This is a genomic window from Paenibacillus sp. NPDC055715 (genome assembly GCF_053617595.1).
This window is the reverse complement of sequence record NZ_JBSHGA010000018.1, coordinates 1-57,671: the sequence shown is the minus strand read 5'-3', so window position 1 is coordinate 57,671 and position 57,671 is coordinate 1. Positions and strand designations below refer to the sequence as shown.

Genomic DNA, 57,671 nt, shown 5'->3' with positions numbered 1-57,671 from the left:
GAGATTGGCGGCGATGACGTCCGGGCGTTCGGAGTTGTACACTGTCGGAAAAGGGGTAAATGTTTCGTCCTGGATTAACTCCTCGATATACCCGCTTTCAAGAATGCCGTCTACATCAATGCGATTCAGTCGTTCATGCACTTCTTCGACCAATTTATGGTTCGCGATTCCCTTGATATACATGACTGCGACATCGGTTTGGGTCACACGGCCGATTTGTTTTGTTTCCAGCCATAAATTCGGATCTTTAATCTTACGCCGGATCAAGGCCGTATTCGTGCGCAGTGCTTCAGAAAATCCTTCTCGCGGCCCACGGACGACATTTTCAGAGGCAGGCTCGGTGACCCCGCGATCTTTCCATCCTCGTGCGCTGGCCACGATTCCTTGCGTCTCACCGTCAATCAAAATGATTGCATCTCCGGACAACAGAGCGTTATATAAGGTTTCAAAGTCGGTAACATCCCGGATGTCGCCGATGGTCAGGGCGTAATCTTTCAAAATCTGCAGGACATGGGATGAGGTTTGAATCTTGAGGTTCACATCCTCGGACAAGCTACTGTCCAGCATCATCGACTCCATGATGAAGTCAGAGACTACGTTTTTATCAGCCAAACCGTCGGTATAGAGGATCGCAATGGTCTGGTCACCATCTTTACCGATACGAACTTCTCTTATGATGATGTCGGTGCTGTTGCCGAGTGCTTGTCTGATCCGCTGAAGGTTTGCCCCGATATTTGCACTGAGTTGCTCCTCTGAATGTGCAGAATTACTCTTGTTGTGCTGGACGGGTGGCTTTTTAAAATGGTTGTGGCTGCTTCTTTTCCGAAGGCGCATGAACGTTCTCCTTCTCCTTGCGGATGCTTTTTTATCCAGTATGGACGTAACGAGCTTCTTATAAACTCACTATTGAAATTCCGATGATTTGGAGGGGGATATGAAAAAATCTTCACTAATAAAGTTGTCGGAAAAGGATGTCCTCGGTCAATACTCGTATGTAAATCACGGGAAAGGAATTTCAGCCAATATTAAGCAATCCCTGACCGTCAGTTTGGATAGCGGCGGCAAACTGTCCGGCGGAGCGAACAGTACATACAGGAAAGCAGTATGTAAACGGTGAAGAGGTAGCTGTTAATGACCGCGTTACCTTTAATCCGAGAGAGCTGCTGACGAGCGAGGTTTATCTCGGTAAAAGCCGCTTTGCCGCCGATGCTAACCTTAATGACAGTCTGGATGAGGTCCAATTGTATAATAAAGCGCTGACAGCAGATGAAATGAAGGCATTGGCAGGTCTTTGATGCTGATAGAACAGTACGTAACAGAGTAGATGCAGGAAACGAGCTTATTTTAGGAAAAAGTTCGTTTCCTGCATAATGTTTTTTGTATATTTATTTTTCGTTTGCTGGTATAATGAGAAGCAGTTGTGGATATACTGTTTTAAGGTAGGCGTTGATGACTGGCTTTCGCCTCATGTCTACAATTTAGACACATAAATAGAGAATAAGAGCACGCTGCATAATTTAAATTCACCAGTGCTTGCGTTTTCAATACACTTATGGTAATATGAGTATATTGAAGTTGTGACCTGAATTCGCATATTGTAGAGGGTTGTTGTTATAGGTTGAAATAACCTTGTGCAATATGTGAATTTTTATTTGTAAAAAATAAAGGTCATATAAATACATTTTGGAGGTAATTCCATGCAAACAGGTACAGTAAAATGGTTTAACGCAGAAAAAGGTTTCGGTTTCATCGAGGTTGAAGGTGGAAGCGACGTATTCGTACATTTCTCCGCAATCCAAGGCGACGGTTTCAAATCTTTGGACGAAGGCCAACGCGTAGAATTCAACGTAGTTGAAGGAAACCGTGGACCACAAGCTGAGAACGTTGTAAAACTGTAATTTTAAATTACAGTCTACTTCAAATGCCCCGAACATAGCGTTTGGGGCATTTGTTTTTCTGTTTACAAGGCCGTTTTTGAACTGATTACATCTTATCGCTTTATAAATCATGAAGAAAGAGGGATGTTTATGTACAATTCACGGAAAAAGCCAATGGATGAGATTCCTGAGGAAATTACAACTGTCTGGAATTGCGCCAGCGATACGTGCAATGGATGGATGCGGGATAACTTCGCTTTTTCTGTCGAGCCGACATGCCCCATTTGTGGATCTGCCATGGTGAAGGGCGAGAAAAAGCTGGCCGTTTTGAATAATACGAGCTTTAATCATACCAAACAATCCTAATTGGATATACGTTTGTAGTGAAGGATGCCCCAAAGCCGCTAACGGCGCTGAGGTGTCTTTTTTGTTTTTTTGAACATTTGAATATCCGGGCGTAAATCAGAATCACGTAGGGAATATAAAGTGAAGGCCATGCTATGGACAGAGGCTGCAAAGCCCTGATCACGTACCTAGTCGCGAAAGCTCTGGTTGACGGGGGTGGCAAACAATAGTTCGTCAAATGAAGTGACCAGTTGGGGTCGATGTGTCCGCAAGCCGATCATAGGTGTAGCTTTGCCACGGTCGATCCGACCTGCCGAATCCCCGAAGATCCACCTGAATACAGCGATACCCGTAGGAAGGCAGCAGAGCTACCTGATATTCGTACATTTGATGATCCAGCGGCCAGCCATGCACCATCAGAACGGGGATGCCTTCTCCTGTATCTTCCACATACAGCTTGACCCCATGTTCCATCTCAATATAATATCCCACTGTGTTCCCCCTTTAGAAACTACGGAATTTCGTTCTCTCCCACATTTATGTAGCTAGGGCTTAGCCCATTCGAAAAAGGGATAAGACAGTCGCCTTCACATCAAATTCCTGCTGGTTTATTTTTATTACAGAATCTTTTTTGTTATATTGTCTCCCCGTACACGAACCATGAGCCTGTCCCTTGCTGCTGTGAAAGCAGAGGACAGGCTTATGGTTTTCCCGATCCGTACAGGGAAGCCGGAGGAAATTTATTCACATGGAGTTGCAATGTCTAATTAACAAATGGTACTTAATAAATGAAGTTTATTGAGTTACAGCTTATTGGAAGAGGGGAGACTTGAATGCATCTTCTTTAGCATGCCCCTTAAATGCATCTTCTTTAGCGTGCCCCTTAAATGCATCTTCTTTAGCATGCCACTTGAATGCATCTTCTTTAGCATGATCCTTGAATGCATCCGCTTTATCCCATTCTACCGGTGGCTTGGATGGTTTAACGCCGTTCACCATATCTGTTATCCTTTGCTCCAGATTAGAGACACGGTGGTTATATTTGGCGTCTGTAATCTTGCCGTTTTGTTTTTCCTCAGACAGTTTTGCTTTCATATCAGAAACCATCACATCAATAACAGAATTCACGCTCACGCCTTGTTCTTCAGCAATTGCTGCGAGTGTTTTACCTGATTTCAACTGTGCCTTCAACTCGCTAGAGGATAATTTCAATACTTCCAGAAGAGCTTTGTGCTCAGCAAAATTTCCCCCTCTGATGACATGCCCGTTAGCGTCGCCATGGTTGCCTGCAATTGAAGCCCTCTCAGGTGTAAATGAAGCAGCATGGGCTGCGCCAGTGGAGTACAGTGCTCCACCTCCTAAAAATGCCAATGCCATCGTTCCTGCTAAAATCGCTTTCTTAGTGTTCTTCATCTCATTTTCCACCTTTCGGGTTATGGTTTGCTTGGTACGAATACATCATAAGATATCAACGTGAATACTACCTTAACGCAAACTGAACATTTACTGAATGAAATTTGGGCGACATGACTAGAAATTTAAAATAAACTTGCATATAGTGTATTAGGTGATATAATACACTATATGCACATTAGATGCAGCGGATTAGGGGGAAACACCCATGGAAGAACAAAGGGTTGGCTCGCTTCGGTTTTTAATTGATTTTAGCCAGCCATTATATGAACAAATATTAAATCAGGTACGAAGCTCCATTGCCAAAGGGGAGATTGAAATGGGAAGCAAAATGCCGTCTGTTCGTGATCTGGCACAGGAATTGCGTATGAATCCGAATACTGTGATGCGGGCGTATCAGGAGCTGGAGAGGGACGGACTGACCGAGAAGCGGCGCGGCTTGGGAACCTACGTTACGTCGTCCAGTGAGCGGGTAGACAACTTTCGGGAACAACTGGCCCTGACGTATATAGATCAGTTCCTGAGACAGATGAACAGTCTGGGGCTGTCATGGGAGAATGTACAGCGGTATATAGCAAGCAAACAGAATGGGAATGATGAGGAAGGAGGCGAAGGGTCATGACGGAATCTATTGTGGTCGCGAACCATATCACGAAGCAATATGGCAGTAAAAAGGCGCTAGATCAATTGGATGTCGTCATTCCTGCGGGCCGCATTGTAGGGGTGCTTGGGCCCAATGGCTGCGGTAAATCCAGCTTTTTTCGAGCGATCACCGGATTAATTCAACCGGATGGAGGCAGTCTTGAGGTGCTGGGGCAAAAGCCCAGCTGGGAAACCAACCGTGGCATATCCTACCTGCCTGACCGGGCTCGCTGGTACCCCAATCATACGGTGCAGCAGACACTGGAGTGGGGACAGTCCTTTTTGCCCGGCTTTAATATGAAGGATGCGCATAAGCTGGCTGATCATATGGACGTGGAGCTGGATCTAAAAATGGCCTGGCTGAGTCGTGGGCAGGAGGCACGTGTGCTGTTGATTTTGTGTCTGGCGCGTGAGGTTCCGCTTATGATTCTGGATGAACCCTTTTCTGGCATTGATGTTCTCTCCAGAGAGGCAATCGTAGCCGGTATTATTGATTATTTGGAGGATCGGCAGCAATCCATACTCATGAGTACGCATGATATTCAGGAAGTGGAAGGCTTGTTTGATTACACGGTGATGATGGATCGTGGACGGGTGATATGGTCCGGTGATTCGGATGATCTACGTGGAGAGCATGGCTCGCTGAATCAGGTGTTCCGAAATTTGTACAAAAAGGAGTGGAAGGCGTGAATTCATCCGGGCTGTTCAAAGATTTAATACGCCATGAATTTCGAAATAAGGGAAGCTGGAGAAAGCAGAGCCGCAATCGACTGCCCAGATCGTGGAGACTTGTATATTTCTCACTATTTCTAATTGTGGCGTTCGTTATTTCCTTGTATTTCGCGCTTCACAACCAACTCGAATTGACAAGGCTATGGTATGTCACCCTGGGATTGCCGTACATGATCATTTTTATGGGCGTGGGTATTCTGAGGAGAGAATGGGAAAATGACACTTACGGATGGTGGCTGACCCTTCCCTATCCGCGAATGTGGCTGATCAGCGCCAAATGGATTGCTGCCATTTTACATGCCGTAGCCGTGATATTGATCTTGTTTGTGGTGGGTTCTTTGTACGCGCTGTTCATCTCATCGACCATACAGCCTTATACGTTTGCGGATGCAGTGTCTTTTGTCATCGTCGGATTTAACTGGTTTGTAGTGATTATCGCGTTCACGCCGTTCGTTATTGCGCTTGGTCTGCTGACAGTCAGTACAAAATTCAGCACATGGAGACCGATTAGCCCGATTCTCTGGATGGTGTTGATGGGTGGAGGGAGCTTCTTTTATTGGTCAAGCGATCAACGGCTTTATGAGCAGTTTAACCATATTCAGACAGGACAATGGTTTCCTTTTACTTGGCACTTCCCGGTTGCGGTGTTGATCAGTTGGGTTGCTGCATACGCATTAATCCGCTTGAACGCTTATTTGCTGGAGACAAAACTGTCAATTTAGTAAACGATCCAACGATATATATATATAGGAAAGGAATTTCACCATGGCGACGATATTCATCTATGTATTTTTGGCTGTTTTGGTGGGGCTAATGATCTGGTTGAGAACCAAAAGACGAGGGGAGCCGGTAAAAGGAAACGGAGTCCGCCTTTTGCTTCCCTTGTGTATCGCACTCCCACTCATGATGCTGTCTGTGTACCAATGTATGCATATTCCCGGTCAATCGCATGCGCTTCCCGCCTTTTGGGAGCTATTGGCTGCCGGGCTGTTAGGTGCGGTGTTTGGTTATGTCATTCTGCTGCATACGGCATATGAGCGACGGAGCGACGGACACATTTATCCCAAGCCGAACAAATATTTTAAATATATTATTATTTCCATTATCTTGATTCGCATGATGTTGACCCAGTATCTCAGCAGCTTAGGTACGTCCGAGATTAGTGTATTGGCGATTACGATGGCGCTGGTCTATATCTCCATCTGGCGAATTGGGAGCTTCATTAAGTTTCGGAGAACGTTATCGGTATAAAGGGTATAAATCGTGGAAAGAAGCGGGTTCTCTGTTCAAAAGCGTTCATTCGCTCGGTGATAGAGCCCGCTTCTTTGTGGTCTTATCATAAATTCATTTGTTAGCCCATAAACATACATTGTTATTCAACTCTGTATCCTTTATTCTAAGGTAGTAGCTTGCTGTTTGACGGGCTGCAAGTATAAAAGTTTGAAGGAGGGACATTGAGGTTTCAAAAGAATCCATCGGGGTTTAAAGGATAGGGTGGGATGTTGTAAACTATTTTTTTGTGATAAGTTGCAACTATAATTTTTACATAAAATGAAATCGTTTTCCATATTATTTTACAAGATGAGAGGGGCTTACATTCATGAAAAAACATACGGTTACCGCTGCACTTGCCGGCTTGCTCGTGCTATCTTCTGCTGTACCGGCTTTAGCTGCCGAGGTAAAACCCGCTATAGGTATTCAGGTTTGGGTAGATGGCAAGAAAGAGGCTTACAAGATCGCTCCTATCGTGAGAAATAAGCAGGTTTTGATTCCTTTGAGACAACTGGCTTCCAGTTTGGGGATTCCGCTGGATTCCAAACATATTACGTTCAATACGGCGCGTCAAAGCACGACAATTCGTTATGATCAGGCGACGGTTGTACTGGTGTCTGGCAGTCCGGAAGCGCAAATCAATGGGATTAAGGTACCGCTGTCCACTTCGACCCTCTTGACGAAACAAGGGGTAACCTATGTTCCGGTCGATGTCATTAAAGAAGCGTGGGGCAAGCAAGTGATTTGGGACCCGGCCAGCCAAACGGTGCAAATCGGGGTGAGTAATAAGGATAAGGTCGTTGAAATCCTGAAAAGCTTTGAAACCGGAGATACGAAAGCGGCCGAGACTTGGATCAGCAAAGATCAGTACATTCAGCACAATCTGGGCTTTGCCAGCGGTAGAGATGCCTTGCTGCAAGGAATAAGCCAATTAAAGGAAGCTAATACAAAGGTTGAAATCCACCGTGTGCTTCAGGATGGGAATTTTGTAGCGGTTCATTATAAAACGACAATTGCAGGGAAATCAAGCATTGTCTTTGATATTTTCCGCTTTGATAGCAATGGTAAAATTGTTGAGCATTGGGACAACATTCAGGATTCGGCTCCAGCCAATCCAAGCGGACGTACGATGATTGACGGGGCAACTCAAATCACAGATCGCAATAAAACCGAGACGAACAAAGCGTTGATCCGCAAGTTTGTCGATGATATTCTGGTTGGCAAGAACCGCGCTGCACTGGAAAGCTACTATAATGGTGATCATTACATTCAGCATAATTCCTTTTTTGGCGACGGCGTTTCCGTTCTGAAGCAACTATTCCCCGCAGCAGATGGAAACCAGGGAAATTCCTCTGGATATGATAAGGTTCACATGATCATTGGAGAAGGAAACTTTGTGCTGGTTGTGAGTGAAATCAAATTACCTGACGGAACCTCGGCTGCTGTCTATGATATGTGGCGTGTAGAGAACGGCAAAGTGGCAGAGCATTGGGATGTAGGTCAGAACGTTCCGCCTCAAGCAGAGTGGAAAAATACGAACGGCAAGTTTTAAAAACGGCAATCCCTTACGGTCGTTGATAATTTGCTTGATGATTTGTTAGGTTGAAAAATAAGCATGACGAAAAGAACTTCCAACCCGTGTTCCGGGGCAGTGGAAGTTCTTTTTTTTTTGCAGGATAGCGTGTAATTGGGGGCTTCTGCGGCGTTCATCAGGCATTCTGTTAATCTGGAGTGCTGAATGCTGCGCCTGCGGATTCTCTTTGGATGAGCGTAACGTACAGCCGTTCATGCTCCACGTCTTCCCCCGCTATGATTTTGAGAACTTGTTCGGCAGCTACTGCGCCCCATTTACGTTTGGAGTAATCAATGGTCGTCAAACGAGGCTGAATATATTGTGCCAGCTCAATATTATCAAAGCCAACGATATGAATGTCTTGGCCGATGGTAAGTTCCGACTGAGCCATTCGATTGTAAAAGCCTACGGCCATCTCATCATTGAGGCAGAATACCGCGACGGGTCCAGCATCCGGGCTGACATGTTGCTGCAAAATGATCTCGGCCGCCTGTTCGCCGCCCGATTTTTCAAAGTCGCCGCCAATCTCGATCATTTCGGCGGTGCCGCTGCGCTCAATCGTCTGTTTGACCGCCTGCATACGCTGCCATGAATCATAAGAGCCGTCTGGCCCGGTGACAATATACAGCTTGCGATGTCCCATTTCCAGTAGATGCTCTACTGCGAGAGCGGCACCTGCTTTGTTATCCAGTAGCACCTGGTTAATATTGGGATGATTCAACTCACGGTCAAGTACGACCATTTTATGCCCACGCTCAGCGTAGTTCAGCAGTTCCTGACTATCGAACGTCTGATCCAGTATGATGGCTCCATCGATCATGCGCTCCGGCAGCATTCGGTGAGATTGCCTGCCGCTGCATACGATAAGGTCATAGTCTTTTCGGTTCAAAATCTCCTTGATGCCATACAGCAATTCTCCATAAACGTCTCCACGGAAATCGGTTAGGAAGACGCCGACAATTTTGGTTTCCCTTTTTTTGAGATTACGTGCGGCGGCATTCGGCACATAGTTAAGCTCTTTGGCAATGGCTAAAATACGTGCGCAGGTCTCTTCCGTTACCTTATCACTGCCGTTCAAAGCGTATGAAACGGTAGATATGGAAACGCCCGCCTGTTTGGCGATATCTTTAATGCTAACCACATCGTTTCCTCCTTTTTCGCCAGTCTTATACTTGCTATTGTATATTTGATTACTAACCTTATTTTATGTTTGTTTCGAATATCGTAGCTGGACGTGCAAGCAGCAAATGGCAATGACGATCCCGCAAGATCGCCATTGCTTTATTGCCTATACCTGATTTATAAAATAATCTCCAGGCGGTGTACACCGTCATGGTCTGCTAACGCCTGCTCGAAGGTCTTGCGCTTGATGCGCAGGGCACCCGAACGGTAGCGATTGTCGTCGGTTGGCTCGTTCTCCAGCGGTGTTCCGTTCAATACCGCACGGCTTTGCTCACCGCTGTTATGCTCTTGCGGCATGCGGTAGATGAAGGTAACGGGTTTCCCGGCAAAGGAAAATTCAAATTCCAGTCCGTCGAGATCATCCGGCAGTACAGGGTCCAGGATCAGGTCTTCGCCCGACTGACGAATCCCAAGGATATTCGATATGAGCTGATTCATATAGATCCCCGGACCGCTGGAGTAGATTCTCCAGCCGCCTTTGACCGGAACGGCTCCTTCACGCAGTTCATCAAACCGCTCTTGTGCTTCGTAGCGGGTATTAAATTTGCCGTCCGAGCTGCTGAAATACGCGTTGCTCTGACGCCATTCGGCGTTTGGCACGGACGCTCGAATGCCGACCGGGTTGATGAGCTTCAGGCTGTGCCAAGCGTCATCTTTGCGACCGAGCTTGGCCATTGCTTCCGCGAAGCGGATATGGGCATGCACATATTGCAGCCCAACCTCGCGTCCGAAGTTGGCCGCTTGCTCTGCGCGCTTGAAGTGCGAACTCACACCGCCATCGTACTGTGCAGGGCGGTTCATCAGACGCACGCCATCCGGGCACAGGAACTGCTCGCGGATGAGCTGCTCATGAGCCAATGCTTGCTCCGGCGTGAGCAACTGGCTGATCATGCTGCGTGTCATCGGCAGCAAGCGGTAGTGAATCCCCGTCTCCGTATCGGACGGATGGAGCATCAGCTTGGACTGACCGGGCTCTTCCATATACACGAAGCCCGGGATAATACCGCTCTCCAGCATGTAGCGGTTAAAGTCCTTGCGGATGCCTTCGGCCATCTGGTGCAGATCCTGTGCGATCTCGGCGGCTCCGCTTACGATGCCTGCCGGGGCCTGTTCCAGCGCAGCAGCAAAGTTGCTAACTACCTGATAGGTAAGTGCAACGGTCCAACTGCTCGCCATGTATTGCTTCAGCTGAGCGTTGGCTGGTTGGAGTGTGTCATCCCAATCGCCGTCGCCGTAGGCCGACAAATGCGTATCATGAAGGAAATTCGCTCGAATATATTCGATTTCCTTCATCGCATGTTCCATGAGGGTCGCGGTCTGTTTTGTAAAATCAAAAGTATGCCGGTTAGTGTAGGGCACATTTTCTTCCAGAATACTGTAATCGCGGGTAGCGGTCAAATAATCTCCCAGTACCTTGAGCGGCCAGACGATAATATCACCGTGGCTCTCTTCTTGTTGAACACGAGTATAGTTGTCGAACATAAACCATTGCGGCCAGTTTCCGCTATCCTTGTACTGATGGCTGAACACGGTCAGCAGAATGGAACGGACTTCGTCAAACTTCTGCACGGCTGAAAAATATTCCACCGGGCCCTGACATACATCGCGTGTTCCCCAAGCTGCACCACCGTATTGCTCCAGACCATGAGGCACGGAATAGTGGACAAGCATATTGTGGGTATACCACCAGGCCACTGCATTAACACGGAACAACTCGCTGGTTTCATGTCCGCTACGCGTCAGATGGAAGCCGTTCATCAGCCCGGCAAAATATTGCCGATAGCGCTCACGCCCAGCATCAAAAGAGGCATCGCGTTCCACATGTGCATAGCCCTTCCCGGTCGAATGCCCATGCAGCCAGCCTTGCACGGTGCAGGTCCATTCGCTGCTGTCGCCTAGCTCTAGCACGACTAGAGATGCATCGGGGGAGGATGTACCCTGTAGCAGTGTGTGAGCGTCGCTCACTTGCTGTAACGGAGCGCCTTGTACCTGCATTTGGTACACCAGGTTCGGATAGGTTTCGGCGCTCAGGGAGGTTTGGTCTGCGCGGAAGAGCAGGGCCTCACCGTCCCGTTCCATATGGAACGGTAGCTCATATTCATTCACATGCATGGACATTTGCTGAGTCACGAGGAACGGATAGGCTTTGCCGCTTACCGAGCGCACATGAAGCTGTACTTCTGGTGTATCGGCGTTTGTATGGTTTGTAATGATGAGCATATCGTCAGCGGTTTTGTAATACCAGCGCACATAGTTAAAGCCAATCTCGAACAGGGAAGGCATCGTGAGCAGACGGTATTTCCCATGGATTCCGACATAGATACGTTGACCGGATGTTTTTGGAATATTGAGTGCATTACGCGTGTTTGTAATCATTTTATTGAAATTCGTGTTGCCGATCACAAGCTGGGAATTGAACACTCCGTACATATAGGAGGTGGTTGTAATGTTTTCTTCCTTACCTCCCGCGTAATGCCCGCCCATTAAAATATGCCCATGTGGACGCTCTACACGAAGCTCTTTGGATTTGAGTACGACGTGTTCATAGCTGTCCGTGAAAAAGGAAAGCAACGTGTCGCCGTCATGTTCTTCTTCCTGCCGTTTCGGGAAGAGCTGATCCAGCTCGGTTGTGGTCATATCCAGCGTGCGCAGTGGCTCCCCGATGTTCTGGGCTGGAGCCACACACCCAGCCTGGAGATGACTTGTAGCATGCGCCGGGATGGCGGTCTCGGAAGCAGTCTCCATAATAGTCGCTACTTCTTCGCGTGCTTTCGTCACCAGTTCCTGGTACTCCAGCTTTGTAACGGCAGACGGATGATTCGGCTGGAACAGTCCGTAAAAGGTAAAACGTGCTTCCCCGGCGAGCTTTATCCGCTCGGATTGCAATGCTATATAAGCGAATTCGTACTGGTACACTTCATTGGCGAGCGAATCACGGCGCAGTGCTTCCGGCTCGTTCGTTTCTTTGTACGAAAGACCAAAGAACTGAAATCCGTCCGTCGAATAACCGACGGTGCGGGTTAACGAGCCTTGCTGGATGTAAGGGAACGCCTGACTTTGCGGCTGGTTTTGACGGGAGCAAACCGTATAGCCTCTTTGTTCGTCATGGAAGACGGTATGGTCGATATATTGAGACAGATAAGCTTCATTACTGCGTACAGCCGCTATATCCGCAATGCCGATATCCTGACCATACACGATATCAGCTTCCACTTCATCGCCCTGTAGAGTTACATCCCAGAACCATACCCCGAGACGGCTTAGCGTGAATGTTACCTGATAGCCGACACCTGACGTAAAGCCTTCCCAAATGATCAGTTGATCCGTTTGCTGTACCATTCCGGGTGAGCGAACTCCGAGCAGGGGAGTGATGCTGACGCCGGACGGATGGTAGAGTCGTAAGTACAGGTTGTTCAGGGAACCGTCGACAGAATTGCTCAGCAGTTGATTGATCATGATTGAGCCCTGGGCCATTTTGTATACATCACCGCTGCTCAAGAAGGTGAAGGACAGGTCTCCAACCCGTAGCAAAATATTTTGATCCAGCCTTGTATTCATCAAAGGTTACGCCTCACTTTCCTGTTTCTTTCACTAACTGAAAACGTCCTTCGGTAGTATCTCGGCTATTAGGTCCTGTAAAGACGGCGAATTCACCGCTGTCACTATCAAAGCTCAGGTCTGCATGGTGATAGCGCAACTGAGGCTCGGTCAATGCAAATTCCACTTCCCGGCTTTCGCCCGGAGCAAGTAGAACTTTGCGGAAATCTTTAAGCTCTTTCATCGGACGAACCGTATCTCCGCTGATATCACGGACATAGCATTGAACCGTTTCCTCGACAGGACGTGTTCCTGTGTTCGTTACCCGTACCTTCACTGTCAGTGCTTGACCGGGAGTGAGGGTGTCGCTGGAAAGCTGTACGCTATCATAGGCTACTTTCGTATAGCTCAAGCCATAGCCAAAAGGGAATAAAGGTTCGTTCGGTACGTCAAGGTACTGGGACACGTAGCGTTCCTTTGTATTCGGGTCCAACTGCGGACGTCCTGTATTAAAATGATTGTAGTACACAGGTACCTGCCCCACCGAGTGCGGGAAGGACATCGTCAGACGACCTGTTGGTTCGGCATCGCCGTACAGCAGATCGGCAATCGCCGCTCCGCCTTCACCGCCGGGGAACCAGGCTTCCAGAACGGCATCTGCTTCTTCAATGACACCGTGCAGATCCAGTGGACGACCATTGAACAGCACGGCTACTATAGGCTTGTTCAGCATCTTCAGGCGTTTCACCAGCTCCAGTTGGGCTTGTGGCAGGCGAATATCCGAGCGACTGCCCGCTTCACCACTCATATCCGAACGCTCGCCAAGCGCCAGTACGATGATCTCTGCTTGGCTGGCAGCTTGCAGCGCTTCTGCATATTGTTCTTCCGATATTTCATCTATAGAGCATCCAGTCGCTACCGAGAGCAGCGAGGAGGATATTTTCGATTTGAATCCGTCAATGACTTGAATAGCTTCTTCTTGCGAACCGCTCCACGACCAAGAGCCAAGAATATCACCGCTCTCTGCAAAAGGCCCAATCAGCGCGATATGCTGACTGCGATTCAGTGGAAGAACGGAATCGTTTTTGAGCAGTACGCATGATTTGATCGCCAATTCCTTAGCAACCGCCCGGTGAGCTTCGCAGAACACGACTTCGCGTTCCCGCTCAGGGTCTGCGCCGCGCAGCGGATTGTCGAACAAGCCCAGCTTTTGCTTAAGCTTCAGCACACGCATGACCGCTTCATCAACGAGCGCTTCATCCAGCTGCCCGCTGCGAACCAGTTCAGGCAAATGCCCGTTATAGCAGGAGGTCATCATTTCAATGTCTACGCCTGCCAGCAGTGCTTTCTGTGCTGCCTCGCGCTCATCCTCGGCAATGCCGTGGGGAATAAGCTCCTTGATGGCGGCCCAATCCGAGATGAGCACACCGTCAAAGCCCCACTCATCGCGAAGCAAATCGCGCATCAGGCGCTTGTTGCCCGTCGCAGCTACACCCTCTACGGTGTTGAAGGAGGTCATCACCATTTCGCAGCCCTCATCTAGCGCGGCTTTGTAGGAGGGGAGATAATACTCGCGCAACTGCCATGCGGACAGATCGACGGTATTGTAATCCCGTCCGCCTTCGCCTGCTCCATATGCGGCAAAATGCTTCACGCACGCCGCCACCCGGTCCGTATCGTTCGTCAGGTCTTTGCCTTGAAAGCCGCGTACGAAAGCACGGGCAAATACACTATTAAGGTAAGGGTCTTCCCCTGTAGATTCCATTACACGGCCCCAGCGCGGGTCACGTACCAAGTCCACCATCGGGGCAAAGGTGACATGAACACCGGACACAGAAGCTTCTCTGGCAGCAATGGTAGCGCTCTCTTCTGCGAGCTGCACATTCCATGAACAGCCAATAGCCAGCGGTATGGGGAAAATCGTTTTGAAGCCATGTACAATGTCTGCCATAATTAGAAGCGGAATGCCCAGACGGTTTTTGCTTAGATGTGCTTGTTGAACACGAATGGCTTCCTCGGCTCCTGCGATGCCTAGCACCGATCCGACGTTACGGACCGTTTCTTCTGTGATCCCTAGAGATGCCATCGGTCCAGTAATTTGGTCGTCCGTTTCCGCATCTTCAAAAGAAACTCCCACGAGTTGGAGCAGTTGATCGACTTTTTCTTCAAGCGTCATATTTTGCAGATAGGAATTCAGTTGTTGCTCCATCATAATCCTCCGTAAGCTGCTCTGATTGCAGCTTTCTTTTTCAGATCCATGAGATTTTTTTGTTAAGACTGATTCAAAAAAGCGACGAACAGGCTCATACTTTACATAGAAGCTTAATATCCTGTCGTTTTATTAATCGAAACGTTTCTATTGCTTGGATTATATACGCTTTATAATAGAGAGTCAAATCGAAATGGAGGACCATTTTAACGAAAAAACAGTGATTTATAGATGAAATGAAAGAAAATAGGCATAATTCTAAACGAATAAAAAATAATATTTCTATTGAATACGATTTCATTTTGTTTTACAATGACTATCGAAACGTTTCTATTGATGATGGATATGGTCTTTATGCTTTCAACATATTTGCTATAACGGTATACTTTAACTACTGTATGTTTTTACGTTTGATTGAATCCGCTATCATATTGCGTGATCGGTAAACCGGTCATCTCGGGAGGAATTTGTATGATGAAAAGAACGTTAGGGATCATTTTGGCAAGCACCTTATTACTGGGGGGCGCACTGGCGGGCTGTTCGTCTAAGGATGAGTCATCCGGCAAGGACGCAAACGGAAAAACAACCATCACCCTATGGGGGATGGGAGCAGAAGGAAAGCTGCTGCCTGAGATTGTAAAGGATTTTGAAAAAGAAAATCCTGATATTCATGTAGATGTGCAGGCACTGCCTTGGGATAACGCTCACGATAAGCTGCTAACGGCAGTTGCCTCCAAATCCGGTCCGGATGTGGTTCAGTTGGGCACATCATGGGTTCCGGAGCTTGCGTCTGCGGGTGCATTGACGGACATCACCCCTTATATTAGCAAATATCCTGAACTGGAGCCGAAGAATTTCTTCAAGGGTGCTGTGGATACGGCAAAATTTGAGGGAAAACCTGTAGGTGTTCCTTGGTATACTGAAACGAAAATTTTGTTCTACCGTTCAGATCTATTGAAGCAGGTCGGATATAATGAAGCACCTAAAACGTGGGAGGAGCTTTCCGACGCTGCTCAAAAGCTGGCGGCTCGTGGCAAAGGGAAATACGGAATTGCCATTAATGCCAAGGAACAGTCTCTGGGCTTTATGTTTGCTCTTCAGAACGGCTCCAAGCTGGTCGATGAGCAGGGCAATCCGCTGTTCAACCAGCCACCGTTTGTAGAAGCTGTGAAGTATTTGAACACCTTTTTTCAAAATGGCTCCAATGCCCTCGATCTTGGGATAGATTCCGTTCAGGGATTGCAAGGGGATGGTATCGTTCCTATGTTTATCAGCGGTCCTTATATGATTAGAGAAATCAAGAGCAAAGCACCTGAGCTGGATGGAAAATGGAATATAGCTGAGGTTCCTGGCAAAGTAAACAACCTGTCTGTTTTGGGCGGGTCGAACCTTTCGATTATGCAGTTTAGCAAGCACCCAGAGGAATCGGCTAAATTCCTGGCTTTCATGAGTAAACCAGAAACGCAGCTGAAATGGACAGAACTATCCAGTACCTTGCCTGCTGCTACCAAGCCATGGGACGATGCCAAGCTGAAGAGTGATCCGATGCTTCAAACGATTCGCAAACAGCTTGATCACTCCGCCTCATTACCGCAGCTGGCAGCATGGGAAGAGGTATCTCAGCAATTCATCAAGAGCTTCGAACGCATTTACCGCGGTCAAGCCGATGTACAGAAGGAATTGGACAGCTTTAACCAACAGGCTACAAGTATTATGAAGAAATAATGATCCATATCCGTCATTGTCAAAGGGAGTGAAGACATGAAAGGGAGCTGGCAGAAGCTTGCGCCATACTTGTTTATTGGTCCTTCCATCATCCTGCTGACGTTGTTTTCGCTGCTGCCTATTATACTGGCACTCGTGATCAGCTTCACGGATATGAATCTGTCGGGATTGGTTGATTATCATAGCATTCAGTTTATAGGGCTGGAAAATTACAAGAACGTGCTGGTAGACCCGTCTTTTCTAAAATCCATTGGGAACACCCTGTTCTTCGTCATCATTGGGGTTCCGCTGGTGCTGCTCTTTTCACTTAGTATCGCGATCCTCATTAATATGGGGAAATCACGTGCTTTCAAGTTATTTCGCGTCGTGTTCTATCTGCCGTCTGTAACGAACGTGGTCGCAGTCGCAGTTATTTGGAGCTATCTGTACAATCCGACGCTCGGGTTATTCAACTATGTACTCGGTTTGATGAATCTGGGTCCCGTTCCATGGCTGACCGATCCTACGATTGCGAAAATATCGTTAATTTTGCTGGCGGTATGGCGGGGCATAGGCTTGAACATGATCATTTTTATTGCTGCCATTAAAGGGATTCCAGGCTCTTACTATGAAGCGGCTCAGCTTGACGGGGCCAGCACGTGGCAACAAATTCGTTATATTACACTTCCGCAGCTCCGGTACGCTATTTTCTTCGTATCCATCACGACGATGATTGGCTGGCTGCAATTTTTCGAGGAACCGTTCGTGATGACCAAAGGGCAGCCACTCGACGGCACGTTGTCGGCATCCCTATTCATTTACAATAACGGCTTCCAATTTAGTAAATTCGGTTATGCCGCGGCGGGATCATTCATTCTGTTCTTCGCGATCATCGCGGTGACGCTGATTCAGTTCCGTTTGCAGAAGAAAGCGGAGTCCTGATAGAGAGAGGTGATGAACGTGAAAACAGCTGTTCAGCAAGCCCGCGCCGATTCGAGAAACGGTGAAAAAACATTTCAGTGGTTCGTGGCGATTCTCCTGACCGTGGGAGGTCTGTTGATGGTGCTGCCTTTTGCGTGGATGATTTTATCCTCCTTTAAGACTGAGGTAGAGGTCATGCAAATTCCTCCGACCCTCTGGCCGCAGCACTTCACCTTGGACCATTTTAGAACCCTGTTCGATAGCATGGCCTTTGGCACCTATCTTACCAATACGCTGGTCATTGTATTAGCTTCCTTTTTCGGATTATTCCTGAACGCCATGGCAGGCTACGGGTTTGCCAAATTCAAATTTAAGGGCAGAGGTTTTCTGTTCTATCTGGTGCTGGCTACGATGATGATTCCGGGGCAGGTAACGATGATTCCCGTGTATCTGATTTTGAATCAAATGGGCTTGACCAACACCATGATGGGGATTGTACTTCCCGGTTTAGTCGGCGCCTTCGCCATCTTCCTGTTCCGGCAGTTCATGTCCGATATCCCGGAAGAACTGCTGGAGGCGACACGTCTTGATGGAGCAGGGGAGTTTCGCACTTTCCTGCAAATCGTATTGCCGATTTCAACACCGATTTTGGCAGTACAGGCTATTCTGACCTTTATCGGCGGTTGGAACAGCTTCCTGTGGCCGCTCATTATCGCAAACGATGAGAAACTGTATACGTTATCCGTCGGGCTGTCGCTACTCAAGGGCCAGAACGCGAGCCAATTTGCGCTCCAGATGGCAGGCTCGACCTTTATGGTCTTACCGATCATGATCATATTCATTGTTTTCCAAAAGTATATTATCGAGAATTATACGATTTCGGGCATTAAGTAGTGATATAGCGGTTGATCATTGAGCCAGTTATAAGAAAGGCGGAATTCCTGGATTAAACCAGGAATTCCGCCTTTTTGTTGTGTCATATAAAATCTATCGAATGAAGCTCTATTGTGCTGGTATATTGCCGATGAGCCTGTATTTACATATGAGTCAAATAATATTGGTGTGACAGGGTGCGGATCGTTTTTCTAAGCCTGTAAATCCGAGTAGTGGTAGCTGTAATGGAAATATTATATTTGGCTGCGAGGAGCGAAATGGACATGTTCTGCAAAAAATAATCCTGATATAGCTCATATTCATTCTTGGAGAGTTGCATCAGGATGCTGATTATAATCTGATCAATATCTTCGAACCTGCTTTTCTCCCAATCCTCTTCTACCGAAGTCGAAAGACTGCAAGACTCATATTCAAACATAGTCTCATGCTTTTTTTGTGTGTAGTAGCGTCTTAATGATTTATGTACAAAGTGTTTGGCCGTGAGGTATAGCCATCCTTTCACATTGGGATGAAGTTTGAGTTTACACAGCTGCTGTCTTGCTGTCAAAAAAGTATCTTGTGTACACTCCTCTACTATGCATTTAAAATGAAATTTATTTTTCACCAAATGTATACAAAAATGGTATACATCATTCAGATAAAGCTCACATATTTGATTATAGAAACAATTGTACTGTCGAGTGCATCGATCCCCTTCACAGCAGTCTGTAACCATCGTTGTCGGCATATTCAAGCCTCCTTTAGACGGATGAAAAATCGTAAACGTTATAAAACTCCTGATCATCATATGCAATATTTGGATGTATTGGAGATGACAAAAATCACATTTCTATCTCGAAAATGTGGAATTATCGGAGGGAATTTTAGACAAAGATCAGGTGATTATGACGCCAAAATGGCATTAGTAAAGGAGAGGGAACACGAGGGAAAGAGGGAGAGGGATGAAAGAAACAATTGTGTTCAGACGTTTGGTGGGATTGTTCAGGGCGCACCTGAAATCTGTCATCGTCATTCTGACGTGTCTGATTATATCGGCGGGTATGAATATGCTGCTGCCTTTAACAAGCAGACTAATTATGGATGATGGCTTTTTAAAAGGGAATATGCAGGCTGTAATCGCATACACTTCTGCTGCATTTGTGCTGGTATGCTCAGACAAGCTGTTGCATGTATGCAAAGAAACATTCAGAGCAGGTTTAAGTGCCAATATAACGTATTCACTATATGAGAAAGCCTACCTCCACCTGACAAGGCTCCGAATGAGTTATTTTACCCGTACGAACGAAGCAGAGCTGCTCAATCAAATCAGTACGGATGTAGGTAATATGTCGAGGGTTGCAGACAGCGGTCTGTTTTTCGTCATCATGCAGGCGTTCAGTATGATTGGCGGTTTATGTGGTTTACTACTGATTAATTGGAAAATGACTGTCATTGTGCTTTGCTTTTTGCCAGTCAAGTATGTTGCTGTACAGTATTTTGTCAGGCGCAGAAAAAAGCTTATAGGAGAAATGATAGAAAATAGCAGTGATTTTGCTCAATGGTTTGGAGAGGCCATAGGAGGAATGAAGGAGCAGCGGATGTTCGGTCTGCTTGCTCACAGGCATCAGGAATTCTCATCGAGGCAGCATTTGATTGTTGGTACGGAACGGAAAATATCAATGCTGGATGCATGGAATACGGCCTCGGAATCTATTTTGCTTCAATTGCTGATTATGCTGCTGTATATCATGGGAGCCAATCTTATATTTCGGCTAGAGCTTACCGTAGGCGGCATTTTTGCGTTTATTGCGTACAGCGCTTATGTGACGACTCCTATTTTCGCCATCTTAAATATACGTTACATGCTGGCTGAGATTCTCCCGTCTGCCATTCGCTATTATCAATTTCTGGATTGGGCAGAGGAGGAAACGTTGGATGTGTCTGTTTCAGAGCCTGTTTCTTCTATTCCTACACCGGACAACCACATTGCGTTTCATAATGTTTCGTTTTCGTATGAGGAAGATGAGCCTGTTATAAGTGGATTGAACTTTATCATCGCTAGAGGGGAGAAGGTTGCAATCATAGGAGCCAATGGATCGGGCAAGTCCACGGTTCTTGATCTGATTATGAGATTCCGCCAGCCTGATCAAGGGATTATCACTTATGAGGGCATGGATATTCAAAGCTACGAAATGGATGAATATCGTAGCCGGATAGCTTTAGTCAGTCAGCAAGTGTATTTATTCAATAACACGATTCGTAACAATATTCAGTTAGGCTCATGGGTCAGTGACGACGTAGTTACCGCAAGCATTAGAGACATTGGATTAACTGAATTTACGCAGAGCTTGGCAGATGACTTCCTAATAGGCTCGAATGGCTCCAGGTTGTCGGGTGGTCAAAGACAGAAAATCGCCATGGCCCGAGCCTTGGCCAAGGAAGCGCCATTGTTAATTTTTGACGAGGTGACTTCTAATCTGGATGCAGCGGCCAGACTAAATGTCCAGCAACTGTTGAAGACCCGTTTACATGACAAGACAGTAATAATCGTTACACATCGTAGGGAGATATTAGCACATGTTGATAAAGTCATTTTGCTGGAGAAAGGTGAACCTGCTCAAATAGGTTCACATTCCTATTTTATGAACTGCCATGTCGGTTACAGGGAATGGGTATTAGAGCATGAAGAGACCACAATAAAAGGATGAAAAATAAATGAAATGATTTGGTGATTTTGTATCTTATCTGGGATTAGTATAGATGAACACCGTTTCAAACCATTTTGTAATAGAAAGGAGAGTTTGGCATGCGTAAGCTTGTGAAACGAAACGCAAATGTCAGTGATACGATTGAGGCATTTGGCTGCGGGTGTTCCTGCTACTGTCCATGTTACTGTTATTGTCCAGGTAGCTTGACCAGAAGCTCCAACACCCAGAGAGAAAGTAGTGGCTCCTATCGAAGAGACAAAGGAACAGGTATCGGCAATTATTAAGCTTTTCATCAACTTGGAGGAGCCTGTATTTTAGGCTCTTCCACCCACTTTAAATTAGAGTAGGTGTGAATAATGAACATTTGTAAACCGTTTATATATACATTTCAGACCAGACTGCATCATTATCTGTATGATGTGAATACAAACCTGATTTTGCGGATTAAGGAGGAGGCGTATGACTTTTTGAAGCAGCATCGCAGTTTTGATCTGAATCAAATGGAAGATACGCCAGAGTTGCAACAGTATATTGTTCATTTACTGGATAACGGTTTTTTATCTTCACAGCGTCCACAGATCATGCACCATCCGAAGACCAAACATTTGGAGCATATGTTAAAGTACCAGCTCAAGACGCTCACTCTACAAGTAACCCAAAATTGTAATCTCAGGTGCTCCTACTGTGTCTATTCTGGAAATTACGACAATCGTGGGCATTCCAGCTTGCGTATGGATTTTGAAACGGCGCAAAAGTGCATTGATTTTGTAATCGACAGGTCAGTGGACAGTGAACGGCTCGATTTTGGCTTTTACGGGGGAGAGCCACTTATCAATTTCCCGCTCATCCAGCAATGTGTTGAATATATCAAGGAGAAGGTGGCGTATAGGGATATCGGTTTTCATCTGACGACCAACGGTACATTGCTTAATGATGATATTTTGGCATTCTTGAATGAGCATCAATTTGTCCTTACGGTCAGCCTGGACGGAGACAAAGAAAATCATGACAGAAACAGACGGTTCGCCGTTAACGGGCGAGGATCATTCGATACGATTATTGCAAATGTAGATAAAATCAAGGAGAGCTACCCCGATCTGTTTGAGTGGATTAATTTTAATGTCGTCATGGATACCCGCAATGATTTTGGCTGTGTGAATGACTTCTACACCAATTATGAAACGTTTGAAAGTTTGTATAGTGTTAGATCCTCATACATTAACGATGCATATGCAAAGGATGAAGTAATATATAGGAATGCCTTTATTGAACAACGAGGCTATGAAGTATTTAAAATGATGCTGTCGAAATTCGGAAGAATGGATGAAAGCCATGTCTCCAAGCTGATTAAGGACTATTATGTTCAGATATACTTCCGGATGTTTCATTACAGAAAGCCGTCTGCAGGTATGCCACTGGAGGCGCATCATGGGGGGCCGTGCGTGCCGGGCGTTCAACGTCTGTTTGCCGATGTAAATGGAAATCTGTATCCGTGTGAGCGGGTGAGCGAGCAGTCTGAAGTGGTTCAGATTGGAAATGTAGATTTGGGCTTTGATGTGGATAAAATCAGTCAAATATTAAATGTGGGCACCATTACGGAAGATGCCTGTAAAAATTGCTGGAACTTCCGTTTCTGTACGCTATGCGTGGCTGTGGCAGACGATTTGCACACATTATCCAGAGATATGAAGCTAAACCACTGTTCTATAGTGAAAAATGATGTAAGACATACTTTGCTGGACTTTTGCATGCTGAATGAGCTTGGATACGATTTTTCCGGTGAGACGATCCTTGATTTTGAAAATGCATGAGAGGAGTTCACATTATGGATAAACTGGTCATTTTTCCATTTGACGGTGAGACGATAGCCCTCGTGAGAAATTTGAATTTATTGGGTAGTTACAGCGAGGTGGCACTTGTTTCCTTTAAGGGGTCGGGTATGATCGGAAAGGATGCCTGTGTAGCTGATAAGGGAGCGGCTACGGGGCTCACGGTGAAACCGGAGTCTTGTCTGGAGCAAGAGCTGGAGCAATGCGATGCCGTCTTATTGGTGCGTTCGAATTTTAAACTGGACATAAAGGAGCTCTATCTGCCACTGATTATTAAGGCCATGAAGTTCGGAAAAAAAGTAATGTGTAATTTCACTTTACCGGATGAATGCATGAATATCATCGATCAGTATCAGAATCACGAAAGCAGGCTCACGTTAAAAAATACATTCGATATACTTACCAAGGGACTCATGGCCCCGGACCCGACTTCCACCATTCACGATTTCTTTACGCCAGTTATTTTTATCCTGGGCTTAAACGAGCGGACACACAAGCTTGGACTCCAATTTGCTATTCGACGGAAGCTTGAGGCGACAGGATACCGGGTTTCGCAGATGACATCGAATGGGTGCGGGGAACTGGTCGGCGCTCATTCCTTTCCCCAATTTATGTTGGAGAGTGGGATGACGGAGACCCAGAAAATTATTATGTTCAATCGTTTTCTGAAAAAAATGGAGCAAAGCGAGAAGCCTGATCTCATGCTCGTAGGTATTCCTGGGGGGGTGGTACCGTTTAACAATACCTTCACGAATTATTTTGGTGTTACGTCTTTTCTGGCATCAAGGGCTGTCGTACCGGACGGTCTGATCTGCTGTCTTCATTATGATGAGTACAACACTCAGTATCTGGAGCATGTGCAAAAGTATCTTGAAAATCGTTTTTCTTCATCTTTACTGGGATATGGCTTGTGTAACAACGTATTTGACAGCTATTCTTCCTCTACTGTGAATATGCAGTATTCTTCTGTGGATAGCCGATTTGTCGAAGAGAAGAAGCGGGAGTTTTCTGATTATCCTGTACCCATAATGAACCTGTCCAATGATGATGACATCGGAAAGATGGCTGATCATATTTTGAATTATTTTTCAAGTGAGCAGAATCTTATTAAGTTGTAATGGGGGAGAGCACATGAATGGGACGCAGGATGTTGTGGGATTGGAACTGGAAAATATCTTTTGGAAACTTTTTAAAATCAGACTAAATGAGGTAGACATCGGTGCTTCACTGCTAGGTTCGGGAATGAGACTACTTCCGCGTGATTTGGTGTACCTCTTCTTTGAAGTAGAGAGAAGCTTTGCTATTCAGATATCACAGGAACAAATATCGGCGGGCTGTTTCCTTACATATGATCGCTTGTTAGAGACTGTAAGGAAATGTATAGAAAAACATAAAAGCTAAGTATTTTGTGAAAATCATGAATAAATAGTAAACAATGACCGATATAATCATGGAAATAACTTTTTTTGTGATATAAATATATGAATTGGAGGTATCGGAATGAATGTATCCATTGCGTCATCTCATCAAGCGCCGTCTTTTATGGCAAATCAGACTCGTTCGGGATCTGCTCAGAATGATCGAACAGAAAGGAATAGTATAACAAGACCGCAGAGCAAGGTGCTTGAACGACTGAGGGAGCAAAAACAAAATCTGATTGAGAGGCGTGCTGATTACTTAAGTCATGCGGTCAAGCGAGGAACCAGTGCGGAGAATATAAAAGCTGACCTTGAGGAAATGAATAAGCAGATTCAACAGATGGACGAGGCTATTCAGAAGCAGACGCTTGAAGAGCGACGCAAGGCTCTAGGTACAGACGAGAAGAGCAAAAAAGAGATTGAAAAGGGGCTGACAGAGAAAGCAGAGAAATATAATCCCAAGACAGCTGAAGAGCAAAAACAGAGTTTGATCACATACACCATGAAGGGTGTGGTCTCTGCAAACAATGAGCTTAAGGTAGCAAAAGCAACTAAAATGGCTCAAATTACATTGCTAAGAGAGGCGAAGGGGTGGGAGAACACCAACCCAGTAAAATCGGCTGCCTTACGTGAGAAGGCAGAAAGGCTTAATAATAAAATTTTGGATATAGCTGGAGCTGTCAATAAGCATATTACCGAAGCGGTGCAAAAGGAACAACCCATGATCCGTAAAGATAATCAGAATGATGAGAAAGAACAGCGTGTAGAGGCTGTGGGAGTGTGGACTGAGCAAGAGCTCCATGCTTACTCCGATTCTTCTAAAGGAAAGACAGAAGCGGTCGGCACGACTGTTAATACTGTAGCTTAACATTCCTGTCTTCCCTAACTTCTGCTTGATAGAATAGGAAACAGCCAGACAGAAGGAGGAAATGTAAATTTTTTCTGGGCGGTGTAGTGGTTAACGGTAATCCTCAAAATAGTTTCCGTGGTGATACACGGAAACTATTTTATTATCGAGGGAAACAGGGAGTGGGAAGAGTGAATTCTAAGATTCATGTAGCGATCATTGACGACGGAATTACTGCGGAGGTCTTCAATACAAGTATATTGTATGACATTGAAATGGCCTCTATATTGCCGGTGCATTTCCAAACATCTCAAAGTGCTGCCCAAGACAAGCCCCCGGGAAACGAACGACAGAATACGTACCTGATAAACCATGGGACATTATGTGCAGGTATTGTACAAACGTATTTTGCGGATGCGATGATAAGCAGTGTTAAAATATTGAACCACAGGAAAGGAAATGCTGCTCAACTTTGCGCTGCTCTGCGTTGGTGTGTAAAGCACGGGGTACAGGTAGCCAACATCAGTCTGGGAAGTACAGATTTTCGAGATCGAAGCATGTTGCGGGATGTGGTGAATGAGGTTGCGGCCGCAGGGCTTATTATGGTATGTGCCGCACACAACGGCGGCTTTCTCACTTATCCTGCCTCCTTCACCAATGTGATTGGAGTACAATGTGACCGAAGCGGAAACCTTGCAGCAGGTCAATACAGGTATGACCTTGAGGAGGCCTTCGTTGGTGGAACTGAATTCACAGCTTTTGCTAGACATGCGCTTACAGACGCGTTAGGAGGGACGGTGTTGTGTCCTAACAGCAACAGCTATGCGGCCCCACTGATCACGGCACAGGTATGTAAGATATTGCAAAGCTCTGAATGTATTTATGATTCTATAGAGATGCTAAAGAACGCATTGCACAAGCATAGCTGCCATCCGGTGCAAGCCTTTCATTTAATAGCGCAGCGTTACAGAAGCCCGGATTGGATTCGGTGTGCGTTGTTGTTTAAAACGGGTTGTGCTATCGGTACGACAGCACCGTATTATTTTCAAATTCAACATGAAATTCTGATCTCCTCTCAAGAAGCTGTTCCTGTGATCAAAGCTGTGCTTGTGCGGGAGCATGAGCAACAACGGACACCAATAGAGGTTGGGAAATACATAGAGCAAACGAAGAGTATAACCGATACGCTCATTTTATTGGGGAAAATAGATGCAGTTACCCTTCGGCAGGTGAGACAGTTGGCTATTCAGTACGGTAAGCATGTGGTTTATGCAGGAGAAAGGCAGTACAGTATTCCCACGCCAGGCTTTTTTTCCCGTCATTTGCGCTTATGGCATGGAGAGGTCGACCTACAGAGAGAACTGAACATGTTTAAGGAAAGGGAATCTCTCGAGCTTCCGTTTGTCGCCATTTATTATGACGGGGAAATGGACATATTTTATTTTCTGCATTTGCTGAAATGGTCTTTTGCTCGGGATGGATATCATTGTTGGGTTGCAGTGGATCAGTCCAGAGCTGTATTGCATGATATGGAATACATTTTCTTTTCTCGTAATGAAAATAGAATGGAGGAGCTTGCATGCTATTGTAATAGGATCGCCTCCATGGCTCATGCGGATGTTGTTATTCTTTGTCTGGAGGCCCGGCGGGGTTTGGATTGGTTAGGGAAACAGAACTCACCGGATACAGAGCTGGAGCTTTGGTTGCATACAACTGAAGGATCAGAAGATACCCGAATTTCTATAGTGAGTAAAAATAAACTTTTGGAGAAAAGGACGCTCCAAGGTTTAAATGTGGAGGCTATAGACGCTCTGTATAAATATATAGAGTATTTGCTAGGGAATTAATATATTATCATCAGAATGTCTGAACTGAGCAGCCATGCGGGCTTTTTGTATAAAATGAGCCATTTGTCCCTCAGCAGATATATCGATACTAGAGTACGTTGATTTTTAAATAAATATTATTTTAATTACCAAATTTAACAAAACGAAGATGATGCTTATTAACTATACTCTCATACTACATACATTTTTATGAAGTTAATTAGACCCAGTCCCGATCAGCCAAGATGAAAAAGGACCCTGTTAAGCGTTGTTAACGTATTGATATCTGAAATTCAGGGTGTGCAATCCGCCTGGAATCCACGTTATAATTTACATGATGGTTTATTCAAAATCAAATGATTATCGTAACACTTCCAGAAAGGAATGATCTGTATGAGTCAAACGGACGAATATCGTTTTCAGGTGAACTTGGGCGGAATGATTGATATTTTGGCCAATCCTTTATATAGCAGTCCACGCGTGTTTATACGTGAGGTACTGCAAAATGCAACAACGTAATTACGGCTCGCAAGGAGCTAAGGAGCTAGGGGAGACTGCGAGTTTTATTATGAGCCAGCGCAGATGGAGGAGTCTCTATTTTATTACGGGGCGTTGCTACCGTATCCGGTTATGCTGTCTGTAGACGGGGAGACCAAGCGTGTCAATCTTCCATCGACTAGGTGGATGCAGGACCCGGAACAATTGCGCAGGCGCCGGGCTGAGGTGTTGGACTTGGGCTATCGCATGATGGGTGAACGCTTTGGCGATTTTATTCCACTGCGGACGACATCGGGCAGAACAGGTGGGATTGCATTCATTTTGCCGCGTAGCATGAATCTCAGCAGAGTGCGGGCTACTCGACCTTATATTTTAATCTGAACAATCCGGCGGTAGCGCGTATTTTTGAGGCTGCCGATACACAGATGATTACGGCTGCAACGGAAATGATGTATGTGAACGCACTTATGATGGGCCATTATTCGATGAATCGGAGTGTGCTGCATTTTATCAATTGGGATTAGGGAACGGACAAAATACGTAATTACGTAATTACAGGAGGCTAGCCGAATGGAAGATACGATATATGATTTGATAGAACAGGCGCAGGATATGCACGGTGGGGCGGCCAAGCTGGCGATTTTGGAGGAAGCGGCCCGTTTGGCAGATGCTTCCGGGTCGAAGGAACTCGCCTACGAAGTCCGGGGAGAGATTGTGGACTGCGCTATTTTTAATGGATATCCGTTGAAGGCGCTGATCGCTTTTTCGTGGCAACTGGGCCAATTTGATCAAAACCCGCAGGAGTATGACCCGGATGAGCTGTTGTGGAATTACAAATGGATACTGGGTAAAGTGTGCAGCTTTCCCAACATACCGGAAACCCAGGTAGAGGATCTTGTAGAGGATATGCGCAAACGCTATGCCGAATACGGGTATAATGAGCGTCCATATCACTATTATAAGTTCCGTATCGCGATGGATATGGGAAAGCTGGAGGAAGCACGTCAGCATCTCGATGCTTTCCGCTTGATCGAGCAGGATAGCATGAGTGATTGTGAGGCCTGCGAGCAGAGCCAGATCGTGCGGTTTTATTATTTGGCAGGAGAGGACGAGCAGGTGCTTGCGGTGGCGAAACCAATTTTGTCAGGACGAATGACATGCGCGGAAGTTCCACATGTGACGCTCTCTCAGTTATTATTACCGCTTTATCGTCAGGGAGAAGTGGACAAGGCAAAGGAGAATCATCTTAAGGGGTATCGACTGGTTCGGGATAACCGTGATTTTCTGAAAACCATAGCCGAGCATATCGAGTATTTAGCAGTTGCGGACCCGGTTAAGGGAATTGAATTGGTAGAGCGTCATTTGCATATGGCGTTGGACTATGAGAGCGGGCTGGAGCAAATGTATTTTTACGCGGCAATGGTGGGTCTGCTGCAAAAGCTGGACACTTCGGGAAAAAATCGGTTGATCCGGCTGCCTGCTTCTATGGAGTGGGGCAAAGAGGAGTATACGTTGACTGAAATCATGGGGTATTTCAGACCACTGGCAGAGTCGGCGGCAGCAGCGTTTGATCGAAGGAACGGGAATACGTTTTATACCGATTGGATCGGGAAGATTGTTCAAACGGCGTAGAAGAAGAGGCACCAGTAACGAACATTTTATATAGCCCAAACAATGAGCAGGTATAATGCTCCTGTGAAATGACAGGAGGGGTTATGTTGTGACTGTAGACAGATTCTCCAATTAATAACGTATTTACGTATACCCTGTTCTTCCACCGTACGCACGCCGACCACTTGCTTGCCAGTCGCTTCGTAGACATCCATCATTTGGCAGATCGCTGGAGTGGAGAAATCCATAATATCCAGGTAAAAAACGAGTTCCTAATCGGCGGCTGGAATAACAGCAGCTTTTGTAATTTTTCTCATAGAGATTCACTTTCCTTTCGGGATGGGGAACCGAATATCCAGTATCGGCTCCCGATATAGTTGATGATCATTCCGGCTGCGGTGGCGATCAGTTTGCATACGGCAAGCGGCAGCTCGGTTCCACTGTGAAGCATTTGTAATAATAAGGAGGTCAGTCCCAATACGATCAGGTTGATGACGATGAATTTGGGCAATTGACGCTTATGAGTATCGGGTGCTGGTTGTTTATTAAATGTCCATGTGCTGTTCAAAATGTAACTGTTGGCTGTGCCACAGCTGTATGAAATGATCTGCGACAACAGAACTGGAACTCCGGTCCAAGCCAGCAGCATGAAAATGATATAATCTGCGCCCGTATTCACCACTCCTACCATGCCAAAACGGATCATAGGGAGTAGCTGGGCCATGCGGCTTTTCATAGGCTATGCTCCGTGGCCGGATTTAGGTCCGGTATATACCGCGCTGTTGCCGCGTACGGTGCGGCTGGCGGATATCAGGCTGTCACGGGAACCTTGCATGTACAGGGATTCAGGCTGTTCAGGGGCCTTCATGGCATGGGTCGGGCCGTTTTCGTATTGTCTACCCAGATGTTCACGGACAATGTAGAGCGGGCGGGCTTTGGTTTCGTCATAAATCCGTCCAACATATTCACCCATGATACCGAGAATGATCAGGATCACTCCGTCAAAAATCAGGTTGATGCTAATCATAGACGACCAGCCCTTCATGACATAGGAATCGGTGAAAAAGTTGAGAAACAATACGTACATCAGATACAGGAAGCCGGACATGGACAGGAGTGCACCGATATAACCTGCCAGCTTGAGCGGTTTAATGGAAAAGGATGTAACTCCGTCCAGGCTAAGCTTGATCATGCGTTTCAGCGGATACTTGGTTTCACCAGCGAGCCGCTCATCGCGCTCATATTCAACAGCCGTCTGTTTGAAGCCGATCCAGCTGACGAGCCCACGGACAAATCGGTTATTTTCCGGCAGCCGTTTCAATTCATCTATAACCTTGCGGTCCATCAGGCGGAAATCGCCGGTGTCTACCGGGATATTAATATCTGTTGATGCTTTCAATACACGATAGAAGAGGCTGGCAGACCACTTTTTGAAGCGAGTTTCGCCATTGCGTTTCAATCGCTTGGCGTAGACGACCTCATAGCCTTCCTTCCACTTGTTGGCCATCTCTACGATCAGCTCCGGCGGGTCCTGGAGGTCGGCGTCAATAACGACGACCGCCTCTCCCACCGCATAATCCATCCCGGCGGTAATCGCTAGTTGATGACCGAAATTACGGGAGAGATCAATCAATACAATGGTATCGTCTCTGAGACTGAATTCCTTGATCAACTGGACGCTGCGGTCCGAACTGCCGTCATTTACGAATATCAGCTCGTAGGGCTCGCCCATCGAGCCCATGACTTGTTTCAGCCGCCGATAGGTTTCGGTAATGACGGCTTCCTCGTTATACATCGGAATAACTATGGAATAACGGATTGGTTCACCCATTCGTAGTTCCTCCTCAATTATAATGTGATTTCGTATAAAGTACCGCTTCCGCCACGCTCGTCTCTGCCAGGTCTACCTTGACCATGCTGAGCGTTCGAGTTGCTGTTCGTGATGTCGCTTCCGCTGTCGGATGCTTCAGCATGGGTACTGGTTTTGCCAGTGGTTGTTTTCCATTCATCTGTAGAAATCACTTTGCCGTGTTCCTTAATCCATGCTGTGACTTCGGAGTTACCGCTATCCGGTTCACCGACGCCTCCACCAGAGATCATGAAGTACTTCACTTGACCGCTTTCTACCAGCGCTTTGATCTTATCGACGGTATACACCGGATCAGAAGATACAAAGCCGTTCATAATGATCACTTTTTGTCCGGCTTCGATTAGATAAGGAGCAGCCGTTGAATAATTGCTTGCTGCGAAAAGGTAGGTTTCACCTGTGTTATGCTTTTGCAAATAGCTCAACGTTTTTTGGTCTAAGCTCTGCTGGCCTCGGTTGCCAAAATTACCTCTGGGCATTCCGCCACCACCTTTGCCGCCAAATTGTGTCGGTCCGGCTTGCGGGATCATACTGTTCAGCCCGTAGGTGATTGGTGTCAATGCCCAGTACACAGGACCGATGAATATAGCGAGTACACTTGCAATGATGGCATATCTCGTGAGCTTCTCAGATTTCAATCGTGCTACTACCAGTAGCGCCGTGCCGATGATACCGAGGATCAATACGGCGATGGACCAGCCACTGCCGATGGTGTCGTTGTAATTTTGCAGGACGAACCAGCCAAATACCGAGGTCGCCAGTACCGCTGCGGGTAACAGCCAGGAGAGCCAGCCGGAACGCTCACGATACTGCTCCCACAATTCCACGAATCCGGCTCCGAAGAGCGCTGCAATCGGTGGTGCGAGCATAATCAGGTAATACTGATGGAAGAAACCTGCTACGCTGAAAAATGCAGCTACGGGAATCAGCCAGGCCAGCCAAAAGATGACCTCTTTATGTTTTTGCGTGATATTACGGCGTCGAATACTTGCAAGTAGACCGATTGAAGCAATCATTGCGAATGGAAGCAGCCAGCTGGCCTGACCTGACAGGGAGGATTGGAACAACCGTAGAGGTCCCTTTTCGCCAGTGCCGAACATGCCGCCACCCCCAGGGCCACCCTGGCCGCCTTGACCGTTACCGCCGAATCCACCTGGTGGCATTTGACCACCAGCTCTGCCGCCTGTTGTTGTAGTGCTATCCGATGAGGTATCTGTTTGAGCTTGACTCCAATGGGTATCGCTGTTGGTCGAAGCACTTTTTCTCCACTCCGAGCGTTGACCACCAGCGCCGCCGCCTGTTCCTCGGTCTCCCGTCAGACGGGATAGGCCGTTATAGCCAAAGGCCAGATTTAGCACGGAGTTCGTGCCGCTGCTTCCCATATAAGGGCGCTGGTCTGCCGGAGTGGAGTCCACCACGACTGCCCAAGAGAGCGACACGGCCATGAGAACGACTGCCGCTGCTGCCAGTGTTATCGCTTTTCGCTTCCAGTTAAACTTGGAGGCCAGCAGGTAGAAGAGTCCCAAAGCGGGAACAATCATATAGGCTTGAAGCATTTTTTCGTTAAAGGCGATACCTACGACTGTAAAAGCCCAGAGGATCAGTCCCATTTTGTAGTTTCTAATGCCTCTAAACAGCAACCATGTTGCGAGCAGCAGTGTGAAAACTAGCATCGCGTCGATGTTGTTCGTGCGGCTTACGGCTACTGCTACTGGCGTGGTTGCCATAGCGAAGGCAGCCAATCGAGCGGCCATCGTACCGAAGCTCGGCTTGACGAGCAGGTAAATGAGCAGTACCGATCCGACTTGGGCCAGCGCTTGTGGCAGGATAACGCTCCAGCCGTGAAGCCCGAAGATATAGGCGCTGACCGTTTGAATCCAAAACACCACAGGTGGTTTGTCTATCGTTACCGACCCCGCCGAATCGAGTGATGCGAAGAAGAAGTTGTGAAGGCTTTGTAACATGCTTGCTACAGCCGTCGTGTAATAGGTGTTAGCATATTTGTCTTGCCAGATGTTGTATCCGTTCAAAATCGCGGATATCAGCATGGTGATGATGAGGGGGACGTCCGCCCTGCTCCTAAACCATTTCTTAATCATGTACATTCCACTCCCTGTGAAAATTCTTTGTATTATTCCGTTTGTTCCAGCCACTATCTTCAGGACTGCGGAATGATCAGCCACTTCCGATCTTGGGCCCGGTGAACTACCGGCTTGCTATTATCATGCCTGACGTAGCTGAAATGGTTATGAGCGCTCCCTGAATGTTAGCTGAAAGCTGGATAGGGATGCTTTTTTCACGTAAATATTCAGGTATATTAGATACAGGCGAAGATGTACCGAGCTTTATTAAGAAAAAAAGTGGTGTCCTGAAAGGAAAGATAAGCAATGAATCCGATACACGGAGTTAAAATTATGCTGGCGGACGATGAGCCGCACATTTTGCAATTTTTGGAGCTTGGGTTGATTAATGAAGGGTATGAGGTCAAAACAGCTGAAAACGGTAGTGATGCGCTGGATTTAGCAAAAGAGTTTCGCCCACATGTTGCGGTGCTGGATGTTATGATGCCTGAAATGAATGGCTTTGAGGTATGCCAAAGTCTCAAGGAGACAGAGGATAACATCGCGGTCATCATGCTGACAGCCAGGGATGATGTGGATGATCGGGTAAAAGGATTGAAAATCGGCGCGGACGATTATGTCGTGAAGCCCTTCAGTTTTAATGAACTGCTGGCTCGCATTGAAGCGCGTCTGCGCAATCAGTTTCCCGATCTGCTGGGGGAAGTGATTCACGGGCCCTTTCAGGTGGATGATCGTCGCAAGGAAATTCGCTACCAAAATCAGGTGATGGAGCTGTCGCCTACCGAATACGAACTATTGAAGTTTTTGGTGTTGAATCACGGAGTTGTTCTCAGTAAAAGTCGTATCCTGGATCGGGTATGGGGGTACGATTTTGGGGGCGAGGACAATATTGTCGAGGTGTATATTCGCTCCTTGCGTGAAAAGCTCAAAGACAAGGAGCATCGGGTCATTCGTACGCTGCGCGGTGTCGGGTACCGGGTGGATCTGCTATGAAGGCGAGGGGGAAAAGCGGGAGTAGAACTGCGCTCCGTTCTCTACGATCCCAGCTTTTGGCCAGAACGTTACTCATTTTGGCTCTGCTGCTCGTATTGATCGGTTTTCTACAATATTTCCTTATGAAAGATTTTCTGTACCGCAGTCGGGCGGATGCGATGGAAACGCAGTTAGGTCCAATCCCTGCCGATTTATTGATTAAAGATTCGCAGGAGAAGAGCAAGGGTACCGCTCTCCAAGAAGAAACCAACCGGAGGGATAATCGACCGGGGCCGTTTCTGTTTTGGCTGGATATGTCGCTCGCTTCCATAGGTAAAGATGGAACCTTCTTGAGCTTGTCCAGCGAAAATGGACTTACGCCACCCCGTCTCACCACTCAGCAGTATAATTTGATGCAGCAGAACAAGCGCATGCGTCATGGCTATCAATTGCTCACGGATGCCCAAGGAAACGAGCAACTGGTCGTATTCCGTCGACTCGGTCCGCCTGGCCGTTCGAATGGGTTGCTTCAAATGGGCGTTTCCACAACTTCCATGCAAAAGCAGCTGATTAACCAGCTGCGCACCTTTATTTTACTGTCTCTGATTGCGCTTGCGATTGGTCTGGCACTAATGCTTCCTGTGTTGCGGCGAACGTTGGTGCCCCTTTCGAGGATGGTCGAGGCGGTCAAACGCATTGATGCGGGCAATCTGGCCGAGCGCTTTGACGCAGAGCAGGGGCAGTATGAGATAGACCGCTTGGCGGTATCCTTTAACGGGATGCTGGAACGGCTAGAGCATTCTTTTGCTGCCGAGCGTGATTTGCAGATGCAGATGAGACGGTTTATCGCGGATGCTTCCCATGAACTGCGCACCCCGCTCACGTCAATTCACGGGTTTTTGGAGGTGCTGCTTCGTGGAGCGGCATCTAATCCAAAGCAGCTTCAATCTTCGCTAGAGAGTATGTATGGTGAATCCAAGCGGATGAATAAGCTTGTCTCCGATTTACTGTTGCTGGCTAAGCTGGACCGGACGCCGGAACTGAAGCTGGAAGATCTGTCGCTGGATGCGTTGTTGCTGGAAATGAAGCCGCAGCTTCTTATGCTGGCGGGCAAGCGAAGAGTGGTTTTTGATATGACGGCGGGTGTACGAGTGCTTGCTGAGGGGGATAAAATCAAACAGGTCGTGCTCAACCTGTTCCATAATGCTGTTCAGCATACTGATATGGAGAGAGGTGTGATCCATGTAAACTTGTCTGCCGGGAAGAAGCTGGCGTATATTCAGATTCGTGATAATGGGCCGGGGATGAGCAAAGAGCAGTTGGAGCGGATTTTTGAACGCTTTTATCGTGGAGATGAGTCACGTACACGCAGCTCGGGCGGAGCCGGTCTCGGTCTGGCGATTACACAGTCTATTGTGGAAGCACACGGCGGAAAAATCACCGCTGCAAGTACGCCGGGAGAAGGTAGTGTATTCAAGGTTGCGCTGCTGTTAGCGGGGACGGTATAACATAAAAACAGCCCCCCGAAACCGCGACGTTGGTTATAACGCGGCTCGGGAGGCTTTTTAATTAGTTAATTAATCAATGCAGCCTTTTGTAAAAGCATATGCAGCACCTTGGCAGATGCCTCACGCGTTGTAGGCGCATTCGGCTGGAAGTAGGAGGAACCCTTTATGGTTTCCCCGTTGATAATGCCTGCTGCGCTCACTTTGTCAATGCTATCCTTGGCATAGCCTGCAAAGGATGAAGCATCATGATACGGTGTGTGCGCAGGGCCATCGACAGATGCCTTGATCTGAAGCAGGTCTACTGCTTTGCTCAGCACGACAGCAATTTCCTGACGACTGATGTTAGCGTTCGGATCAAACTTGTCGCCGCTGCGACCTGTAATCAACCCGGTCTCGTAGGCGGCTGCCACATCACCGGAATACCAGCTACCTGCTGGAATATCGCCGAATGGTGCGGCAGTACCCGGTGTCAGGCCAAGGGCCCGAGTTACCAAGGCTGCAAATTCCGCACGTGTTACGTTCTTCTTCGGTGAGAAGGCCGTGTCTGTGGTGCCGTTGATCAGTAGCTTGTTCGCAAGCGACTGAATCTCAGATTGAGCATACGACGATGAAATATCTCCAAAGCTAACGGGACGAGTCGCCGCTGCATACGTCGAGAAGCCTGGACGGTTTACCTTGACGACTGTAGATCCATCTGCCTGCTTCGTAAAGACGGATGGAACCGGATAGACATTTCCGTTAACCGTATAGAGAACACCGGCTGTATTCGACTCAATTTGGCCGGGTACGGTAAAGGAGCGGCTAATGAACTGTCCCGGAGCAACCTTGAGCGGTTCGCTCTTGCCGCCAGTGACAACATTAGCTTCAAAACCTACAGGGGTACCAATCACAGTTGAGCCTTTCAGCTTGCTCGTAAATGTGTTGCTTTCCTGGGCCTGGCTGCTGATTACCACTTCAATGCCTGCACCCGCAGGAGCATTTTTCAGTGCGGATATCGGCAAAGCCAGGGAAGATCCTGTGTTGCTCACAATCAGGCTGCTTCCTGCCGGAGCCTTACCCAGCGTTGTCAGTTGGGCGGAAGTCAGCGCTGCTTTGGTCGTTTGACCCGCTTGGCTGCTGGCCGACAGGACAATGGCTGTTGGGCTGGAGCCTGCTGCCGTCACAGCAGCCTGCAAATCTGCATCGGTTACAGTCAGCGACTGTACATTGTTGTTAACCACGACGGTTGTGGCTACCGCTTTTACCGCCTGTCCTTGCTTCACTACGGATTGAAGTGAAGGTGCAGATGTAGCGACAGGAGTGGATGTGGTGGTTGAAGCGGAAGGTGTAGTATTACTTCTGCCGCTACCTCCACCACTGCCTCCACCGCTACTGCTGCCGGAAGCGGCACTATTGTCGACGCGAATAGCTTTGGTGGCGGTAAAGTATTTAGGAACGTTAGTATTGGTTTCGACTTCGACTTCGCCTTTTGCATTTAGTTCCGGCGAATTAACCTCCAGCTTATACACACCGTCCTTCAAATGCTGAATAACGGGCTGACCGCTGGTATCCAGAACAGGATTTCCGTTAGCGTCAAGTTCGACGTAGCTTCCGTCAATGTCCTTGAAGGAGTATGAGCCTTGCTTGAGACGGGCGTTAACTCCTTGCTCCTTGGGAGTCGTAATTCCATTAATAAGACCAATTAATTTATCATCTATGCCGTATACATTGAGCGCAATTTGGTTTGTTTTATCCGTGGTCAGGCGGAAAGCAAGATCTGTTGAGCGTTGAGCGCCTGTACGGTTTGGATAAATAGTCGGGTTGGTTATACTCAGATCCTGCAAGCCGAAGCCTGTGGTCGGATTTTCCTTGCCGACATGAACGACGAACGGCAGATGCAATGTAGGCAGTCCGGCGCTTTTCAGGATGACTTCTCCTTCATATACACCTGTAGCTGCACCCGAATTTGGCTGTACGGACAGGAAGAACGGTTGGGATTTACCCGCTTCTGCCGAGATTGCCCCATTCGTGCCGACACCTTGCAACTGAACAGCGATATTGCTCACGTCAGGTGTGGCAATTGGGTTCTTGGGATGAGAGGTAACACGGTCATGCAAAATATAGCTGGCTTCATACTGTACACTGTCTGCGGACAGGTTTTTGAGCTGAAGCTGAATTTGCTTCGCATCACTGCCTGGTTTCAACACCCCGAAGCTGGCGGAAGGATTGTAGTTCACGACCTTCTGCCGATTAAAGTTCTTGTCGAGAATCGTAATGTTTTCAACGGTTTCCAGCAGGGCTGGTGTCTGAATCGCATTGGCGATGTTTACAAGCCCTGCACCTTGGGAATACACATCGTATTGGATTTGATCCTCATCGTAAAGTGTATCCGAGGTGTTCGCCAGAGCAGCGCGAATATCGAACGGTGTCCAGTTTGGATGCTGCTGCTTCAGCAGTACAGCAAGTCCGGCTACATGGGGAGAAGCCATGCTGGTTCCGTTGCTGCGTTTGTAAGCAAGATCATAAGAGGCATCCGCATAGAACTTGGCGTAAGCAGGATAGGTTGACATAATACTAACTCCTGGCGCGCTCACATCCGGCTTGATGCTAAATTGCTCGTCGCCGTTTGGTCCACGGGAGCTGAATCCAGCCATCGTATTGCCTGCATTATCCGTACGAGTATAATCCTTTCCGAAGGAGACAAAGAATTTTTGTTTTTTATTTTGGTTTTCAATAATCTGTTTTGCCAGTGCGCGGCCTTCTTTGCCCTTCATGTCAAAGATAGGAATATAATCAACACCGTTACCTTGATTATTATTAATATAATCATTGTAAGTTGGGATCGTATCGCTTAGATCAGCTTGAGTGTTGTCGCTGGTTTTTGCCCTACCATTAAAAATAATAATAGCCTTTGCACCACTTTGCTTTGCATATTCCATTTTGTCTACGAAGCCAAAGACGCCGCGTGACACAAATGCAACTTTACCTTGTACATCGTTTGAAGAGAAGTCCCTTGGCTGTCCTAAGTTGGCATATACCAGCTCCAGGGGGGTTGTGCCTAAAATGGAAGCAAAATCTTCATGGAAGGTTTGCCAGCCCATCGTGTTAAAATTGTAATAGGTATCTGCCGTAACTGTATTCAGCTTACCCTCCTCATCATAGGTAGCTTGATTAACCGATACCCTATTCGAGTAGCTGTGACTCGGCGAGGTTGCCGCACCGACAGAAATCGCCAACTGGGATGATGCAGGGGAACCCATCGAATAATAATAATTCCCATTTTTTGCCGCATTACCATTCGCAATGACTGCGACTACACCAGAAAGCACTGCATTATTAATGGCAATGGAGTCCGGGGAGTTCGGGTCCTTCTCGGAGTCTGAGCCGAGGGACAGGTTAATCACGTTCATGCCATCCTTGACGGCGTGTTCAATACCGTCAATGACCTGTGCGGAGGAACCGGAGGAACGTCCAGTCTTGATACTGCGCCCAAGCACTTTATACACATATAAGTCCGATTTATAGGCAATGCCCTTTTGTACCAATTCTGATGTTTTATTAGCGGCCTGGCCGGCAATCGTACCGGACACATGCGTGCCGTGAGTTGTTCCGGCAAAACCTGTGCCATACGGGTCATTCTCTTTTTCAAGAAAGGGCTCCTCGTAAGGATCGTTGTCCTGCTCAAAAGAGTCATATCCACCCTTGTAAGCTGCTTTCAAATCCGGGTGCTCATAATCGATCCCGGTATCAATAACCCCGACCTTAATCCCTTCGCCTGTCAATCCCTTGGCCCAGGCTTCAGGAACGCCAATCTGATCCAGCGGTGCGTTATCATACGTTGCTTCGCTGGCGGTGAGTGTTGGCGGGTCTTGTACAGGGATGGAATAATACGTTTTGTTTTCGTGTATGGATTTTACACCTGGCAATTTAGCCAGTTCCGGAATTTTGTTCGCTGGCAGCGTAACTTCCAAGCCATTAAGTACCGTGTTGTACTGGTAATTCACCTGAAGGGGAATGCTGTGCTCTGCCGCTCTGTCCACCAACGTTGTTTGCTCGTTGGCGATAGCGGATTCCGCTTTTTGCTCGGATCGTGCCGTGAAAGTCTGGTTGCCCGACTGTGCCGCATATTTGTCCACGGCTAGTGGCTCACCATCAAGCTGTACGATGACTCTGACCTGCTGGGAGGAAGTGGTGCTCAGCTCGGGCGAAATGAACGCTGGAGTTGTTTCGGAACTCAAAGCCTTCTGTGCTTCTAAAAATGAACGAGTTTGCAGGTCTACGGTAGCAGCAGAACTGACAGATGGAAGAGACAGGCTTACCGTCAAGGCAAGAGCGAGTGTTACGATAGGAATTTTCCTCAAAATGATCCTCTTTTTCAAATATATCCCTCTTTTCAATCAAAATATGATTTGTTTATATACTAGGATTTGAAGCTACTGCCGAAGTTCTCACGCCTCCCCAAGATTCAAATGATAGAGTTGACCACTGGTGGCTAACTTGCCGGTTTTGAGGAATATCTTACCATATTGGTGGGATATATTACTATATTTTTTTATATGTTTAGAGAAAATTAAGGTTAACTTCATGCATATATTCCATGGAAATGTTATGAATTTACTAGATTTTTTTTGAAATCATTCAAAGGGGAATGGGAGAATACGAGATTTAATGATATAATCTGCATTGGAATTGTTGATATTTCAATGAGGATGTAAAATGCTTAGTGCAAAGGAGTCGATTATGTTGGCAAAAACATTGATTTTCGGGCATAAAAATCCGGATACGGATACGATTTGCTCAGCTATTGCTTATGCAGACTTGAAAACCAAACTGGGTGCGGACGTGGAGCCGGTTCGTCTGGGTGAGGTAAACGGGGAAACGCAGTATGCACTGGATTATTTCAAAGTGAGTGCGCCGCGTCTAGTTAAACAGGTTGCTGAGGAAACAGACAGCGTCATTCTGGTCGATCATAATGAACGCCAGCAAAGCGCGGATGACATTGACAAAGTGCGTGTAACTGAAGTCATCGACCATCACCGGATCGCTAACTTTGAAACAAGCCAGCCGTTGTACTTCCGCGCTGAGCCTGTAGGCTGCACAGCCACGATTTTGAACAAGCTGTACAAGGAAAACGGGGTAGCGGTTCCGAAAGAAATCGCAGGTCTGATGCTGTCCGCGATTATTTCCGATTCCCTGTTGTTCAAATCCCCAACCTGCACCGACCAAGACGTAGCTGCTGCCCGTGAACTGGCTGAAATCGCTGGTGTGGATGCAGATCGCTATGGCTTTGACTTGCTTAAAGCAGGGGCTGATCTGAGCCGTCACACGATTGAACAGCTGGTGAGTCTGGATGCAAAGGAATTCCAGATGAATGGACGCAAAGTGGAAATTGCGCAAGTGAACGCGGTAGACGTGAACGATGTACTGTCCCGTCAGTCTGAGCTGGAAGCAGCACTGTCCCAAACGATTGCAGCTAAAAATCTGGACCTGTTCCTGTTCGTCGTAACAGATATTGTGAACAGTGATTCCATTGGTATTGCGCTGGGAAGCCAAAAACAAGCGGTCGAAAAAGCCTATAATGTACAACTCGACGACAACAAAGCCGTTCTGAAAGGTGTCGTATCCCGCAAATCGCAAATCGTACCTGTACTGACAGACGCTTTTAACAGTCTGTAATTCGGAAGCAGGCTACAATACGAAAAGGAGCCTCCTGAATCCAGCTGCGTTAAAGTAGCGGAAGCAGGGGCTTCTTTTTTTATTTCTTCAATTCTACCAGTACGTCTCTGATGCGTAAATTCGAAGGCCATTTTGTTTTCAAACTAAAATGAGATTTTTGCCGTATCCCCAGTAGTAGTTTCCATATCCTTTTACAGTCTAATTTACATCCTTTAAATAAAACGGCATAATGATCTATTGTACTGTATATACTTTTTCAACCTATACTTATCTTAAGGAGAGTGTAACTGTGGGAGAAACCTGTGTTCCTACTGGAGTTGAACTAAAAAATACCGGTTTTGGATATACGTTGTCATTGGTAGACGGCAAATATAAAATGATCATCATGTATTGGCTGTCTGAAAATAAGGTTATGCGTTTTAATCAGCTCAAGCGAAGTATAGGCGGCATCTCATTCAAAACGCTGAGCACCATGTTGAAAGAGCTTGAAGCAGAAGGTCTCATCCTTCGTAAAGAATTTCCTCAAATCCCTCCCAAAGTGGAGTATTCATTAACTGAACGAGGTCTTTCTCTCATTCCATTGTTAGATATGATGTGCCAGTGGGGAGAGAAAAACATGCCGACTTTGGAGACTGTACAGCAGTAGACAGAGGTATCTGACTTAATATGAGAAGAAGTAGCTCCTAAACAAGGAAATACTTCTTTTATCATTTTTCAAAGCGATCCGATGATTAAAGGTTGTCAACAAACTTCAAGTAATCCTGTACGCTTTTCTCCAATTCATTTGCAATCGGCTCATTTTCCGTACCATAAAATGCAAAGTACGAACGATAATCTGCATTGCAGTACAGGAAGGTCGTTTCAAAAGGTGTTAACAAATGTTCAAGGGTATAACGATATCTTCCCTCTTCACTATAATCTTCTTTTCTAACTCCGGCAGATACAGCTAGAGCCACTTTGCGATTCTTTAATTTATTACCTCCATTTGAGCCATACGCCCAACCATAAGCAAACACATCGTCGAGCCACTTTTTGAGGAGAGGTGGGCAATTAAACCAATAGATCGGAAACTGCAAAACAAGATTACCATGAGCTTCAATGAGTTGCTGTTCTTTTTCTGCATCAATGTTTCCGTCAGGGTAAACCTTATGCAATTCATGTACAGTATACTTTTCTGGACATTGTTTAAGTTCTTCCACCCACCGCTTGTTAATAACGGATGTTTCCAGGCTGGGGTGTGTTACGATTACTAGAGTTTTCAAAGAATTGTCCTCCTTAGTACGATTTAACTCTGATTATAGAATCCATGCTATTCATATGTAAGTATGCACTTTTAGTATAGATACTTACTTGAAGGTAAGTACCTCCATCAAATCACCTAGGCTTCCCATAAGATTTCACCATCATTAGATACCCATCAAATTGGATATGTCAGACGCCTCCACCATTTCTGCCAGCGGATATGAGGGCAAGCTTGACGAGCAGTCTTTTTCTCAGCCTCCGCACCATTTTTCTTCTCCCTCCCTGGGATCAGTTAGACGCGAACCTTTCACATCTTCAAATGCAGACTGCACGCGTGCCAGGTAGGTTTGAAACTCGCAGATTTCCGATTCGCTAAAGCCCGACATCAGGTGTGAGGCCAGTCCTATGAAAAAAGGGTCCATTTGCTTGATTTTCCCTCTTCCTTTATCGTTCAGAGAAACAAAAACGCCACGCTTGTCATTCGGATCATCGTATTTGTTAATGTAGCCATCTTGTTCAAGGGAAATGACCATGGAACTGATTGCTGCCCGGCTTACACCCATCTTTTCAGCCAATGCAGAAGGAGATGACATTTCGTCTCTTTGCGCAGAAAGCACACAAAGCGCTATATATTGCCCATACGAGAGCCCGAATTCACGTGAACGTTTCTCCATGTCTTTACGAATTTCATACGTTATAGAAAATAGCTCTACCAAAACACCAATTGGTTTATGGTCACCTGGAAACAGATTATAGGCTAGTTGACGAATTTCGGAGTCCAAGAAAAAGAACATGAGATCCACCTCGATGTAGTTAATTAGTTAACTGTAATTTAATTAACCACTGGTTGCAATGATTTATATAAACTTTATTTTGCTTTTTTTAAATTTATCTGCACAACTTATCATCCCCAGGGTCCGATACACTGCTCTACGTCTTGATTTACAAAGGCCTGTATAGAGGGCTGGCGAAGGGTACGTCCTTCCTGCCATCGCCACTCACTGTATTGAACCTTGGCGGTATACATAGGTTGTACCCATATCGCATCCCGATGACGATCCGGCTCATTGACAAAAGGCCGCGCTGAAATGGTGTGTGGCCTCAGTCGCTCTGTAAGCTGACGCCAATCGTTCCGCGTAAGCTTCCCCGTACCTGCATGTCCAATGTAGCGCAGCCCTCCTTGCTTGTCATACAAGCCCAGCAACACAGCATTGATGACGTCTCCGTTTAAAGTATAGCCTCCAATGACAGCAATGCTATCGCCGTAATTCTTGACCTTGACCCATCGCCCGTCCTGACCGCCAAATGTGTAAGGGCTGTCTAAACGTTTGCATACGATACCTTCCATTCCTTCGCTGCGCATCACCTGAAACAGAGCCTGTCCATCAGGATGAGCAGGAGCCAGCTGGACCCGTTCATTCGGCAGGATGACCTGATGCAATAATTCGAGCCTTTCTGCCAGTGGTTTGCGGTGAACCCATTCTCCATTTAAATACAAAATATCAAACAGCATGTACGTAGCGGGCACAGCTTCATAAGCCGCTTGAATCCGATCCGTTCGGCGAATCAGGTCGCGGCGCATAATTTCATGAAACGAGGGCTTCCCATCGGCTCCCAGCGCGATCATTTCCCCGTCCAGAATGACCGAATCGGCCTGGCAGTATGAGGAAAATGAAGCGAGTTCCGGGTATAAAAGCGTTCGTTCATGCTGCTTCCGGTTAAACAGGCGTGTGCTACTCTGATTGTGATATGTCAAAATTCTCGTGCCGTCCCATTTTATTTCGTACCGCCACAGGCCCTCCGAAGGGATTTGTTCACTTGGCACTGGCTCAAACGGGACAACGGGTTTCATTTCCGAACGCAAATACAACACCTCGCCTCACCTTTTTGGGATAAGGATAGTTTCGACGACAGGCATCTTTTTATGTGAGGATTTTGCAAAAATCCTGATGTATGAGATGTTTCGTTGGACCTCAAATCGGGGAATGATAAGGAAATCTTAATCTCGGCAGAAAGGGGCTCGGTTTCATGAGACAAACTCGCTGGGAGGACCATGCGGTAGTCATGGTGGATGACGGGCAGGTGGTTGCGGAAGTAGGCTATAAATTCATAGATGACCACTCCTTGGTCATTGACCATACATTTGTATCCGAAAAGTTGCGGGGTCAAAAAATTGGCAAGGAGTTGATCGACCAAGTCGTTCAAATGGCGAGGGATCAGCATAAAAAGGTCGTTCCCGCCTGCTCTTACGCACTGGCCCTGTTCAAGCGTCATCAAGAATATAGTGACGTCTGGCAGCAGTAAATGCGGGGAATGCTCGTACCACAAGTGCATAAATATCACAACATCGGGACAGGTATTTAGGCCTTCCCGGTGTTTTTTGCGTGTATAAAGCACCTAAAATGGCCGTATTCTATCATGGATATGTTAAGAAAATGGTTATCCTGAGATACTAATGCACATTTTTATATCGTCGGCTATGAAATTGTTCATACTGTTGTCACTTCACAGGCCGTCCTTAGGTTCTATATAATATAGTATGGTTATGGCCACACACCAAACGAAAAGCTTGAATTTAAACGAAGGAGACGCTCATTATGAATAAAGCGAGTGAGGACAAGCAGTACGTTCCAACAAGTAATCGTAATTTCACAGCCTTGATTATCACCGTTTCCATCATAGCCAACGTGATTATTCTACTGCTGTTTTTTTCGCCAATTGGATACCAGGGTGGTGTTAGCTTCGATATCACCATTTTCCCGAGGTTGAATGCGATTTTTAACAGTTTCACGTTTATTTTCCTGGTGGCGGCGCTGGTTGCCATTTTCAAGAAGAACGTTAAGGTGCATAAAACCTTTGTTCTGCTGGCCTTTGCCAGTACCGTTTTATTTTTGTTTTCCTATCTGACCTTCCACTATATTTCGCCGGACACTGCAAAATTTGGCGGGGTGGGTATTATTCGGCCGATTTACTTTACGTTGCTGATTTCACACAGCATACTGGCTGCCATTATTGTACCGCTGGCCCTGTTCACGGTTGTATGGGGATGGACGATGCAGGTGGCGAAACACCGTAAAATTGCACGCTGGACCATGCCGATCTGGTTGTATGTCAGCTTGACCGGGGTACTCGTGTACGTATTCATGGCCCCGTATTATTAAATAAACTTGAACCCTCTGAGGTTCAATGAGGAAAGAAGGCGTCCCTGCTAACGGAGACGTCTTTTTTATGCCTAATAAAAGAAGAATTATTCCGTCTAAATTTATTTTATTAAAAAAATGTTCCTTCTCTAACGGTATTTCTGCTATAATTTCCCTTAATCAACTAAGAATAAGGGGGTCACCATGTGACGAAGAAAGTGAAAGGCAGGTTACGGTTGCTTGTTACCATGCTCGCGCTGGTTGTGCTGCTGAGCAGTTGCGGCGGCGAAGGCTCAAAGCCGGACAACGTAAACGGAGGGAAAGTGACACTGCAATTTTGGACCATTGCGCTACAGCCTACATTCACCCCGTATTTTAATCGGGTAATTGCCGATTACGAGGAGAAGAATCCCAATGTCAAAATCGACTGGAGGGATTACCCTTATGATGCAGTGACCAACAAACTGTTGACGAGTATCGCCAGCGGCAGCAGTCCGGATGTGGTGAATCTCAATACGGAGTTTGCCAGCCAAATGGGCTCCAAGGGTGCTGTTGTGGATATGAATGAGCATTTGTCCCCGGAGGAAAAGGCAGCTTATTTCGAGGGGATTTATAATTCTACCGTTATTAACGGCAAGGCTTATGCGCTACCTTGGTATACCGGCACAGAAGTGCTCTACATGAATACAAATTTGGTGAAGGCTGCCGGATTAGACCCTGCCCATCCGCCCAAAACGCGGGAGGAACTGTCTGAATGGGGCCGCCAGATCAATAGGAAAATCGGTAAAGCAGGCTTTGCGCAGCAGCTTGTATCCAAGCTATTTGCCATAGACGGAATTCCGATTTTGAATAAAGAAAAGACAGCAGCGGCGTTCAATACACCGGAAGCGGTCACCATGATTGATAATCTCAAAAAGCAAATGGAAGACGGTATCGTACTCAAGGAGGACGCTGATTTTTCACAGCAAGTAAAATATTATGCCGGTGAGCAGGTTGCTTTCGAGCTGGCAGGCCCGACGTTCATCAACTTTATCAAAACGGCCGCGCCGGACGTATACAAGAACACGATCGCCGTTCCTGTACCTACAGGTAAAGCCGATGTACGGCTGTCCAACTCCATGGATCTGGTCGTTCCAACCAAATCTGCACATGTGAATGAAGCGGTGAAGTTTGCTGTTTTCCTGACGAATGCCGAGAGCCAGACGGCTTTTTCCAAAGCGGCCAATACGCTGCCTTCCACGAAGGATTCCATTAAAGATCCGTACTTCACACAGTCCGACAAATCGCTGGAAGCACAAGCGAAATTGGTATCCGCTCAAAGTTTGGATAAGGCGACAGACTATATGGTCGGTGTGCCTAATGCCAAGGATGTGAACAGTGCTATCGCGCGTGCTTTGCAAAATATTTTATTGACCGGAACGGACACGAAGCAAACGCTTGCTGCTTTGGAGCAGGAAGTGAATGATATTTTAAAGCAATAGGTACAGCAGGGGAGTCATACGAAGGCTCTCCTGTTTATTTATCAAAATCGGGTGGTGATGCAGCATGATCAAATGGTTGAGGTCGGAATCCTTTACGGCCTGGGCCTTTATGACGCCTGGACTGTTATTGCTTGCCGTCTTTGTATTTTGGCCTATTATTTACAGCATTCCACTGGCATTGACGGACTACTCGGTCATATCGGATACCCATTATGTCGGTCTGGATAATTTCAAGGCAGCGTTTAAGGACCGCAACTTTCTCATTTCGATCTGGAACTCATTAGTGTATGTGCTGATTGTTCCCTTTCTTCAAATTCTCTCCATCCTGATGGCTGTGCTGGTGAACAGCCGTATACCGGGAATTAAAATATTTCGTACGACCTATTACATCCCAGTCGTAACTTCTATGGTAGCCGTGGCCTTAATTTGGAGCTGGTTGCTTGGCAATAACAGCGTTGTTAACTACTTGCTCATGCAGGCAGGGTTGATCAATAAGGACATTCATTGGCTGTCAGACAGTTCTTTGGCCCTGTATGTGCTCATGTTCATCACGATGTGGAAGGGACTTGGGTATTATATGATGCTCTATCTGGCCGGTTTGCAGAACATTCCACAAGACCTGTACGAAGCCGCCAGAGTGGACGGAGCAAGCCGTTGGCGGCTGATCGTCCATATTACCCTTCCGTTATTAAGACCCTACATTCTGTTCTGCACCCTCATTTCGCTCATGGCGGCTATTCGCGTGTTCGATGAGGTATATGTACTAACCAAGGGAGGGCCGGGAACAGCCACGCTGACCTCCAGCTTGTATATTTTCAAAAAGGGGATGGAGCAGTTTAACTTTGGTTATGCCTCGGCGCTTGGCTTAATTGTCGGTGCAATGATTGCGGTACTTAGTATCATCGTATTCCGATTCAATAGGAAAGGCGGTGTCAATCCCTATTGATGAATCTAAAAGATGACAAAATGCTACGCTCGTCTCTTCCTAAAAAGGAAAGCAGCCGCATCATGCGCAGTCTTGGTCGAGTGCTCAGGATGACGGTAATCTATGTGCTTCTAGTGCTGCTCGCACTCTTTTTAATGGGACCGTTCCTCTGGCTGCTCAGTGTATCGCTCATGCCGGGCCGCAACATTTTCTCAACGCCGCCCGCCATTTTCCCGACCTTTATTGATTTTGATAATTATGTTCAGGTGTGGCAGTTTATGAACTTTCCGAAGTATATGCTGAACACGGTGATCATTACAGTGCTTGGCGTTATTTTCAATGTGGTGCTCGCCAGTCTGACGGGATATCCTTTGGCTGTATTTCGTTTTAAGGGTAAAAATCTGGTATTCACGCTACTGATTGCCACCATGATTGTTCCTTCATACACGTCGTTCATCGTACATTACCTGACCATTCAGGGGCTTCATCTGGGCAATACGTATTTGGGTGTGGTGCTGCCTGGAGCTGTCTCCGTGTTCAACATTTTTCTGATGAGGCAGACGTTTATCCATATTCCTACCGATGTGCGTGATTCCGGCAAAATGGATGGCGCTTCGGAATTCCGAATCTGGTGGCAACTGGTGCTACCGTTGGTGAAGCCGGCGCTCGCTGTCATTTCTTTGCTGGAGGCCATGTCGTTCTGGAACAGCTTCCTGTGGCCTATCGTTATTCTGAACGACACGGAGCTATACCCGCTGGCGGCTGCGTTGACGTATCTCAATGGTCAATTTGCCTATAACTTCGGCTGGATTGCAGCGGGCACGATGATTTCGGTACTGCCGATCATTATCTTGTTCCTGTTCACACAGCGCTACTATATGGAAGGCTTGGCGGGTGCAGTAAAAGGATAGACCGGAAAGATCGGATACGGACGATCCGTGAATGGAAGGAGAGACGGTTACGATGGAACTGGCGAAAGGAACGCGGCCCAATTCCCGTGTAGAGCTAACAACGCAGGAGATTCAATATTATTTTCGTGATGTGTATAACAGTGGAGAAAAGCTGGTTATACCCGAACCGCGTTTGATTTGCGAGCTGTCCTCCCGCTTCGGGATGAATCAGGAATATGAAGGCGTTCTGGACCCTGACGGGCCGATCAAGCTGATCTTGCCTCCGGGACCGGGTGTGCCGACCGAAACACGGGGAAGCGTGCAACTGGTACTGGAGTACGATGGAGCGCTCGTTGCAGACGGCTACCGTTTGGAGATTTACAAGGAAAGTCGAGTTGAAATCCATGCTGCTAATAAAAGAGGGCTCAAATACGGCATGGATGCCCTGCATTTGCTGCTTCAAGTCGAACAGGAGCGATGTACACTGCCTATAGTGTCCATTCGCGATGAGCCTTCTTTTCCGGTCAGAGGGATTATTGAAGGCTTTTACGGAGAACCGTGGAGCCTGACAGATCGGCTGAATGCCGTCCGTTTTATGGCTGCCCATCGGATGAACACATTCATGTATGCTCCCAAGGATGATCCGTATCATCGTGAATTATGGCGGGAGCCGTACCCGGAAGACACGTTTGCGCAGATTAGCGAATTAAAGGAAACCTGCGATCAGCATGAGGTGGATTTTCATTACTGCATCAGTCCGGGGAATGACCTGAGCTTTGGCAGCGATGAAGATTTCCTCAGTTTGACGGAAAAGCTGGCGGCTGTGATTGCCATTGGCGTGCACCATTTTTCCATATTAATGGATGACATTGATTATGTGCTAAAAGGAGAAAATCGACATTTGCTGGGCCGTTCGGGCCACGCTCATGTCTTTTTGACCAACAAGGTGCATACATGGCTGGCTGAGCGGTTGCCTGAATTTACGCTGACAGTCTGTCCTTCGGAATATTGGTCGTACTGGGATACCGAATACAAAAAGGATTACCGTGAGCGGCTGCACCCGGAGATTAAGGTGTTTTGGACCGGATACTTTGTGTTTGCTCCACATATTGGTCAGAAGCACGCTGCCGATAATCATGCGTTCTTTGGGCATGAGCTGTGGCTGTGGGATAACATACCGGTAAATGATTGCGACCGTGACCGCTTGTTCCTTGATCCGCTGCGTGGACGGTATTCCGGGCTTCCAGACTGCGGACATACCGGTATGGTAGCCAACCCGATGAATCAGTGGGAATGCTCCAAAGTAACGCTCATTACGATGTCCCACTATATGTGGAACAGTGAGCGGTACATGCCGGAACTTTCTTGGGATTGGGCTGTGCGGGAGTTAGCGGGAGCGCGCGCGGAGGAACTGATGTTTTTCTGCCGTCAAAACAGAAACAGCCGACTGGGCGGCAGCACGTATGAGGACGTGGACCTTGCTTTGCAATGGCGCGATATCCCGGCGCTGGATATGTACTTTGAGCGGCTGCTCCAAGCCGTGAGCGTCCTGCGGCAAGTACCCGCCGATGATCCAGCGGCAGGCTTCGTAGCACAGGCCGCGCCGTGGCTGGAACGCGCCGAGCTAGACGCGGATCTGTGGCGTACGCTGCGCCAAGCTGTGGTCAGCAGCGAGCGGCAGAGCGGTTCGCTGCAGGCCGAGGAGAGCAGTACGCCGCCGGAAGTGGCTGACGGGCAAGGGGCTGTGCCCCTGACGGACGAAATCGTGGGGGAACTCCGCCGCTGTATCACTGCCTGTCTGGAGACGAAGGCTCGGCTCGGCAGTGATCCGGCGATCCGTGCAGCCGAGCGGTGGGGCTACGTCAGTCAGGATGAACAAGGCAAGTATCGACTAATCTTGTGAGCATTTGCTGATGTGATCAAGAAACCAGGGCAGCATAGCTTCCCTGGAAATAATGATATGTCTTTGAGTTAACGGAGGAAATGGCAGCCTAGCTGCCCTGAAAATAACCATTTGCCGTTAGGATAACGGGCATTTTCAGGAGAGGTGGATGCGTGTGGTGAAGACAAACACTCGTGTGCTTTTTGTACCGCTGGATGAACGCCCCTGTAATTATGAATTTCCTTATTTGCTGGCGCAGGGTACAGATTTGGAAATCGAGCGTCCCCCTAAGGAATGGATGGGACAAAAGAAAATCCCCGGTGATACGGCCCAGCTGTGGGCCTGGCTCGAAGAACGTGCGGCGGGTGCCGATGGAGCCATTATTGCGATGGATACGCTGCTGTACGGCGGAATCGTGCCGTCCCGGCTGCATGGAATGACAAGTGAGCAGGTCGGTGACAAGGTGAATCGACTTCGCAGGCTCAAGCAGCTTTATCCGCAGATGACCTTATATGCTTTTCAACTCATTATGCGTTGTCCGCAATATTCCTTGGCTGACGAAGAACCGGATTACTACGCCGATTGGGGACGCGAGATATTCAGGAAGGGCTTTATTGAGCATCGTCAGGAGCTAGGGATTGCCAACGTAGAGGAACTTCTTGAATTATCCGATATTAACAAACGTCTGCCTGTAGAGATACTGGAGGATTACCTGGGCCGTCGCCGTGTGAATCTGAAAGCTAATGAAGCCGCACTGGAATTGGTAGCAGAGGGTATCATTGATTTTATGATCATTCCACAAGATGATTCTGCTCCCTACGGCTATACCGCCAAGGATCAGCAGCGGCTAAGAACTCGTATTTCCGATCTAGGGCTGGACTTGAGCGTGTACATGTACCCAGGGGCAGACGAAGTGGGCTGTACGCTGCTGGCACGGTGGGTGAACCAGGCGAAGAATGCTGTGCCGCTTGTCTATCCCAGATTGTCCGCTTTGCAAGGAGCATTCGTGATTCCGCTTTTTGAGGATCGTTACTTTTATGAAACGTTAAAATATCAGATTATGGCGGCAGGTGGACTGATCGCTTCTTCAGCGGCAGAGGCTGATTTGATTTTGTTGGCTAACACGCCCGGAGACACGATGGCAGAAGCATCATCTCAACAGCGTGCAACGGCCGGATATGATGTATACCGAAATGTGGTGGAACTAGTCGAATACGGCGCCCATATGCTGCGACATACTGGCAAAAACATCGCGGTCGCTGATGTAGGCTATGCCAATGGAGCCGATCTTAAGCTGCTTAGACTATTGAAGCAAAAAGGGCTGCTTTTTGAGCTGGCAGGTTATGCAAGCTGGAACACCAGCTCTAATACGCTGGGAACCGTCATTGCCCAGTCCATGCTGTATAGCCAATACGGGCTTACGGCAGAGCATCTGGATTTTCTGGCGTTGCGTTACGCCGAAGATGCATGTTATTGCGCTGTGGTGCGTAACGCCATGAATAACGGGATTGTGGAACAAATGGGCTTCAACAAGTTTATGCTCGATGGACAGAGAGGTTCGGTTGCTGCGGTCATTCGCGGACGGCTGGAGCAGGCACTCGACGAATATGTAAACGGGCCAGAGGGCCGTGTGGAAATTACAGATTGCTATATGCCGTGGAACCGTACCTTTGAAGTCGGATTGACCGTACAGCATCATGCCGAAGAGAGAGGGTGATCCCAATGGGAGTGGAAGCTGTATTATCAAAAGTTCAGCATGGCCTGATCGTATCCTGTCAGGCACTACCGGATGAGCCGCTGCACGGATCGGATGTCATGGTTAAAATGGCACGCGCCGCTCAGCAGGGCGGAGCCGTGGCCATTCGCGCCAATGGCGCAGCAGATGTGCGTGCGATCAAACAGGCGCTTTCCCTGCCAGTCATCGGTCTGATCAAGAGGGATTATGATGATTCCGATATTTACATTACACCGACCCTCCGAGAGATGGAGGAACTGGTGGACGCGGGCGCAGATATCATCGCCCTGGATGCTACATCACGTCCGCGCCCGGGGGGATGCAGGCTGAAGCAGCTCATAGATTACGCCCACAGGAATGGAGTGGCCTCTATGGCGGATATATCCACACTGGAGGAGGCGCTTCATGCGGCTTCCCTCGGCGTAAGCTGCGTATCCACAACATTATCTGGTTATACGCCATACTCTGCTCAGATCGATGGACCCGATCTGGAGTTGGTTCGGAGAGCGTCGGAGTTGGTCCCCGTGCCTTTAATTGCGGAGGGTAAAATCTATGAGCCGACGCAGGTGGAGGAAGCATTCCGGTTGGGTGCGCATGCGGTGGTTGTAGGTTCGGCGATTACCAGACCCCAATTGATTACGCAGCGGTTTGCCGATGCCGCAAGGAAGGCAGTGAAATGCATCTATGGAGATGAACGACCGAATTAATACGTACGTTTCTTCATTACCGATACGGGTGGGGGAGACACCGACCCGGACAACGAACATGATATTACCCGCATGTTGTATCACAAAATGCTGGATATTTTGCACCTCCAGCATGGGGCTGCTGGACCGTTCAGAGCTTGGACGTGCGATAGCGTGTCTCGACCAGGCAGGTTATGTTCATTTTTTGGGTGTAGGTGCAAGGGCTTGCTCGTAAGCACACGAGTTATATTAAACAGATGAAGGAAAAAAACTGCGAGGTCGGTTATTGAGCGGAGTTATTGAGATTTTGAAGCCGAGAACCTTACCTTTCGGCTGTGTCATATCGTTAGTTATTGCTATGGCATATGAGCTGCTATTATAGAAGCTTTACGTAAAGAGCGTGTATGTTGATATCGTTTGGCTACAAGGAGGACGCTGTGGTGGCACATGCTGTGAACAGAGTCATTGGGATCGACATTGGAGGAACATCAGTGAAGGCCGCTATAGTGGAACAAGATGGTTCGATGCTGGATGAAATCCGGCTGGATACAGATGCTTCTCGCGGGCGTGATTGGGTACTGTCACGGGTATCTGAAGCTGTGGAAGGACTGAAACGCTCTCTGGGAAACACCAGCACCAGCGGCGGCATCGGTATCGACGCTCTAGGAATTGCTACGGCTGGCAGAGTAAACGTGGAGAGCGGTGAAGTCGTGTATGCCACGGATAATCTCCCCGGCTGGCAAGGTACACACTTGGTAACATGGGCGAGGGATAATCTCGCCTTCCGTGCTGTTGCTGACAATGATGCGAACGCCGCTTTGCTAGGAGAAGCATGGCAGGGAGCGGGGAGGGGCAAGCGACGCTTGGTCATGCTCACCTTGGGAACAGGCGTCGGTGGCGCATATATGGAAAATGGTTTGTTGTGCCGAGGGACTCACTGGAGCGGCGGCGATTGGGGGCATAGTATTTTATTCCCAAGAGGCCTTCCTTGCAATTGTGGAAAAAAGGGCTGTGCCGAACAGTATGTATCAGGTAGCGCACTGTTACGCCGGGGCAGAGAATACACAGGTAAACCGTATCGCTCGGGAATCGAGATCATGAAGGAGGCTGTTCGCAGTCACCCGGAGGCGCTTCAGGTACTGGACGATTACACCGCAGATTTAGCCGTGCTTCTGGCCAATATCTCGGTCACCCTTGATCCCGAGGCTATTATCGTAGGCGGAGGGGTAGCAGACGCGGGAGAAGTCTGGTGGCCCTTGCTGGAAAAGCATCTACAACAGCTGGGAGTCCAAACGGAAGTAAGCCGGTCATTATTGGGTAATCGCGCTGGAATTATCGGTGCGGCACGGCTTGCTTTTGACCTAACGGATTCCTAGAACAAGCATGAGAGGGGAACGAACCATGACACAAAATCGGATCGATACCGACATTGTTGTGATTGGCGGAGGTCTGGGAGGAACATCGGCAGCTCTTGCGGCAGCGAAGGCTGGCATGAGAGTCATCGTGACGGAAGAGACGGACTGGTTGGGAGGACAGTTAACTTCACAGGCCGTCCCCCCGGATGAGCATCGATGGATCGAACAGTTTGGCTGCACAGCAACATACCGTGAGTTCCGTAATCGTGTACGTGACTATTACCGTCAGAACTATCCTTTAACGGAAGAAGCCCAAAATGACCCGATTCTTAATCCCGGCAACGGTTGGGTAAGCCGTCTGGCTCATGAACCACGAGTAGCTCTGCGGGTGCTTGAAGATATGCTTGCTCCCTATTTGAACACAGGGCGTGTTCGCGTATATTACCACACCGTGCCCATAGCCGCTCAAACGGATGAGGACTGCATTTCTTCCGTAACTGTTCGTACCTCGGATAGCCTTGATGATGGGTGTGGGGTTATGGTGCTGCGCGGAACGTTTTATCTGGACGCCACAGAGTGCGGGGATCTTCTACCGATGGCGCAGGTGGAGCATACGAGTGGAGCAGAGTCGCGGGATGATACAGGTGAGCCTCATGCTTTGGAGTGCGCTGACCCTATGGATATGCAGTCTATCACACATGTAGCAGCCGTGGATTACATTCCGTATGGAAGCTTCATTATAGAGCGGCCGCAACAATATGATTTTTGGAGAAATTATATTCCTTCCTTTTCCCGTTTCCCGATTTTGAGCTGGTTTGCTACGGATGCGGATGATACCAGCAAACTAAAACAGTTCACTTTGTTTCCTAACGATCAGGGCATTGTATCTCTGTGGGATTACCGTCGCATTGTGGACCCTTCTATATGGAGCAAACCATTAAATGATGGAGAGGTAACTCTTTTAAACTGGGAGCAAAATGATTATTACCTCGGTCCGTTGATCGGTGTGTCCGCTCAGGAGCAGAAAAGACATAGAGAAGGCGCCCGTGAATTGACCCGTTCTTTAATCTATTGGCTCCAGACCGAAGCACCCCGATTAGATGGAGGATTCGGTTATCCGGGTATTCGGCCCCGGGGAGATTTCCTTGGTACTTCAGATGGTCTGGCTAAAACCGCCTACATCCGCGAATCGCGCCGAATTCAAGCGAAGTATACGATATCAGAGTTTGATGTAAGTCGTGAGCTTCGGGGAACGGATGGGCCCAAACGGTATGCAGACAGCGTAGGTGTAGGCAGCTACCACTTGGACCTCCATCCGACCACCGTATCTCAACGGACATTTTACATTCCTAATTACCCTTATGAGATTCCGTTAGGCTCCCTTATTCCGGTAAGAGTGCGTAATCTGCTTCCTGCATGTAAAAATATAGGGATGACTCAAATTGCAAATGGTTGCTATCGACTGCACCCTACGGAGTGGAATATCGGTGAATCAGCGGGGAGTCTGGCGGCTTATTGTGTGTCCAACGGAGTATTTCCAATAGAAGTCAGCGAATCGACAGAGCATCTGGGGCGTTTTCAAAGTAGGCTTCTTTGCCAAGGCGTGGAGCTACACTGGCCCGCGGAAGTATTTGAACCCGAAGGAGTCACCAGCTAAAACGCAAGGGCTTTTGCCCTTTGGCTGACTTAGATAAGGTCAAAAAGCAGGCCTGTTGATTAACCGGAAATAGGATAAAAAGAGCCGTCTTTTCGGGTAATGGAAAGTGCCACCCAACCATTCGGAAAAGAGGCGACCCTCATGAATCAGTGCACCTTATTTCGGAACTTGCTACCATCTATCTTTAGCGAATCCAAAGTGAAAGCCATCTCTTAGGAACAGGTTATGTAGATACAGCCCGCAAATTCAAGGTGTTTCAACTCCTGCGGTTATTGGACTCAAGCCGCCGAGGTTCCTTTTGCTATGTTCAAAACGCTGTGTCCCCAACTTCTTCAAAGCTGGGGACGGGCCGAACGGCGAACCTTACCGATTCCTCAGGAACTGCTGTTTATCGACTCGACCACCGTAACGGTAGGAAAAACTCGTTTGCCCTGGTCTTTACCATGGCGAACGAGCGGGCGTAAAGCTTCATGTCGCTTGGGATGTGACCTTCGGGCAGCCTCAGCGCGTCGAAGAAACCACCGCTTTATGTCATGACGGCCCCCTGGGTGAAGTCCTCGCCAATCCGTCCTATTCGCTGGTTCAAGATCGAGACTATGGTAAAATAAGCGTTTGGATCGTTACCTGAAGCAAAAGCAAGGGTTCGTGATTCGCTTAAAAGAGAATGTACACCTCGTTACTCCTCGGGCGTTACGACAGTGGAATCCAGAAAACGCTCACGTGAAACGGGATATCACTTGTCTGTTAGGCACGCCTGCGAATCGTCCTCAAAAACGGCATCGCCTGGTGTTTTTTGAGGATGGGCACGGTCATGACATTCGCGTGTTGACGAATCTCATGCACATCACAGCTGAGGAAATAGTCTTGATGTATAAAGCTCGTTGGCAGATTGAACTGTTTTTTCGCTGGATCAAGCAATATTTGAACATTCCAACACAGTTTGGAACCACTGAAAACGTGGTGTATGGACAGTTGTTCTCAGCGCTTATCGTATACGTACTGTTAAAAACGATGTATGATCGCGTAAGCCTTCGTGTTCTCAAGCGTCAAAAAGATGATTTTAAAAAGTAATAAAAAAGTACTTGCTAAGTTGCTTGGGTATATGATATATTATTTGAGCTGACAACAAAACAGCCGTTTCAAAAGTAAAAAGCTTGGGTAAAATAATCTTTATAAAAGAAGAAAAAAATAAAGCTTGCATTTTTGAAACGAACATGTTATGATCTTATAGCTGCTGAAAAAGACAGCGAAAAGAATTTGATCTTTGAAAACTGAACAACGAGTGAGTAAATTGATTTTGTTCGCAAAATCAAACAAGAGATATTTTATCTCGTCAGTTTCAAAATGAGCGAATCGCTCTTTCTATATACCAGCTTCGGTTGGTCTTTAATGGAGAGTTTGATCCTGGCTCAGGACGAACGCTGGCGGCGTGCCTAATACATGCAAGTCGAGCGGGGTTATGTTAGAAGCTTGCTTCTAACATAACCTAGCGGCGGACGGGTGAGTAACACGTAGGCAACCTGCCCATGAGTCTGGGATAACTACCGGAAACGGTAGCTAATACCGGATACATCCTTT

General features: G+C 47.4%; 51 protein-coding genes, 1 rRNA gene and 2 pseudogenes (1 of these 54 running past the window's edge). 39 read left to right on the top strand and 15 right to left on the bottom strand.

Annotated features, from left to right (window positions below; all coding sequences use genetic code 11):
- A protein-coding gene (locus tag ACWGOO_RS20495) for a spore germination protein (protein WP_452486442.1) crosses the window boundary here: on the bottom strand, window positions 1-834 show its 5' portion. 762 nt of this gene lie to the left of the window's left edge; only the first 834 of its 1,596 coding nucleotides appear in the window; it begins with the start codon at window positions 832-834; its stop codon lies beyond the left edge, outside the window.
- 100 nt (window positions 835-934) lie between these two features.
- Between ACWGOO_RS20495 and ACWGOO_RS20490 the strand changes: the two genes are divergently transcribed.
- From ACWGOO_RS20490 to ACWGOO_RS20475, 4 genes and pseudogenes are all read left to right on the top strand, one after another.
- Complete coding sequence (locus tag ACWGOO_RS20490) at window positions 935-1,117, top strand: lipocalin-like domain-containing protein (RefSeq protein ID WP_452486440.1); 183 nt, start codon at window positions 935-937, stop codon at window positions 1,115-1,117.
- Window positions 1,089-1,295: pseudogene (locus ACWGOO_RS20485) on the top strand (LamG-like jellyroll fold domain-containing protein); the annotation flags it as partial. The gene ACWGOO_RS20490 and the pseudogene ACWGOO_RS20485, both read left to right, overlap by 29 nt.
- A gap of 402 nt (window positions 1,296-1,697) precedes the next feature.
- Window positions 1,698-1,898 (top strand): cold-shock protein CspD, encoded by a 201-nt coding sequence (cspD, locus tag ACWGOO_RS20480; RefSeq protein WP_013308356.1) that lies wholly within the window; start codon window positions 1,698-1,700, stop codon window positions 1,896-1,898.
- Between the two features lie 129 nt (window positions 1,899-2,027).
- Window positions 2,028-2,243, top strand: a complete 216-nt coding sequence (locus ACWGOO_RS20475; RefSeq protein ID WP_013308357.1) for a cold-shock protein — start codon at window positions 2,028-2,030, stop codon at window positions 2,241-2,243.
- An 80-nt stretch (window positions 2,244-2,323) separates the two neighbouring features.
- On the opposite strand, the pseudogene ACWGOO_RS20470 reads toward ACWGOO_RS20475, so the two are convergent.
- Both ACWGOO_RS20470 and ACWGOO_RS20465 read right to left on the bottom strand, forming a co-directional pair.
- Window positions 2,324-2,714: pseudogene (locus ACWGOO_RS20470) on the bottom strand (alpha/beta fold hydrolase); the annotation flags it as partial.
- 318 nt (window positions 2,715-3,032) lie between these two features.
- On the bottom strand, window positions 3,033-3,635 hold the full coding sequence (locus ACWGOO_RS20465; protein ID WP_452486437.1) for a hypothetical protein: 603 nt from the start codon (window positions 3,633-3,635) through the stop codon (window positions 3,033-3,035).
- A gap of 208 nt (window positions 3,636-3,843) precedes the next feature.
- On the opposite strand from ACWGOO_RS20465, the gene ACWGOO_RS20460 reads away from it, so the two are divergent.
- From ACWGOO_RS20460 to ACWGOO_RS20440, 5 genes are all read left to right on the top strand, one after another.
- Window positions 3,844-4,257: a GntR family transcriptional regulator gene (locus tag ACWGOO_RS20460; protein WP_452486435.1), complete on the top strand. Its 414-nt coding sequence runs from the start codon at window positions 3,844-3,846 to the stop codon at window positions 4,255-4,257.
- Window positions 4,254-4,967 (top strand): ABC transporter ATP-binding protein, encoded by a 714-nt coding sequence (locus tag ACWGOO_RS20455; RefSeq protein WP_452486433.1) that lies wholly within the window; start codon window positions 4,254-4,256, stop codon window positions 4,965-4,967. The genes ACWGOO_RS20460 and ACWGOO_RS20455 overlap by 4 nt, the downstream gene beginning before the upstream one ends.
- Window positions 4,964-5,731, top strand: a complete 768-nt coding sequence (locus ACWGOO_RS20450) for an ABC-2 transporter permease (protein ID WP_452486431.1) — start codon at window positions 4,964-4,966, stop codon at window positions 5,729-5,731. The genes ACWGOO_RS20455 and ACWGOO_RS20450 overlap by 4 nt, the downstream gene beginning before the upstream one ends.
- A 43-nt stretch (window positions 5,732-5,774) precedes the next feature.
- On the top strand, window positions 5,775-6,260 hold the full coding sequence (locus ACWGOO_RS20445) for a CcdC protein domain-containing protein (protein ID WP_452486429.1): 486 nt from the start codon (window positions 5,775-5,777) through the stop codon (window positions 6,258-6,260).
- A gap of 349 nt (window positions 6,261-6,609) precedes the next feature.
- Window positions 6,610-7,833, top strand: coding sequence for a stalk domain-containing protein (locus tag ACWGOO_RS20440; RefSeq protein WP_452486427.1), 1,224 nt, complete (start codon window positions 6,610-6,612; stop codon window positions 7,831-7,833).
- A 169-nt stretch (window positions 7,834-8,002) separates the two neighbouring features.
- Here the strand turns inward: ACWGOO_RS20440 and ACWGOO_RS20435 are convergent, their stop codons facing one another.
- From ACWGOO_RS20435 to bglX, 3 genes are all read right to left on the bottom strand, one after another.
- Complete coding sequence (locus tag ACWGOO_RS20435; protein WP_452486425.1) at window positions 8,003-8,995, bottom strand: LacI family DNA-binding transcriptional regulator; 993 nt, start codon at window positions 8,993-8,995, stop codon at window positions 8,003-8,005.
- Between the two features lie 158 nt (window positions 8,996-9,153).
- The gene (locus ACWGOO_RS20430) at window positions 9,154-12,594 is read right to left on the bottom strand and encodes a GH36-type glycosyl hydrolase domain-containing protein (protein WP_452486423.1); all 3,441 of its coding nucleotides are present in this window, start codon (window positions 12,592-12,594) and stop codon (window positions 9,154-9,156) included.
- 13 nt (window positions 12,595-12,607) lie between these two features.
- On the bottom strand, window positions 12,608-14,782 hold the full coding sequence (gene bglX / locus ACWGOO_RS20425) for a beta-glucosidase BglX (protein ID WP_452486457.1): 2,175 nt from the start codon (window positions 14,780-14,782) through the stop codon (window positions 12,608-12,610).
- Window positions 14,783-15,253: 471 nt separating this feature from the next.
- Between bglX and ACWGOO_RS20420 the strand changes: the two genes are divergently transcribed.
- Genes ACWGOO_RS20420 through ACWGOO_RS20410 form a run of 3 tightly spaced genes read left to right on the top strand, consistent with a single transcriptional unit; the run spans window position 15,254 to window position 18,301 of the window.
- Window positions 15,254-16,507: an extracellular solute-binding protein gene (locus tag ACWGOO_RS20420; protein WP_452486421.1), complete on the top strand. Its 1,254-nt coding sequence runs from the start codon at window positions 15,254-15,256 to the stop codon at window positions 16,505-16,507.
- Window positions 16,508-16,543: 36 nt separating this feature from the next.
- Window positions 16,544-17,428: a carbohydrate ABC transporter permease gene (locus ACWGOO_RS20415; RefSeq protein ID WP_452486419.1), complete on the top strand. Its 885-nt coding sequence runs from the start codon at window positions 16,544-16,546 to the stop codon at window positions 17,426-17,428.
- An 18-nt stretch (window positions 17,429-17,446) separates the two neighbouring features.
- A complete protein-coding gene (locus ACWGOO_RS20410; RefSeq protein ID WP_452486455.1) occupies window positions 17,447-18,301 on the top strand; it encodes a carbohydrate ABC transporter permease in 855 nt (284 codons plus the stop codon).
- A 142-nt stretch (window positions 18,302-18,443) separates the two neighbouring features.
- Here the strand turns inward: ACWGOO_RS20410 and ACWGOO_RS20405 are convergent, their stop codons facing one another.
- Entirely contained in the window at window positions 18,444-18,719 is a 276-nt protein-coding gene (locus ACWGOO_RS20405) for a hypothetical protein (protein WP_452486417.1), read from the bottom strand.
- A 523-nt stretch (window positions 18,720-19,242) separates the two neighbouring features.
- Here ACWGOO_RS20405 and ACWGOO_RS20400 point away from each other — a divergent pair.
- The 10 genes from ACWGOO_RS20400 to ACWGOO_RS20355 all read left to right on the top strand — a co-directional run bounded on the left by ACWGOO_RS20400 (window position 19,243) and on the right by ACWGOO_RS20355 (window position 29,038).
- On the top strand, window positions 19,243-20,988 hold the full coding sequence (locus tag ACWGOO_RS20400; RefSeq protein WP_452486415.1) for an ABC transporter ATP-binding protein: 1,746 nt from the start codon (window positions 19,243-19,245) through the stop codon (window positions 20,986-20,988).
- A 98-nt stretch (window positions 20,989-21,086) separates the two neighbouring features.
- Window positions 21,087-21,272: a CLI_3235 family bacteriocin precursor gene (locus ACWGOO_RS20395; protein ID WP_452486413.1), complete on the top strand. Its 186-nt coding sequence runs from the start codon at window positions 21,087-21,089 to the stop codon at window positions 21,270-21,272.
- Between the two features lie 72 nt (window positions 21,273-21,344).
- Entirely contained in the window at window positions 21,345-22,799 is a 1,455-nt protein-coding gene (gene ccpM, locus ACWGOO_RS20390) for a Cys-rich peptide radical SAM maturase CcpM (RefSeq protein WP_452486411.1), read from the top strand.
- 14 nt (window positions 22,800-22,813) lie between these two features.
- The gene (locus ACWGOO_RS20385; protein ID WP_452486409.1) at window positions 22,814-23,935 is read left to right on the top strand and encodes a TIGR04066 family peptide maturation system protein; all 1,122 of its coding nucleotides are present in this window, start codon (window positions 22,814-22,816) and stop codon (window positions 23,933-23,935) included.
- A gap of 13 nt (window positions 23,936-23,948) precedes the next feature.
- The gene (locus tag ACWGOO_RS20380) at window positions 23,949-24,218 is read left to right on the top strand and encodes a peptide maturation system acyl carrier-related protein (protein WP_452486407.1); all 270 of its coding nucleotides are present in this window, start codon (window positions 23,949-23,951) and stop codon (window positions 24,216-24,218) included.
- Window positions 24,219-24,317: 99 nt separating this feature from the next.
- The gene (locus ACWGOO_RS20375) at window positions 24,318-25,103 is read left to right on the top strand and encodes a muscle M-line assembly protein unc-89 Uncoordinated protein 89 (RefSeq protein WP_452486406.1); all 786 of its coding nucleotides are present in this window, start codon (window positions 24,318-24,320) and stop codon (window positions 25,101-25,103) included.
- Window positions 25,104-25,273: 170 nt separating this feature from the next.
- On the top strand, window positions 25,274-26,929 hold the full coding sequence (locus tag ACWGOO_RS20370) for a S8 family serine peptidase (protein WP_452486404.1): 1,656 nt from the start codon (window positions 25,274-25,276) through the stop codon (window positions 26,927-26,929).
- 372 nt (window positions 26,930-27,301) lie between these two features.
- Window positions 27,302-27,427, top strand: a complete 126-nt coding sequence (locus ACWGOO_RS20365) for a hypothetical protein (RefSeq protein WP_452486402.1) — start codon at window positions 27,302-27,304, stop codon at window positions 27,425-27,427.
- Window positions 27,428-27,490: 63 nt separating this feature from the next.
- Window positions 27,491-27,787, top strand: a complete 297-nt coding sequence (locus ACWGOO_RS20360; RefSeq protein WP_452486400.1) for a hypothetical protein — start codon at window positions 27,491-27,493, stop codon at window positions 27,785-27,787.
- 189 nt (window positions 27,788-27,976) lie between these two features.
- Complete coding sequence (locus ACWGOO_RS20355) at window positions 27,977-29,038, top strand: hypothetical protein (RefSeq protein ID WP_452486398.1); 1,062 nt, start codon at window positions 27,977-27,979, stop codon at window positions 29,036-29,038.
- Window positions 29,039-29,064: 26 nt separating this feature from the next.
- Here ACWGOO_RS20355 and ACWGOO_RS20350 read toward each other — a convergent pair whose 3' ends face one another.
- The 4 genes from ACWGOO_RS20350 to ACWGOO_RS20335 form a co-directional block, all read right to left on the bottom strand.
- Window positions 29,065-29,265: a hypothetical protein gene (locus tag ACWGOO_RS20350; protein ID WP_452486396.1), complete on the bottom strand. Its 201-nt coding sequence runs from the start codon at window positions 29,263-29,265 to the stop codon at window positions 29,065-29,067.
- Between the two features lie 65 nt (window positions 29,266-29,330).
- A complete protein-coding gene (locus ACWGOO_RS20345; RefSeq protein WP_452486395.1) occupies window positions 29,331-29,753 on the bottom strand; it encodes a GtrA family protein in 423 nt (140 codons plus the stop codon).
- Between the two features lie 3 nt (window positions 29,754-29,756).
- Window positions 29,757-30,848: a glycosyltransferase family 2 protein gene (locus ACWGOO_RS20340; protein WP_452486393.1), complete on the bottom strand. Its 1,092-nt coding sequence runs from the start codon at window positions 30,846-30,848 to the stop codon at window positions 29,757-29,759.
- A 17-nt stretch (window positions 30,849-30,865) separates the two neighbouring features.
- Window positions 30,866-32,983 carry a glycosyltransferase family 39 protein gene (locus ACWGOO_RS20335; protein WP_452486391.1) on the bottom strand — a complete coding sequence of 706 codons (2,118 nt, stop codon included), beginning with the start codon at window positions 32,981-32,983 and terminating at the stop codon, window positions 30,866-30,868.
- A gap of 288 nt (window positions 32,984-33,271) precedes the next feature.
- Between ACWGOO_RS20335 and ACWGOO_RS20330 the strand changes: the two genes are divergently transcribed.
- A complete protein-coding gene (locus ACWGOO_RS20330) occupies window positions 33,272-33,958 on the top strand; it encodes a response regulator transcription factor (RefSeq protein ID WP_452486389.1) in 687 nt (228 codons plus the stop codon).
- Window positions 33,955-35,445, top strand: coding sequence for a sensor histidine kinase (locus tag ACWGOO_RS20325; RefSeq protein WP_452486387.1), 1,491 nt, complete (start codon window positions 33,955-33,957; stop codon window positions 35,443-35,445). The genes ACWGOO_RS20330 and ACWGOO_RS20325 overlap by 4 nt, the downstream gene beginning before the upstream one ends.
- A gap of 65 nt (window positions 35,446-35,510) precedes the next feature.
- On the opposite strand, the gene ACWGOO_RS20320 is transcribed toward ACWGOO_RS20325, so the two are convergent.
- Window positions 35,511-39,803, bottom strand: coding sequence for a S8 family serine peptidase (locus ACWGOO_RS20320; RefSeq protein ID WP_452486385.1), 4,293 nt, complete (start codon window positions 39,801-39,803; stop codon window positions 35,511-35,513).
- A gap of 361 nt (window positions 39,804-40,164) precedes the next feature.
- On the opposite strand from ACWGOO_RS20320, the gene ACWGOO_RS20315 reads away from it, so the two are divergent.
- Together ACWGOO_RS20315 and ACWGOO_RS20310 are read left to right on the top strand one after the other, a co-directional pair.
- Window positions 40,165-41,100 carry a manganese-dependent inorganic pyrophosphatase gene (locus ACWGOO_RS20315; RefSeq protein ID WP_452486383.1) on the top strand — a complete coding sequence of 312 codons (936 nt, stop codon included), beginning with the start codon at window positions 40,165-40,167 and terminating at the stop codon, window positions 41,098-41,100.
- Between the two features lie 289 nt (window positions 41,101-41,389).
- Window positions 41,390-41,746 (top strand): winged helix-turn-helix transcriptional regulator, encoded by a 357-nt coding sequence (locus ACWGOO_RS20310; protein WP_452486381.1) that lies wholly within the window; start codon window positions 41,390-41,392, stop codon window positions 41,744-41,746.
- An 85-nt stretch (window positions 41,747-41,831) separates the two neighbouring features.
- On the opposite strand, the gene ACWGOO_RS20305 is transcribed toward ACWGOO_RS20310, so the two are convergent.
- The 3 genes from ACWGOO_RS20305 to ACWGOO_RS20295 form a co-directional block, all read right to left on the bottom strand.
- Window positions 41,832-42,362: an NAD(P)H-dependent oxidoreductase gene (locus ACWGOO_RS20305; RefSeq protein ID WP_452486379.1), complete on the bottom strand. Its 531-nt coding sequence runs from the start codon at window positions 42,360-42,362 to the stop codon at window positions 41,832-41,834.
- A gap of 231 nt (window positions 42,363-42,593) precedes the next feature.
- Window positions 42,594-43,136, bottom strand: a complete 543-nt coding sequence (locus ACWGOO_RS20300) for a MarR family winged helix-turn-helix transcriptional regulator (RefSeq protein ID WP_452486377.1) — start codon at window positions 43,134-43,136, stop codon at window positions 42,594-42,596.
- A 110-nt stretch (window positions 43,137-43,246) separates the two neighbouring features.
- Entirely contained in the window at window positions 43,247-44,206 is a 960-nt protein-coding gene (locus ACWGOO_RS20295) for an ATP-dependent DNA ligase (RefSeq protein ID WP_452486375.1), read from the bottom strand.
- Between the two features lie 164 nt (window positions 44,207-44,370).
- On the opposite strand from ACWGOO_RS20295, the gene ACWGOO_RS20290 reads away from it, so the two are divergent.
- The 13 genes from ACWGOO_RS20290 to ACWGOO_RS20230 all read left to right on the top strand — a co-directional run.
- Entirely contained in the window at window positions 44,371-44,646 is a 276-nt protein-coding gene (locus ACWGOO_RS20290) for a GNAT family N-acetyltransferase (RefSeq protein WP_452486373.1), read from the top strand.
- 293 nt (window positions 44,647-44,939) lie between these two features.
- Window positions 44,940-45,503, top strand: coding sequence for a DUF420 domain-containing protein (locus tag ACWGOO_RS20285; protein WP_452486371.1), 564 nt, complete (start codon window positions 44,940-44,942; stop codon window positions 45,501-45,503).
- Between the two features lie 185 nt (window positions 45,504-45,688).
- On the top strand, window positions 45,689-46,963 hold the full coding sequence (locus ACWGOO_RS20280) for an ABC transporter substrate-binding protein (protein WP_452486369.1): 1,275 nt from the start codon (window positions 45,689-45,691) through the stop codon (window positions 46,961-46,963).
- 64 nt (window positions 46,964-47,027) lie between these two features.
- Window positions 47,028-47,909, top strand: coding sequence for a carbohydrate ABC transporter permease (locus ACWGOO_RS20275; RefSeq protein ID WP_452486367.1), 882 nt, complete (start codon window positions 47,028-47,030; stop codon window positions 47,907-47,909).
- Window positions 47,909-48,799, top strand: coding sequence for a carbohydrate ABC transporter permease (locus ACWGOO_RS20270; RefSeq protein WP_452486453.1), 891 nt, complete (start codon window positions 47,909-47,911; stop codon window positions 48,797-48,799). The genes ACWGOO_RS20275 and ACWGOO_RS20270 overlap by 1 nt, the downstream gene beginning before the upstream one ends.
- Before the next feature lie 52 nt (window positions 48,800-48,851).
- Window positions 48,852-50,681, top strand: a complete 1,830-nt coding sequence (locus ACWGOO_RS20265) for a beta-N-acetylglucosaminidase domain-containing protein (RefSeq protein WP_452486365.1) — start codon at window positions 48,852-48,854, stop codon at window positions 50,679-50,681.
- Window positions 50,682-50,835: 154 nt separating this feature from the next.
- The gene (locus tag ACWGOO_RS20260) at window positions 50,836-52,377 is read left to right on the top strand and encodes a DUF4127 family protein (protein WP_452486363.1); all 1,542 of its coding nucleotides are present in this window, start codon (window positions 50,836-50,838) and stop codon (window positions 52,375-52,377) included.
- 5 nt (window positions 52,378-52,382) lie between these two features.
- Complete coding sequence (locus tag ACWGOO_RS20255) at window positions 52,383-53,102, top strand: N-acetylmannosamine-6-phosphate 2-epimerase (RefSeq protein ID WP_452486361.1); 720 nt, start codon at window positions 52,383-52,385, stop codon at window positions 53,100-53,102.
- The gene (locus tag ACWGOO_RS20250) at window positions 53,086-53,316 is read left to right on the top strand and encodes a hypothetical protein (RefSeq protein ID WP_452486360.1); all 231 of its coding nucleotides are present in this window, start codon (window positions 53,086-53,088) and stop codon (window positions 53,314-53,316) included. The genes ACWGOO_RS20255 and ACWGOO_RS20250 overlap by 17 nt, the downstream gene beginning before the upstream one ends.
- A gap of 169 nt (window positions 53,317-53,485) precedes the next feature.
- The gene (locus ACWGOO_RS20245) at window positions 53,486-54,457 is read left to right on the top strand and encodes an ROK family protein (protein ID WP_452486358.1); all 972 of its coding nucleotides are present in this window, start codon (window positions 53,486-53,488) and stop codon (window positions 54,455-54,457) included.
- 25 nt (window positions 54,458-54,482) lie between these two features.
- Window positions 54,483-56,093, top strand: coding sequence for an FAD-dependent oxidoreductase (locus ACWGOO_RS20240; RefSeq protein WP_452486356.1), 1,611 nt, complete (start codon window positions 54,483-54,485; stop codon window positions 56,091-56,093).
- Window positions 56,094-56,705: 612 nt separating this feature from the next.
- Window positions 56,706-57,164, top strand: a complete 459-nt coding sequence (locus tag ACWGOO_RS20235; protein WP_452486354.1) for a transposase — start codon at window positions 56,706-56,708, stop codon at window positions 57,162-57,164.
- 315 nt (window positions 57,165-57,479) lie between these two features.
- Window positions 57,480-57,671: ribosomal RNA gene (locus ACWGOO_RS20230) — 16S ribosomal RNA — on the top strand; the annotation flags it as partial.

Excerpts from the sequence above, each read along its gene's own strand:
- ACWGOO_RS20345 (WP_452486395.1), bottom strand. The coding sequence starts at position 29,753 with ATGAAAAGCCGCATGGCCCAGCTACTCCCTATGATCCGTTTTGGCATG.
- ACWGOO_RS20460 (WP_452486435.1), top strand. The coding sequence starts at position 3,844 with ATGGAAGAACAAAGGGTTGGCTCGCTTCGGTTTTTAATTGATTTTAGC.
- ACWGOO_RS20275 (WP_452486367.1), top strand. The coding sequence starts at position 47,028 with ATGATCAAATGGTTGAGGTCGGAATCCTTTACGGCCTGGGCCTTTATG.
- ACWGOO_RS20375 (WP_452486406.1), top strand. The coding sequence starts at position 24,318 with ATGAATGTATCCATTGCGTCATCTCATCAAGCGCCGTCTTTTATGGCA.
- ACWGOO_RS20255 (WP_452486361.1), top strand. The coding sequence starts at position 52,383 with ATGGGAGTGGAAGCTGTATTATCAAAAGTTCAGCATGGCCTGATCGTA.
- ACWGOO_RS20265 (WP_452486365.1), top strand. The coding sequence starts at position 48,852 with ATGGAACTGGCGAAAGGAACGCGGCCCAATTCCCGTGTAGAGCTAACA.
- ACWGOO_RS20285 (WP_452486371.1), top strand. The coding sequence starts at position 44,940 with ATGAATAAAGCGAGTGAGGACAAGCAGTACGTTCCAACAAGTAATCGT.
- ACWGOO_RS20350 (WP_452486396.1), bottom strand. The coding sequence starts at position 29,265 with ATGGATTTCTCCACTCCAGCGATCTGCCAAATGATGGATGTCTACGAA.
- ACWGOO_RS20355 (WP_452486398.1), top strand. The coding sequence starts at position 27,977 with ATGGAAGATACGATATATGATTTGATAGAACAGGCGCAGGATATGCAC.
- ACWGOO_RS20440 (WP_452486427.1), top strand. The coding sequence starts at position 6,610 with ATGAAAAAACATACGGTTACCGCTGCACTTGCCGGCTTGCTCGTGCTA.
- ACWGOO_RS20380 (WP_452486407.1), top strand. The coding sequence starts at position 23,949 with ATGAATGGGACGCAGGATGTTGTGGGATTGGAACTGGAAAATATCTTT.
- ACWGOO_RS20250 (WP_452486360.1), top strand. The coding sequence starts at position 53,086 with ATGAACGACCGAATTAATACGTACGTTTCTTCATTACCGATACGGGTG.
- ACWGOO_RS20385 (WP_452486409.1), top strand. The coding sequence starts at position 22,814 with ATGGATAAACTGGTCATTTTTCCATTTGACGGTGAGACGATAGCCCTC.
- ACWGOO_RS20245 (WP_452486358.1), top strand. The coding sequence starts at position 53,486 with ATGTTGATATCGTTTGGCTACAAGGAGGACGCTGTGGTGGCACATGCT.
- ACWGOO_RS20300 (WP_452486377.1), bottom strand. The coding sequence starts at position 43,136 with ATGTTCTTTTTCTTGGACTCCGAAATTCGTCAACTAGCCTATAATCTG.
- ccpM (WP_452486411.1), top strand. The coding sequence starts at position 21,345 with ATGAACATTTGTAAACCGTTTATATATACATTTCAGACCAGACTGCAT.
- cspD (WP_013308356.1), top strand. The coding sequence starts at position 1,698 with ATGCAAACAGGTACAGTAAAATGGTTTAACGCAGAAAAAGGTTTCGGT.
- ACWGOO_RS20445 (WP_452486429.1), top strand. The coding sequence starts at position 5,775 with ATGGCGACGATATTCATCTATGTATTTTTGGCTGTTTTGGTGGGGCTA.
- ACWGOO_RS20455 (WP_452486433.1), top strand. The coding sequence starts at position 4,254 with ATGACGGAATCTATTGTGGTCGCGAACCATATCACGAAGCAATATGGC.
- ACWGOO_RS20290 (WP_452486373.1), top strand. The coding sequence starts at position 44,371 with ATGAGACAAACTCGCTGGGAGGACCATGCGGTAGTCATGGTGGATGAC.
- ACWGOO_RS20430 (WP_452486423.1), bottom strand. The coding sequence starts at position 12,594 with ATGAATACAAGGCTGGATCAAAATATTTTGCTACGGGTTGGAGACCTG.
- ACWGOO_RS20360 (WP_452486400.1), top strand. The coding sequence starts at position 27,491 with ATGGAGGAGTCTCTATTTTATTACGGGGCGTTGCTACCGTATCCGGTT.
- ACWGOO_RS20420 (WP_452486421.1), top strand. The coding sequence starts at position 15,254 with ATGATGAAAAGAACGTTAGGGATCATTTTGGCAAGCACCTTATTACTG.
- ACWGOO_RS20365 (WP_452486402.1), top strand. The coding sequence starts at position 27,302 with ATGAGTCAAACGGACGAATATCGTTTTCAGGTGAACTTGGGCGGAATG.
- ACWGOO_RS20335 (WP_452486391.1), bottom strand. The coding sequence starts at position 32,983 with ATGATTAAGAAATGGTTTAGGAGCAGGGCGGACGTCCCCCTCATCATC.
- ACWGOO_RS20415 (WP_452486419.1), top strand. The coding sequence starts at position 16,544 with ATGAAAGGGAGCTGGCAGAAGCTTGCGCCATACTTGTTTATTGGTCCT.
- ACWGOO_RS20340 (WP_452486393.1), bottom strand. The coding sequence starts at position 30,848 with ATGGGTGAACCAATCCGTTATTCCATAGTTATTCCGATGTATAACGAG.
- ACWGOO_RS20315 (WP_452486383.1), top strand. The coding sequence starts at position 40,165 with ATGTTGGCAAAAACATTGATTTTCGGGCATAAAAATCCGGATACGGAT.
- ACWGOO_RS20465 (WP_452486437.1), bottom strand. The coding sequence starts at position 3,635 with ATGAAGAACACTAAGAAAGCGATTTTAGCAGGAACGATGGCATTGGCA.
- ACWGOO_RS20400 (WP_452486415.1), top strand. The coding sequence starts at position 19,243 with ATGAAAGAAACAATTGTGTTCAGACGTTTGGTGGGATTGTTCAGGGCG.
- ACWGOO_RS20490 (WP_452486440.1), top strand. The coding sequence starts at position 935 with ATGAAAAAATCTTCACTAATAAAGTTGTCGGAAAAGGATGTCCTCGGT.
- ACWGOO_RS20330 (WP_452486389.1), top strand. The coding sequence starts at position 33,272 with ATGAATCCGATACACGGAGTTAAAATTATGCTGGCGGACGATGAGCCG.
- ACWGOO_RS20405 (WP_452486417.1), bottom strand. The coding sequence starts at position 18,719 with ATGTTTGAATATGAGTCTTGCAGTCTTTCGACTTCGGTAGAAGAGGAT.
- bglX (WP_452486457.1), bottom strand. The coding sequence starts at position 14,782 with ATGGAGCAACAACTGAATTCCTATCTGCAAAATATGACGCTTGAAGAA.
- ACWGOO_RS20325 (WP_452486387.1), top strand. The coding sequence starts at position 33,955 with ATGAAGGCGAGGGGGAAAAGCGGGAGTAGAACTGCGCTCCGTTCTCTA.
- ACWGOO_RS20270 (WP_452486453.1), top strand. The coding sequence starts at position 47,909 with ATGAATCTAAAAGATGACAAAATGCTACGCTCGTCTCTTCCTAAAAAG.
- ACWGOO_RS20240 (WP_452486356.1), top strand. The coding sequence starts at position 54,483 with ATGACACAAAATCGGATCGATACCGACATTGTTGTGATTGGCGGAGGT.
- ACWGOO_RS20395 (WP_452486413.1), top strand. The coding sequence starts at position 21,087 with ATGCGTAAGCTTGTGAAACGAAACGCAAATGTCAGTGATACGATTGAG.
- ACWGOO_RS20475 (WP_013308357.1), top strand. The coding sequence starts at position 2,028 with ATGTACAATTCACGGAAAAAGCCAATGGATGAGATTCCTGAGGAAATT.